The sequence below is a fragment of the Bradyrhizobium sp. 33ap4 genome (assembly GCF_032654765.1).
GTDB lineage: Bacteria > Pseudomonadota > Alphaproteobacteria > Rhizobiales > Xanthobacteraceae > Bradyrhizobium > Bradyrhizobium australafricanum.
Map to the genome: position 1 here is coordinate 55287 of NZ_JAUMTJ010000024.1, position 55467 is coordinate 110753.

General features: G+C 65.4%; 53 protein-coding genes (2 of these 53 running past the window's edge). 38 read left to right on the top strand and 15 right to left on the bottom strand.

Going from position 1 to position 55467, the window contains the following annotated elements; genetic code table 11:
* The 3 genes from rplQ to Q2M23_RS19900 all read left to right on the top strand — a co-directional run.
* On the top strand, nucleotides 1–316 hold the 3' portion of the coding sequence (gene rplQ / locus Q2M23_RS19890; protein ID WP_028339307.1) for a 50S ribosomal protein L17. The gene continues 101 nt to the left of window position 1, outside the view; 316 of the gene's 417 nt are visible here — the last part of the coding sequence; its start codon lies beyond the left edge, outside the window; it ends in the stop codon at nucleotides 314–316.
* Nucleotides 317–613: 297 nt separating this feature from the next.
* Nucleotides 614–1408, top strand: coding sequence for an SDR family NAD(P)-dependent oxidoreductase (locus tag Q2M23_RS19895; protein WP_225160333.1), 795 nt, complete (start codon nucleotides 614–616; stop codon nucleotides 1406–1408).
* Between the two features lie 6 nt (nucleotides 1409–1414).
* Entirely contained in the window at nucleotides 1415–1711 is a 297-nt protein-coding gene (locus Q2M23_RS19900) for a DUF1330 domain-containing protein (RefSeq protein WP_316396707.1), read from the top strand.
* Nucleotides 1712–1813: 102 nt separating this feature from the next.
* On the opposite strand, the gene Q2M23_RS19905 is transcribed toward Q2M23_RS19900, so the two are convergent.
* The 3 genes from Q2M23_RS19905 to Q2M23_RS19915 all read right to left on the bottom strand — a co-directional run bounded on the left by Q2M23_RS19905 (nucleotide 1814) and on the right by Q2M23_RS19915 (nucleotide 5276).
* On the bottom strand, nucleotides 1814–2941 hold the full coding sequence (locus Q2M23_RS19905; RefSeq protein WP_316396709.1) for a hypothetical protein: 1128 nt from the start codon (nucleotides 2939–2941) through the stop codon (nucleotides 1814–1816).
* Between the two features lie 53 nt (nucleotides 2942–2994).
* Complete coding sequence (locus Q2M23_RS19910; protein WP_316396710.1) at nucleotides 2995–4074, bottom strand: phosphotransferase; 1080 nt, start codon at nucleotides 4072–4074, stop codon at nucleotides 2995–2997.
* 188 nt (nucleotides 4075–4262) lie between these two features.
* Nucleotides 4263–5276, bottom strand: a complete 1014-nt coding sequence (locus Q2M23_RS19915) for a zinc-binding alcohol dehydrogenase family protein (protein WP_028335470.1) — start codon at nucleotides 5274–5276, stop codon at nucleotides 4263–4265.
* 118 nt (nucleotides 5277–5394) lie between these two features.
* On the opposite strand from Q2M23_RS19915, the gene Q2M23_RS19920 reads away from it, so the two are divergent.
* Nucleotides 5395–5775: a winged helix-turn-helix transcriptional regulator gene (locus tag Q2M23_RS19920; RefSeq protein ID WP_057019538.1), complete on the top strand. Its 381-nt coding sequence runs from the start codon at nucleotides 5395–5397 to the stop codon at nucleotides 5773–5775.
* 352 nt (nucleotides 5776–6127) lie between these two features.
* Here the strand turns inward: Q2M23_RS19920 and Q2M23_RS19925 are convergent, their stop codons facing one another.
* Nucleotides 6128–7726 carry an OprO/OprP family phosphate-selective porin gene (locus tag Q2M23_RS19925; protein ID WP_057015490.1) on the bottom strand — a complete coding sequence of 533 codons (1599 nt, stop codon included), beginning with the start codon at nucleotides 7724–7726 and terminating at the stop codon, nucleotides 6128–6130.
* A 346-nt stretch (nucleotides 7727–8072) separates the two neighbouring features.
* Between Q2M23_RS19925 and Q2M23_RS19930 the strand changes: the two genes are divergently transcribed.
* Both Q2M23_RS19930 and Q2M23_RS19935 read left to right on the top strand, forming a co-directional pair.
* A complete protein-coding gene (locus tag Q2M23_RS19930; RefSeq protein ID WP_092090135.1) occupies nucleotides 8073–9431 on the top strand; it encodes a DegQ family serine endoprotease in 1359 nt (452 codons plus the stop codon).
* Nucleotides 9428–10762, top strand: a complete 1335-nt coding sequence (locus Q2M23_RS19935) for a replication-associated recombination protein A (RefSeq protein WP_057015492.1) — start codon at nucleotides 9428–9430, stop codon at nucleotides 10760–10762. The genes Q2M23_RS19930 and Q2M23_RS19935 overlap by 4 nt, the downstream gene beginning before the upstream one ends.
* A gap of 229 nt (nucleotides 10763–10991) precedes the next feature.
* Here the strand turns inward: Q2M23_RS19935 and Q2M23_RS19940 are convergent, their stop codons facing one another.
* Nucleotides 10992–11909: an alpha/beta hydrolase gene (locus tag Q2M23_RS19940; RefSeq protein WP_245311280.1), complete on the bottom strand. Its 918-nt coding sequence runs from the start codon at nucleotides 11907–11909 to the stop codon at nucleotides 10992–10994.
* 167 nt (nucleotides 11910–12076) lie between these two features.
* Here Q2M23_RS19940 and Q2M23_RS19945 point away from each other — a divergent pair, with 167 nt between their 5' ends.
* From Q2M23_RS19945 to Q2M23_RS19975, 7 genes are all read left to right on the top strand, one after another.
* Entirely contained in the window at nucleotides 12077–13369 is a 1293-nt protein-coding gene (locus Q2M23_RS19945) for an RluA family pseudouridine synthase (protein ID WP_076831710.1), read from the top strand.
* Nucleotides 13370–13477: 108 nt separating this feature from the next.
* Nucleotides 13478–14692, top strand: coding sequence for an amidohydrolase family protein (locus Q2M23_RS19950; protein ID WP_076831358.1), 1215 nt, complete (start codon nucleotides 13478–13480; stop codon nucleotides 14690–14692).
* 86 nt (nucleotides 14693–14778) lie between these two features.
* Nucleotides 14779–15081: a hypothetical protein gene (locus Q2M23_RS19955; RefSeq protein WP_076831355.1), complete on the top strand. Its 303-nt coding sequence runs from the start codon at nucleotides 14779–14781 to the stop codon at nucleotides 15079–15081.
* A gap of 783 nt (nucleotides 15082–15864) precedes the next feature.
* The gene (gene glsA, locus Q2M23_RS19960) at nucleotides 15865–16863 is read left to right on the top strand and encodes a glutaminase A (protein WP_253623756.1); all 999 of its coding nucleotides are present in this window, start codon (nucleotides 15865–15867) and stop codon (nucleotides 16861–16863) included.
* A gap of 70 nt (nucleotides 16864–16933) precedes the next feature.
* Nucleotides 16934–18586, top strand: a complete 1653-nt coding sequence (locus Q2M23_RS19965) for an MFS transporter (protein WP_194295394.1) — start codon at nucleotides 16934–16936, stop codon at nucleotides 18584–18586.
* Between the two features lie 418 nt (nucleotides 18587–19004).
* Nucleotides 19005–19568 (top strand): HdeD family acid-resistance protein, encoded by a 564-nt coding sequence (locus Q2M23_RS19970; RefSeq protein WP_076831697.1) that lies wholly within the window; start codon nucleotides 19005–19007, stop codon nucleotides 19566–19568.
* A 166-nt stretch (nucleotides 19569–19734) separates the two neighbouring features.
* A complete protein-coding gene (locus tag Q2M23_RS19975; RefSeq protein WP_316396785.1) occupies nucleotides 19735–21042 on the top strand; it encodes an amidohydrolase family protein in 1308 nt (435 codons plus the stop codon).
* A gap of 114 nt (nucleotides 21043–21156) precedes the next feature.
* Here Q2M23_RS19975 and Q2M23_RS19980 read toward each other — a convergent pair whose 3' ends face one another.
* Nucleotides 21157–21612, bottom strand: a complete 456-nt coding sequence (locus Q2M23_RS19980; protein ID WP_057015498.1) for a hypothetical protein — start codon at nucleotides 21610–21612, stop codon at nucleotides 21157–21159.
* Nucleotides 21613–21682: 70 nt separating this feature from the next.
* Here Q2M23_RS19980 and Q2M23_RS19985 point away from each other — a divergent pair, with 70 nt between their 5' ends.
* The 5 genes from Q2M23_RS19985 to Q2M23_RS20005 all read left to right on the top strand — a co-directional run bounded on the left by Q2M23_RS19985 (nucleotide 21683) and on the right by Q2M23_RS20005 (nucleotide 26059).
* Complete coding sequence (locus Q2M23_RS19985; protein WP_057015499.1) at nucleotides 21683–22468, top strand: ATP12 family chaperone protein; 786 nt, start codon at nucleotides 21683–21685, stop codon at nucleotides 22466–22468.
* A 64-nt stretch (nucleotides 22469–22532) separates the two neighbouring features.
* A complete protein-coding gene (locus tag Q2M23_RS19990; RefSeq protein ID WP_316396720.1) occupies nucleotides 22533–24116 on the top strand; it encodes a flagellar hook-length control protein FliK in 1584 nt (527 codons plus the stop codon).
* Nucleotides 24113–24376: an EscU/YscU/HrcU family type III secretion system export apparatus switch protein gene (locus Q2M23_RS19995; protein ID WP_028335488.1), complete on the top strand. Its 264-nt coding sequence runs from the start codon at nucleotides 24113–24115 to the stop codon at nucleotides 24374–24376. Before Q2M23_RS19990 ends, Q2M23_RS19995 begins: the two co-directional genes overlap by 4 nt.
* A gap of 133 nt (nucleotides 24377–24509) precedes the next feature.
* Nucleotides 24510–25322 carry a class D beta-lactamase gene (gene blaOXA / locus Q2M23_RS20000; RefSeq protein WP_057015501.1) on the top strand — a complete coding sequence of 271 codons (813 nt, stop codon included), beginning with the start codon at nucleotides 24510–24512 and terminating at the stop codon, nucleotides 25320–25322.
* An 80-nt stretch (nucleotides 25323–25402) separates the two neighbouring features.
* Nucleotides 25403–26059 (top strand): carboxymuconolactone decarboxylase family protein, encoded by a 657-nt coding sequence (locus Q2M23_RS20005; protein WP_028335490.1) that lies wholly within the window; start codon nucleotides 25403–25405, stop codon nucleotides 26057–26059.
* A gap of 176 nt (nucleotides 26060–26235) precedes the next feature.
* On the opposite strand, the gene Q2M23_RS20010 is transcribed toward Q2M23_RS20005, so the two are convergent.
* The gene (locus Q2M23_RS20010) at nucleotides 26236–27594 is read right to left on the bottom strand and encodes a PLP-dependent aminotransferase family protein (RefSeq protein ID WP_076831695.1); all 1359 of its coding nucleotides are present in this window, start codon (nucleotides 27592–27594) and stop codon (nucleotides 26236–26238) included.
* A 352-nt stretch (nucleotides 27595–27946) separates the two neighbouring features.
* Between Q2M23_RS20010 and Q2M23_RS20015 the strand changes: the two genes are divergently transcribed.
* Nucleotides 27947–28810, top strand: coding sequence for a DMT family transporter (locus tag Q2M23_RS20015; RefSeq protein WP_076831338.1), 864 nt, complete (start codon nucleotides 27947–27949; stop codon nucleotides 28808–28810).
* A 143-nt stretch (nucleotides 28811–28953) separates the two neighbouring features.
* Here the strand turns inward: Q2M23_RS20015 and Q2M23_RS20020 are convergent, their stop codons facing one another.
* Nucleotides 28954–29370, bottom strand: coding sequence for a DUF4260 domain-containing protein (locus tag Q2M23_RS20020; RefSeq protein ID WP_028335494.1), 417 nt, complete (start codon nucleotides 29368–29370; stop codon nucleotides 28954–28956).
* Between the two features lie 160 nt (nucleotides 29371–29530).
* Between Q2M23_RS20020 and Q2M23_RS20025 the strand changes: the two genes are divergently transcribed.
* On the top strand, nucleotides 29531–31063 hold the full coding sequence (locus tag Q2M23_RS20025; RefSeq protein ID WP_076831336.1) for an acyl-CoA carboxylase subunit beta: 1533 nt from the start codon (nucleotides 29531–29533) through the stop codon (nucleotides 31061–31063).
* A 245-nt stretch (nucleotides 31064–31308) separates the two neighbouring features.
* On the opposite strand, the gene Q2M23_RS20030 is transcribed toward Q2M23_RS20025, so the two are convergent.
* Nucleotides 31309–32379 carry a serine hydrolase gene (locus Q2M23_RS20030; protein ID WP_316396726.1) on the bottom strand — a complete coding sequence of 357 codons (1071 nt, stop codon included), beginning with the start codon at nucleotides 32377–32379 and terminating at the stop codon, nucleotides 31309–31311.
* Between the two features lie 122 nt (nucleotides 32380–32501).
* On the opposite strand from Q2M23_RS20030, the gene Q2M23_RS20035 reads away from it, so the two are divergent.
* Nucleotides 32502–32849: a hypothetical protein gene (locus tag Q2M23_RS20035; protein WP_076831330.1), complete on the top strand. Its 348-nt coding sequence runs from the start codon at nucleotides 32502–32504 to the stop codon at nucleotides 32847–32849.
* Nucleotides 32850–33017: 168 nt separating this feature from the next.
* Here Q2M23_RS20035 and Q2M23_RS20040 read toward each other — a convergent pair whose 3' ends face one another.
* Both Q2M23_RS20040 and Q2M23_RS20045 read right to left on the bottom strand, forming a co-directional pair.
* A complete protein-coding gene (locus Q2M23_RS20040; RefSeq protein ID WP_316396728.1) occupies nucleotides 33018–33368 on the bottom strand; it encodes a cupin domain-containing protein in 351 nt (116 codons plus the stop codon).
* A gap of 149 nt (nucleotides 33369–33517) precedes the next feature.
* The gene (locus Q2M23_RS20045; protein ID WP_057015960.1) at nucleotides 33518–34765 is read right to left on the bottom strand and encodes a glycerophosphodiester phosphodiesterase family protein; all 1248 of its coding nucleotides are present in this window, start codon (nucleotides 34763–34765) and stop codon (nucleotides 33518–33520) included.
* 94 nt (nucleotides 34766–34859) lie between these two features.
* Here Q2M23_RS20045 and Q2M23_RS20050 point away from each other — a divergent pair, with 94 nt between their 5' ends.
* Entirely contained in the window at nucleotides 34860–35177 is a 318-nt protein-coding gene (locus tag Q2M23_RS20050; RefSeq protein ID WP_057015961.1) for a hypothetical protein, read from the top strand.
* Between the two features lie 135 nt (nucleotides 35178–35312).
* Nucleotides 35313–35609, top strand: a complete 297-nt coding sequence (locus Q2M23_RS20055) for a twin-arginine translocation signal domain-containing protein (protein ID WP_076831329.1) — start codon at nucleotides 35313–35315, stop codon at nucleotides 35607–35609.
* A 69-nt stretch (nucleotides 35610–35678) separates the two neighbouring features.
* On the opposite strand, the gene Q2M23_RS20060 is transcribed toward Q2M23_RS20055, so the two are convergent.
* The gene (locus tag Q2M23_RS20060; RefSeq protein WP_076831326.1) at nucleotides 35679–35942 is read right to left on the bottom strand and encodes a GCG_CRPN prefix-to-repeats domain-containing protein; all 264 of its coding nucleotides are present in this window, start codon (nucleotides 35940–35942) and stop codon (nucleotides 35679–35681) included.
* Here Q2M23_RS20060 and Q2M23_RS20065 point away from each other — a divergent pair.
* Nucleotides 35941–36066, top strand: coding sequence for a hypothetical protein (locus Q2M23_RS20065; RefSeq protein ID WP_256520351.1), 126 nt, complete (start codon nucleotides 35941–35943; stop codon nucleotides 36064–36066). The two genes, Q2M23_RS20060 and Q2M23_RS20065, sit on opposite strands and share 2 nt — an antisense overlap.
* A gap of 180 nt (nucleotides 36067–36246) precedes the next feature.
* On the opposite strand, the gene Q2M23_RS20070 is transcribed toward Q2M23_RS20065, so the two are convergent.
* Nucleotides 36247–36942: an ArsR/SmtB family transcription factor gene (locus Q2M23_RS20070; protein ID WP_026192884.1), complete on the bottom strand. Its 696-nt coding sequence runs from the start codon at nucleotides 36940–36942 to the stop codon at nucleotides 36247–36249.
* Nucleotides 36943–37059: 117 nt separating this feature from the next.
* Between Q2M23_RS20070 and Q2M23_RS20075 the strand changes: the two genes are divergently transcribed.
* From Q2M23_RS20075 to Q2M23_RS20085, 3 genes are read left to right on the top strand one after another with little or no spacing between them, the layout of a single operon-like run.
* Nucleotides 37060–37368 carry an NIPSNAP family protein gene (locus Q2M23_RS20075; RefSeq protein ID WP_316396734.1) on the top strand — a complete coding sequence of 103 codons (309 nt, stop codon included), beginning with the start codon at nucleotides 37060–37062 and terminating at the stop codon, nucleotides 37366–37368.
* 33 nt (nucleotides 37369–37401) lie between these two features.
* A complete protein-coding gene (locus Q2M23_RS20080; RefSeq protein ID WP_028338223.1) occupies nucleotides 37402–37752 on the top strand; it encodes an antibiotic biosynthesis monooxygenase family protein in 351 nt (116 codons plus the stop codon).
* A gap of 56 nt (nucleotides 37753–37808) precedes the next feature.
* Nucleotides 37809–38627: an isocitrate lyase/phosphoenolpyruvate mutase family protein gene (locus Q2M23_RS20085; RefSeq protein WP_316396737.1), complete on the top strand. Its 819-nt coding sequence runs from the start codon at nucleotides 37809–37811 to the stop codon at nucleotides 38625–38627.
* Nucleotides 38628–38693: 66 nt separating this feature from the next.
* Here Q2M23_RS20085 and Q2M23_RS20090 read toward each other — a convergent pair whose 3' ends face one another.
* A complete protein-coding gene (locus Q2M23_RS20090) occupies nucleotides 38694–39134 on the bottom strand; it encodes a hypothetical protein (RefSeq protein ID WP_057015965.1) in 441 nt (146 codons plus the stop codon).
* Between the two features lie 144 nt (nucleotides 39135–39278).
* On the opposite strand from Q2M23_RS20090, the gene Q2M23_RS20095 reads away from it, so the two are divergent.
* Nucleotides 39279–39920, top strand: a complete 642-nt coding sequence (locus Q2M23_RS20095) for a trimeric intracellular cation channel family protein (RefSeq protein ID WP_076831320.1) — start codon at nucleotides 39279–39281, stop codon at nucleotides 39918–39920.
* Between the two features lie 4 nt (nucleotides 39921–39924).
* On the opposite strand, the gene Q2M23_RS20100 is transcribed toward Q2M23_RS20095, so the two are convergent.
* Complete coding sequence (locus Q2M23_RS20100; RefSeq protein ID WP_316396740.1) at nucleotides 39925–41151, bottom strand: cytochrome c; 1227 nt, start codon at nucleotides 41149–41151, stop codon at nucleotides 39925–39927.
* 233 nt (nucleotides 41152–41384) lie between these two features.
* Here Q2M23_RS20100 and Q2M23_RS20105 point away from each other — a divergent pair, with 233 nt between their 5' ends.
* The 10 genes from Q2M23_RS20105 to Q2M23_RS20150 all read left to right on the top strand — a co-directional run.
* Nucleotides 41385–44876: an indolepyruvate ferredoxin oxidoreductase family protein gene (locus tag Q2M23_RS20105; protein WP_316396742.1), complete on the top strand. Its 3492-nt coding sequence runs from the start codon at nucleotides 41385–41387 to the stop codon at nucleotides 44874–44876.
* Nucleotides 44877–45145: 269 nt separating this feature from the next.
* Nucleotides 45146–46303, top strand: coding sequence for a thiolase domain-containing protein (locus Q2M23_RS20110; RefSeq protein WP_316396744.1), 1158 nt, complete (start codon nucleotides 45146–45148; stop codon nucleotides 46301–46303).
* Nucleotides 46303–46692, top strand: a complete 390-nt coding sequence (locus tag Q2M23_RS20115; protein WP_316396746.1) for a Zn-ribbon domain-containing OB-fold protein — start codon at nucleotides 46303–46305, stop codon at nucleotides 46690–46692. Before Q2M23_RS20110 ends, Q2M23_RS20115 begins: the two co-directional genes overlap by 1 nt.
* Nucleotides 46693–46894: 202 nt before the next feature.
* Complete coding sequence (locus Q2M23_RS20120; protein ID WP_316396748.1) at nucleotides 46895–47755, top strand: MaoC family dehydratase; 861 nt, start codon at nucleotides 46895–46897, stop codon at nucleotides 47753–47755.
* A 137-nt stretch (nucleotides 47756–47892) separates the two neighbouring features.
* Complete coding sequence (locus tag Q2M23_RS20125; protein WP_076831307.1) at nucleotides 47893–48774, top strand: SDR family oxidoreductase; 882 nt, start codon at nucleotides 47893–47895, stop codon at nucleotides 48772–48774.
* 93 nt (nucleotides 48775–48867) lie between these two features.
* Nucleotides 48868–49824, top strand: coding sequence for a dihydrodipicolinate synthase family protein (locus Q2M23_RS20130; RefSeq protein ID WP_141340969.1), 957 nt, complete (start codon nucleotides 48868–48870; stop codon nucleotides 49822–49824).
* Between the two features lie 2 nt (nucleotides 49825–49826).
* Nucleotides 49827–50627, top strand: a complete 801-nt coding sequence (locus Q2M23_RS20135) for an NUDIX hydrolase (protein WP_253589986.1) — start codon at nucleotides 49827–49829, stop codon at nucleotides 50625–50627.
* Nucleotides 50628–50895: 268 nt separating this feature from the next.
* A complete protein-coding gene (locus tag Q2M23_RS20140) occupies nucleotides 50896–51801 on the top strand; it encodes a DMT family transporter (protein WP_316396752.1) in 906 nt (301 codons plus the stop codon).
* Between the two features lie 235 nt (nucleotides 51802–52036).
* The gene (locus Q2M23_RS20145; protein WP_316396754.1) at nucleotides 52037–53008 is read left to right on the top strand and encodes a Bug family tripartite tricarboxylate transporter substrate binding protein; all 972 of its coding nucleotides are present in this window, start codon (nucleotides 52037–52039) and stop codon (nucleotides 53006–53008) included.
* Between the two features lie 148 nt (nucleotides 53009–53156).
* A protein-coding gene (locus Q2M23_RS20150) for a PAS domain S-box protein (protein ID WP_316396756.1) crosses the window boundary here: on the top strand, nucleotides 53157–55467 show its 5' portion. The gene runs 371 nt beyond the window's last position; 2311 of the gene's 2682 nt are visible here — the first part of the coding sequence; its start codon is at nucleotides 53157–53159; its stop codon lies off the right edge, out of view.

Below are 55467 nucleotides of genomic sequence, written 5' to 3' on the forward strand. Positions count from 1 at the left end.
CGTCACCACGCTGCCGAAGGCCAAGGAGCTGCGGCCGATCGTCGAGAAGCTCGTCACCCTCGGCAAGAAGGGCGGCCTCGCCCTGCGCCGCCAGGCGATTTCGGAGCTGCGCGACGTCGACCAGGTCAAGAAGCTGTTCGACACGCTGGCGACCCGCTACAAGGACCGCCAGGGCGGCTACACCCGCATCATCAAGGCCGGCTTCCGCTACGGCGACAACGCGGCGATGGCCGTGATCGAGTTCGTCGACCGCGACGTCGACGCCAAGGGCCAGGATTCCGGTCCGACCCAGGACAAGGAAGCCGAGGCGGCGTAAGCCCCGCTTCGAGCCAGGTTTTGAAAGCGGCGCCTTCGGGCGCCGTTTTTATTTGTCGGCGTCGCTCCATCCCGGACGTCGTCCTGGCGAAAGCCAGCACCCACAATCGCAAGCGGACGTTGTCGCGACGGCTGGAGGTCGCGCCGTCGCGCAATAACGCGGGCTGGTGGTAATGGGTCCTGGCTTGCGCCAGGACGACGTCGTCTTGTGTACTGTCTTCCTCACGCATCGGTGAGATGCAATTGCGGCGCTGCATGCCGCGCCCGATATGTCCATCGACATCAATGGAGATGACAGATGAAAATCGACCTTTCCGGAAAGACTGCGCTGGTGACCGGCTCGACCGCGGGCATTGGCAATGCCATCGCAAGGGGGCTGGCCGAGACCGGCGCCGAGGTCGTCGTCAACGGCCGCGGTCAGGCCAAGGTCGATGCCGCGATTGCCGCGATCACGAAGGCGGTACCCGGCGCGAAGCTCCGCGGCATTGCCGCCGACGTATCGAGCGCTGCCGGTTGCAAGGCGCTGCTCGCGGCGCTGCCGGACGTCGACATCCTCGTCAACAATGCCGGCATCTTCGAGCCGAAGCCGTTCTTCGACATTCCCGACGAGGACTGGAGCCGCTTCTACGAGGTCAACGTGATGTCGGGCGTGCGGCTGTCGCGCGGCTACATGCAGGGCATGCTGAAGCGCAACTGGGGTCGCATCGTCTTCATTTCCTCGGAGTCCGGCCTCAACATTCCGACCGAGATGATCCATTACGGCATGACCAAGACCGCGCAGCTTGCGATCGCGCGCGGGCTCGCCGAGCTGACCAAAGGCACCGCCGTGACCGTCAACTCGGTGCTGCCCGGACCGACCATGTCCGAAGGCGTCGAGACCTTCGTCAAGGATCTCGCCAAGCAGAACGGCCAATCGGTCGAGGAGGCTGCCTCCAACTTCGTCAAGCAGCACCGGCCGACCTCGCTGCTGCAGCGCTTTGCCAGCACCGAGGAGATCGCCAATCTCGTGGTCTATGTCTGCTCCAGGCAGGCATCGGCGACCAACGGCGCCGCGCTGCGCGCCGAAGGCGGCATCGTCAACACCATCGCATGAGGCCGCATGCCGGCCTATGTGATCTCCGAGGTCGAGATGCGCGACGCCGCGGCGTTCGAGGCCTATCGGACGCAGGCGGCGAACACCATCGCACAATTTGGCGGGCGCTACGTCGTGCGCGGCGGCACGGTCGAGGTGGTGGAGGGCGGTCCACCACCGAACGCGATCGTCATCATCGAATTTCCGACCATGGCGCGCCTGCGCGAATGGTATGCGTCACCGGAATATGCCGAAGCGTTGAAGCTTCGCGCAACCGCGCTGGACCGACGCCTGCTGTTCGTCGAGGGCGTGCCGGCGATCTAGAGCTTTTCCCGTTCCGATGGAATCGGAACGGGGCTCTAGATTCTTGTTTTGGCGCGTTTTCTTCACGCGAACCGGTATCCACTTCGCTCGAAAACGCTCTAGCTATCCCTTCGCGCCGTCGAGGAACTCGCTGAAGCCTGCGGGACGGTAGGGACCGAAGCAAATCTGCTCCAGCACGCCAATTCCGGTCTGGCCGCCCTGGCAGGCGCGGACCACCTGCTGGACGTGCACATTCTCGCGGGCCAGCGGGTCGAGCGTCGATGGATCGAACGACTCGCCGCCGATCTCGAGCTCGCCCTTCCACATGCCCTGGCCCCACTGCGGATGGCCGTAGCCGAGCCCCTTCATCTGGAATTTGAGGATCGGGTCGAGCGCGATGGTCGTGGTGTGGCCGTCGATATCGACGAGGTCGATTTCAGCCGACTGCGCGAGCCGGGTGTGCGGCACGTATTTGACGCGATGCCGCGCGGTCGCCATGCGGCGGTCGAGGCCGTCGACCACGCCGGGAATCTCGGCCTCGCATCGGTAGAGCGGCGCGGTGATGCCCTCGCGGACCAGCGCCTCGCCCTGCGTCCCGTCGAAGAAGATCGTGTGCGAGATGTGGTCGTCCCAGACCAGCGGCGCCCAGAGGAAGAACACGCTCGGCGGCGGCATCGGCGCGCCTCCGACGTCGCGTTCGCCGACATTGCGCACGCCCCAGGAGCGATCCTTGGTGCCGTAGCAGGTGCGATCGTCGACCTTGATCCCGCCGTCGGGGTGGCTGATGACACCGCTCCAGCGGCCGAACTGGTCGAACCGGGTCGAATCCATCGCGCGGCGGCCGCCCGACCAAAGCGTCTGGCGCGCTTCCTGGATCGCGGCGGTGCGCGCGGAGAAGGTCAGGTCGCAGGCGAGGCCCGTCGCATTGTCGTCGAGCACGACCCGGGTCCGCAGCATCGGCTCGAGCACTTCGAGCCTGAACGGACCGACCTGCATCTCGGTGCGCTCGATCGGGGCGCGCCGCGAACCGTAGAAGCAGTGCTGCCGTCCGCCGCGTTCCACGACGCTGAAGGCGCAATCGAGGATCTTGCGGTGCGGGTAGATCGCAATGCCGATCCCGAAATAATACGCGCCGTCGGCGGTGTAGCCGTTGAACCAGGTCCGGTCATAGACATTGCGGTCGCTGGTCGAGGGAACCGCGATCGGCTCCGGCGTCTGGTGGATGGGGAAATCGTCCAGTTTGTTGAGCACGCCGATCCCTTTCGATGTCCTGACGCGTTGTATCCACTTCGCTCGATAGCGCGTCAGTCCTGCCAGTATGAAAAACTGTCGTGGTCCAGGGCTTGCGCGCAGGCGCCGCGGGTCATTTTCAGGAACAGCGCGTCGCCTCGCTCGGAGCGCTGGACGCTGAGCGCGGAGACGACGCCCATCATGATGCCGTGCAGCGTGTAGCGCCGATAATCCCGCCAGCAACGATCCCACTCATAGTCCCGCACGCCGCGCCGGATCAGTTCCGAATGATAGAACCGAACCAGGTCGGCCTCATGAAGACGCCGTTCGATCGGGTCGATGCCGGCCGAGAGGAAATAGGCGACGTCGACGATTCCTGGGCCCACTGTCAGCGTCTGCCAGTCCAGCGTCGCCATCGGATGGGTATTGCCGCGGACGTCGAACAGCATGTTGTCGAGCCGGAAATCCGCATGCTGGAGCGTTCGCGGCGCCGATCGATCGGACTGGTAGCGCAATAGCGCGTCCGGAAGCCGGTCGATCAGATCAAGGAATTCCGGCTCGATCACGCCGCGATATCGCTCCTTGTAGTGACCGATGATGCCGGGCAGCGCCGCGCGAAGGTCTCTGCGCCGGCTTGCGGCCATCACGAAGCATTGCACCGCATCGAGGCTCGGGTCATTCCATCGCGGCGCATGCAACGCCGCGGCCTCGGTCATGGCGATCCGGCTGTCGGCGATCGAGCATCCGGCGAGCTGATCGCCCGGACGTGCGGGCGCGAGGTCCTCCAGGATCAGGGTGAAGTCGTCGGTCGCCGGATCGATTTCGGCAAGAATCGGCCGGGGGGTGTGAATGGCGACGGTGGCGGCCAGCTCGCGATAGAACGCGACCTCGCGGACGTAAAGCGTGTGCGCAGAACCGGAGCGGCGGCTGTCGGGATCTGCGGCAGGGAATTTGCCGACGACGCTCACGGGAGCGTTCGGCTCGTCACCGTCATAGGTCAGTCGAAATCGATAGCTGTCGCCGACGAGGCCATTGCCGACCGGCTTGCAGGCGAGGTCGACGACCCTGACCTCGTCGATCACACCGGCTTCGCGCAGCGCCCGCGTCATCCACTCCGGATCGATCCGCGACGGATCGGCCGTGAGCAAATTCATCGGTTTCCTCCCATCCCCGTGGGCGTCACCACCGCTCCGGCCGCGTCTTGCGCAGTTGGATTGAGGACGGGGTGATCGTTGCGCAAATCATACAGGCGCCGGCGGCTTTGGCAAAAGCCACCCGCCGGCCTGTGGGGATATCATGCCCGGGATGTTGCCCGGGCATGAGGAAGCGGACGTGAGGAGCCTTACCAGCCCTCAAGCACGATCTTGCCGCGTGACTTGCCGCTTTCCAGCAGAGCGTGGGCGCGCTTGAGGTTGGCGGCGTTGATGGTACCGAAGGTCTGGTCGAGCGTGGTGCGCAGCACGCCCTTGTCGATCAGGTCGGCGACATCGTTGAGCAGATGATGCTGCGCGATCATGTCGGGTGTCTGGAACGAGGAGCGCGTGAACATCGATTCCCAGTGCACCGAGACCGCCTTGCCCTTGAACGCGGCGACGTTGAATTCCGGCGGATCGTCGATCAGGCCGAACTTGCCCTGCGGCGCGATGAAGTCGGCGATCGACTTGTAGTGCTGGTCGGTGAAGGTGAGGCTGGCGACGAGGCCGACCGGCGGCAGCCTCAAGCTCTCGATCTGCTCCTTCATCGGCTGCGAGTGGTCGATCACCGCATGGGCGCCGAGATCGCGGCACCACTTTTGCGACTCCGGCCGCGTTGCTGTCGCAACCACGGTCAGTCCGGTGAGGCGGCGCGCAAGCTGGATCAGGATCGAGCCGACACCGCCGGCGCCGCCGGTGATCAGAAGCGTGCGCGGATCGAGGCTCTTGCCCGGCACCGCGCCGAGCCGGTCGAACAGCAGCTCCCACGCGGTGATCGAGGTCAGGGGCAGGGCGGCGGCCTGCGCGAATGACAGCGACGCCGGCTTGTTGCCGACGATGCGTTCATCGACCAGATGAAATTCCGAATTGGTGCCCTGGCGCAGGATCGAGCCCGCGTAAAACACCTCGTCGCCGGGCTTGAAGAGCGAGACGTCGGGCCCGACCGCGTCGACCACGCCGGCCGCGTCGAAGCCGAGGATCTTGTATCCGCCGTCGGTCGGCGCCGCGCGCTTGCGCACCTTGTAGTCGACCGGATTGGCCGAGATGGCCTTCACCGCGACGCGGATGTCGCGCCCCTTCGGCTCAGGCTTGGCGATCTCGAAATCGACGAGCGAATCCGCCGCCTCGATCGGCAGCGATTTTTGGTATCCGACGGCCTTCATGCCTGGTCTCCGTGGTGGGCGATTGCCTGCCGATTAACTGTCGCGCTGGCGTCCATTTGGCAAGTACTGTAAAAACAGGGAACTAGTCCCTGTTTGTATACTATTGGAAAAATACTGCATGAAACGGAAGAATTTCGCGCGCCGGCCGGGCTGCGCGGTCGAGGCGGCGCTCGACCTGATCGATGGCAAATGGAAGGGCGTGATCCTGTATCATTTGCAGGCCGGCACCCAGCGCTTCGGCGAGTTGCGGCGGCGGATGCCCGGCATCACCCAGCGCATGCTGACCAAGCAGCTGCGCGCGCTCGAGGACGACGGCCTCGTGATCCGCAAGGTCTATGCCGAGGTGCCGCCACGGGTCGAGTACACGCTTTCCGAACTCGGCGAGAGCCTGCGCCCGGTGATCGATATTCTGAAAGCCTGGGGCGAGGGCCATCAGGAGCGGCTGTCCTGCGCGCCGGCGCCGGAGGTCATTGTGAAGAAGTCGAAGCGCGCGGCCTGAAAGCATGTTCGCGCGACGCGCTCCGCTTCACCTCGCCCTGCGTGCGGGGAGAGGCATAGGCCGCCTACGGCGGCCGTTCTCAAGAACGCCTAAGCGGTGCTTCGGCTATGACGCATCGTCAGATGCGTTCCGGGTGAGGGGGAGCCTCAGCAAGCGCAGCTGCTGCCGAATACGCGGAGAGGGCCCCTCACCCCAACCCTCTCCCCGTAAGAACGGGGAGAGGGAGCGCGGCGCCGTCCTGGTCAATATTCGACCGATCTCATTCAGCTAGAAACGCGTGAACCAAACGCTCGATGAAAACGGCCGGAGCGATGCCCCGGCCGTCTATGAGTTGGTCTCAGCTCCGATCAGATCAGAACGCAACCTGCGTGCGCAGCGCGACCGCGTCGAACTTCGAACCGACGTCCGCAGCCGAGGTCGCCGAGGCCTGCTTGGCGATATCGCCGTGCAGATAGTTCAGCATGAAGCGGACGTTGTTGTTGACGTACCAGTTCAGCGCGGCGGTGTAGACGGTCTGCCGTCCACCCGCGATGCCGACCGCCTGCGCGATCTGATCGTTGAGGTCCATCGTGCTGACGCGGCCGGCGATTTCCCAGGCGCCCCAGCCGCCGCCCGCGAGCGAGAACGGATCATGCGGCTTGATCCCGCTATAGGAGGCCGTCGCCGGGTTGTAGGCGTGGTTCTCGCCGGTCAGCACATAGCCGACCTGCGCGTAACCGCCGTCGAACTTCAGGCTCGGCGCGCCGAACGGCGGCAGTCCGGTGTTCGCGGAGCGGTCGACATTGAACCAGTAATATTCGCCCTGCGCGATGAACGGGCCATAGGTCGCCGCCGCCTCGACGCCGTAGACCTGCGCGCCGGAGACATTGGCGATCGCACCGGTCGAGATCAGCGTGGTCGGATCGATGCGCAGCTCGGGCCGGTCGCTGAGCGTGAGCGTCTGCGCCTGCGTGAGCTGGTTGCGCGGCGGCTGCACCAGCCATTCCGCATCGGCGCCAATGTGCACCGAATAATTCTTGCCGCTGATCGGATTGCCGGCGACGCGGATGACCCCGCCATACTGCTCGGACGTGCCGGCCGGCGAGGCGGAGGACGCGGAGTGGATGGCGCCCGACGTCGGTCCGGTGACATAGCCGCCGATCCAGAACTGGTCGTTCCACCAGCGGGTGCCGGCGGCCGAACGGAAGTCACCGGCGGCGATGTTCTGTGCGATGATGCCGACCGAGGCGCGCTCCATGAACAGGATGTCGTTGGAGCTGGTCGCTTCGTCGAGTGTCCACGGCACGTCCATGATGCCGCCTTCGATCGCCATCTTGCCGCCGAACGGCTTGAAGCCGGTGTAGCTCAGATACGCGTTCTCGATGCCCGAGGTGCCGCCGCCGGGCAGCGATCCCGGCGCCGCGCCGCCGAAGCCGTCGGACGAGCCGCCGAAATCGTAGATCAGCGAGTAATTCCAGTCACCGAAGAACTTGCCGACGATGCCGATGCGCGCGCGGCGGACGTTCTCGCCGCTGTCGAGCTTCTGCGGTGAGGTGCCTGCGGTGTTCGGGCGATAGTCGTAGCCGCCGACATCCCAGTGCACGCGGCTCGTGATCGCAACGCAGTTCTGTTCGTCCGCGGTGCAGATCGTCGGCCGGTTGTTCGGCATCGTCACCACGACGCCGGACGGCGCGACCGGGCCCTTCACCGGGATCGCGGCGTTGGCGGTCGCCACCCGCGCGGCCTTGGCATCCGCCGCCTTCGCATTGGCGTTTGCGCTGGCTGCGCTTGCGGTATTGGCGTTGGTCTGCTTCTGCAGTTTGTCGAGCTTCTGCTCGAGCATCTTCAGCTGCTGCTTCAGCAGCGCGATCTCCGCATCGCTGCCGCCTCCGGCCGATTGCGAATAGGCCGGCGAGGCGGCAAGCGCCCCTGCCAGGCCTATGGCGATTGCACTGACTTTTGTTGCACCCATTGTGCACCCCCGTTGTGTTTGAATTCCCCACTCACTCACTGAACGGTCCTAGGAGCGTATCGTGACTGACGCACGACAGTGCTTCCGGGCATCGCAGTTCCGCTTGTGGTCCGCAGGCAACAAGCGGAGCGGCGCAGCGAGATGACAGCCATCATAGAAGCTTGGCGGCGCGCTTCAACGCGGCCGCTGCGGGTTGTGCACCGGTACGGCGGGGGGGCCAGTTATCCGGCCGGGCGCCCTTCAATTGCCCGGCAAACACGCCTATATTCCGGCGTTTCCACGAGAGGTGAGAATGCTCCGACCTGTCCGCTTTGCTGCCGTATCCGCTCTGTGCACGTTGGCCTTCATGGGGAATCTTTCCGCAGCCGCGGCCCAGGACCGCCGCGTGCCGTCCTCGCAGGCCGAGCTGCAATTGTCCTATGCGCCGATCGTGCAGCGGGTGCAGCCGGCGGTGGTCAATGTCTACGCCGCCAAGACCGTGCAGAACCGCAATCCATTTCTGGATGACCCGATTTTTCGCCGGTTCTTCGGCGTGCCGGGACAGCAGCCCGAGCAGATGCAGCGCTCGCTCGGCTCCGGCGTGATGGTCGATGGCTCCGGCCTCGTAGTCACAAACAATCACGTGATCGAGGGCGCCGATCAGGTGAAGGTCTCGCTCGCCGACAAGCGCGAATACGAGGCCGAGATCGTGCTGAAGGACAGCCGTACCGACCTCGCGGTGCTGCGCCTGAAGGACACCAACAAGGAGAAGTTCGCGACCCTCGACTTCGCCAATTCCGACCAGCTGCAGGTCGGTGACGTCGTGCTCGCGATCGGCAATCCGTTCGGCGTCGGCCAGACCGTGACGCACGGCATCATCTCGGCCCTGGCGCGCACTCAAGTCGGGATCACGGATTATCAATTCTTCATTCAGACCGACGCCGCGATCAATCCCGGCAATTCCGGCGGCGCGCTGGTCGACATGACCGGCCGGCTCGCCGGCATCAACACTGCGATCTTCTCGCGCTCCGGCGGCTCGCAGGGCATCGGCTTTGCGATCCCCGCCAACATGGTGCGCGTCGTGGTGGCCTCCGCCAAGAGCGGCGGCAAGAATGTGAAGCGGCCATGGCTCGGCGCGCGGCTGCAGGCGGTGACGCCGGAGATTGCCGAGACGCTCGGGCTGAAGCTGCCGTCTGGCGCGCTGGTCGCCAACGTCGCGCCGAACAGCCCGGCGGCGAAGGCCGGACTGAAGCTCTCCGACCTGATCGTCGGGATCGACGGCACGCCGATCGACGATCCCAACGCGTTCGACTACCGCTTCGCGACCCGTCCGCTCGGCGGCAACGCGGAGATCGAGGTGCAGCGCGCCGGCAAGCCGGTGAAGCTCACCATACCGCTGGAGACCGCGCCCGACACCAACCGCGACGAGATCGTGCTGACCGCGCGCTCGCCGTTCCAGGGCGCGAGGGTCGCCAACATCTCGCCGGCGCTGGCCGACGAACTACATCTCGACGCCGGTGCCGAGGGCGTGGTGGTGACTGATCTCGCCGGTGACGGCACCGCGGCCAATGTCGGCTTCCAGAAGGGCGACATCATCCTCGCGGTCAACAACGAGAAGATCGTGCGGACCAGCGACCTCGAGAAGGCATCGAAGACGGGGACGCGGGTCTGGCGCATCACGCTGGTGCGCGGCGGCCAGCAGATCAACGTGACGCTCGGCGGATGAGCCCCAAGCAACCGCGAGAGGCCGGCAACCTCTTTGCTGCGGCGGGGATGGAGCAGGACGCGCCGCACCCGCTGCCGGACCGGCTGCGTCCGCGCACGCTGGCCGATGTCGTCGGCCAGGATCACATCCTCGGCCCTGACGGCGCGCTGACGCGGATGCTGGAGACGCGCACGCTGGGCTCGCTGGTGTTCTGGGGACCGCCCGGCACCGGCAAGACCACGGTGGCGCGGCTTCTGGCCGACGCCACCGAGCTGCATTTCGAGCAGATCTCCGCGGTGTTCTCCGGCGTCGCCGATCTCAAGAAGGCGTTCGATGCCGCGCGTGCCCGCCGCGAGACCGGCAAGGGCACGCTCCTGTTCGTCGACGAGGTGCATCGCTTCAACCGCGCGCAGCAGGATTCCTTCCTGCCCGTGATGGAGGACGGCACGGTGGTGCTGGTCGGCGCCACCACGGAGAACCCGTCCTTCGAGCTCAACGCGGCGCTTCTGTCGCGCGCCCGCGTGCTGGTGTTTCACTCGCTCGATACGGCGGCGATCGAGAAACTGTTCGCCAATGCCGAGAAGATCGAGGGCAAGCCGCTGCCGCTCGATGCCGAAGCCCGCGCCGTGCTGGTGCGGATGGCCGATGGCGATGGCCGCGCCTCGCTGACATTGGCCGAAGAGGTCTGGCGCGCCGCCCGCAAGGGCGAGGTGTTCAACGCCGAGCAGTTGCAGGCCATCCTGCAACGCCGGGCGCCGATCTACGACAAATCGGCCGACGGCCATTACAATCTGATCTCGGCGCTGCACAAGTCAGTGCGCGGCTCCGATCCGGATGCGGCGCTGTATTATCTCGCGCGCATGTTCGATGCCGGCGAGGATCCGCTGTTCCTGGCGCGGCGCGTGGTGCGCATGGCGGTCGAAGATATCGGCCTTGCCGATCCGCAGGCGCTGGCGGTGTGCAACGCCGCCAAGGATGCTTACGATTTCCTCGGCTCGCCGGAGGGTGAGCTCGCGATCGCGCAGGCCGTGGTCTATCTCGCCACCGCGCCGAAATCGAACGCGGTCTACACCGCGTTTGGTGCTGCGATGCAGACCGCAAAGCAGGGCGGCTCGCTGCTACCGCCGAAGCACATTTTGAATTCGCCGACCAAGCTGATGAAGTCGGAGGGCTACGGCTCCGGCTATCAATATGATCACGACATGCCGGACGCATTCTCCGGCCAGGACTATTTCCCGGAAGCGCTGGGCCGCCAGACCTTCTACGATCCGCCCGACCGCGGCTTCGAACGCGAGATCCGCAAGCGGCTGGATTACTGGCAGCGGCTGCGCAAGGACCGGGGCGGGAGCTAGGGCAAGACGAGATTGGGCCGTGGTCGCGAATAGCGCACGTTCCCACCTGCGGCGCGGGCAGGGAACGCTTGCGTAACTTCGGAATATTAGAAATATATTCCTGATTTGCCCGACGTGTCAAGTTGCTTGGTGCCACGCCGATCGCCGCCGGCTCCTTTGCATGGGGTTGTTTTCGATATTTTGCCAGCGCCCGCTGCGACGGCCCATAACCTCATATTGCGCTCGCGCGTCACTTGACGCTCTTCACGAACTCCAAAATCTCGTCCGTCAGCCGCGTGTCCGGCGTGTTGATCGCATAGACCTCCGACATGTGGCTGTGCTGCGGCAGCATGAAGCTGCGGGCGCAGCCGCTCGGCCGCTTGCAACTGGCCTGCTTCATGAGCTCGAACTGCTCGACGAAGCGCGGCGGATCGAGCTCGGCCGCGGTGATCAGGAACGGGATCGGGCTCGCGACCAGCCCTTGCAGCGAGGAGCGTTCGGCATAGCGCGAGGGGTCGGAGCCGTAATAGGCGAGCTCGGCGTCGCCGGCCGGCGAGGCGGTCAGATCATAGATGCCCGACACCATGATCGCGCCGGCAAGTCCGCCGCCCTTCACCTTGTGGAATTCGCCATGGGAGACATAGCTCGCGACATGGATCGCGCCGGCCGATTGGCCCATCAGGAAGATGCGCCTCGGCTCGCCGCCGCGGGAGGCGATGTTTTCCGCAACCCACTGCACGATCGCACCCATGTCCTCCGGGCCCGCCGGCCACGGAAAGGCCGGCGCGAGGCGATAGGTGGCATTGACGCCGACGAAGCCGTTCTTGACCGCCCACAGCATGATGTTGTCGTAGAACGGGCTGCCGGGCGCGCGCTTGTTGCCCGCGACGAAGCCCCCGCCATGGATGTAGATCAGCACGGGTCGTGCGGGCGCCGCCGTCTCCGGCGTGAACACGTCGAGCAGATGTCGGTCGGCGGGGCCGTATTTGAGGTCGCGCTCGACCTTGACGCCCTGATAGGGCTCCTTCTGTTGCAGCGGCGCGTAGAGTGCAGCGGTCTTGGGCGGGTCGATGACGCGGCCGAGTTCCAGGAGCTTCCAGGCCAGATCTTCCGGCATCGCGGCTTCGGGCATCGGACTTTGCTGGGCGAGCGCAGGGTCCGTGAGCATCAGGGCCGCCGCCAAAGCCGATATCGCCAGTCTGATTCCAGGGCCCCCGTCGATTGTCGTATGCGGCCGAACATGGCCGATGTTGCACCGGATTCACACCGATTTCGCCGTGACGATTCGCGGCATTTGCGCTAGGCACAATGCAGGTCTGGAGCCGAAAAATCACCATGAGCCGCCGCATCAAGAGAACTACATCGCCGGGCGACCGCGCCAAAGGGCGCGACAAGGGCCGCGACCGGGACCGCGCCGGCGATCGCGGCAAGGATCGTGGTAAGGATCGTGGGAAGAGCGGATCGGCGGAGCGCACCCGCAAGCCGGACGATCGCAAGTTCGGTGAGCGCAAGTCTGGAGAGCGTCCGTTCGCGCACCGGGCGTCCGCAAAGCCGCCGCGCTTTGCCGAGTCGCGTCGCGACCGGCAGGAGCGGGCTGAGCCCGCCGCTACGAAGCCCGCGGCCGAGCAGCCGCTGCCGACCAAGGTGCAGACCGTCGTCGTCACCGCCGACGAGAACGGCATGCGCGTCGACCGTTTCCTCGAGGCACGCTTTCCCGGCCTGTCGTTCTCCCACATCCAGCGCATCGTCCGGAAGGGCGAACTCAGGGTCAACGGCAAGCGCGCCGATTCCAAGGACCGGCTGGAGGAGGGCCAGAGCGTGCGCATCCCGCCGCTGCGGCTCGACACGCCGAAGACATCAGGCACGCTCTCCGAGGCCGAGGCGAAGACGCTGCAGGCGCTGAAGGACATGACGCTGTACGAGGACGACGACGTGCTGGTGCTGAACAAGCCGGCCGGTCTCGCCGTGCAGGGCGGCTCCGGCATGACGCGCCATGTCGACCAGATGCTCGAGGTGATGCGCGACGCCAAGGGGCAGAAGCCGCGGCTGGTGCATCGGCTCGACCGGGAGACCTCCGGCTGCCTTCTGGTCGCCAAGACGCGTTTCGCTGCCACGCACCTCACCGGCGCATTCCGCCATCGCTCCGCGCGCAAGATCTACTGGGCGTTGGTCGCCGGCGTGCCGAAGCCGAAGCAGGGCCGCATCTCGACCTATCTCGCCAAGGAGGAGAGCGAGGAGGACAGCATCATGCGGATCGCGGAGCATGGTGACGAGGGCGCGAGCCACGCCGTGACCTATTATGCCGTGGTCGAGACCTCGGCGACCAAGCTCGCCTGGGTCTCGCTCAAGCCGGTGACCGGCCGCACCCATCAATTGCGCGCCCACATGGCGCATATCGATCACGCGATCGTCGGTGATCCCAAATATTTCAACAAGGAGAACTGGCAGCTGCCCGGCGGCCTGCAGAACCGGCTGCATCTACTCGCCCGCCGCATCGTGATTCCGCACCCGAGGGGCGGCGTGATCGATGCCACCGCGCCGCTGCCGCCGCACATGCTGCAATCCTGGAATCTGCTCGGGCTCGAGGCCGACCGCTTCGACCCGATCGAGAACGCGCCCGAGGAGTGACGGTCGGGCGCCGATATCCGGCGCGGACAGCAACAACGATCAAACGGCTCCGCGCTTTGCGGCTATCCTCGCGCGCCGGCCTTTGCCGGCCTGCAACGGAGACTCTCCATGATCGGCACCTGGCTGCGGGTCATGCTTTTCCTGATCAGCTCAGCTGTCGCCGCGGTGACGGCACAGGCCGAGACCATCGTGCTCCGCGGCGGCACGCTCTACGCATCGGCCGATGCGCAAGCGCTGCCGGATGCGGTGATCGTGATGACCGACGGCCTCATCAGCGCGGTCGGCAAGTCCGGCGACATCCAGGCGCCGCCGGATGCCCGCGTGATCGATTGCAGCGGCAAGACCATCGTCGCCGGCTTCTGGAACAGCCATGTCCATTTCACGCAAAAAGTCTGGCGCAACGCTGGCGCAGCGCCGGCCGCAGCGCTGACGCAGCACATGCAGGAGATGCTGACGCGCTGGGGTTTCACGACGGTATGGGATCTCGGCTCCGATCCGAGCGACACCTTGCCGCTGTGCAAGCGCATCGCCGCGGGCGAAGTCGCCGGCCCCAACATCCTGCTCGCCGGCAATATCTTCCCGAAGGGTGGGCACCCCGTCTACATCCCTCGCGAAGTGCAGCTTCCTGAGGTCGCAACGCCGGAGGAGGCCACGAAATGGGCGCGCGACTGGCTCGCCATGGGTGAGGACGGCATCAAGCTGTTCACCGGCGCCTTCATGGGGGACAAGCCCGTCGTCAACATGGACCCTGCAATCGCCAAGGCGGCTGTCGACGTCGCGCATGCGCAGGGCAGGCCGGTGTTCGCACATCCGCAGGACAAGGTCGGCGTCGAAACGGTGATCGAGTCCGGCGTCGACGTGCTCGCGCACACCACGCCCGGCGAACCCAGCTACACCGCGGATCAGCTGGCGCGGTTCAAGGCACAGGGGACTGCGCTCGTTCCCACACTGTCGCTGTTCACCACCGTGGTGCTCGATCCGAACGTCACCAACCGTCTGGTGGCCTCGACCGTCAACCAGCTCAAGCAGTTTTCGGAGAATGGCGGCACGGTGCTGTTCGGCACCGATGTCGGTTTCACCACGGTGTACGACACCACGCAGGAATTTCAGCTGATGCACTGCGTGTTGTCGGAGCGGCAGGTGCTGGCCTCGCTGACGACCAATCCGGCGCGGTTCTTCAAGGCCGCGAAGAAGGGACGGGTCGAGCAGGGCTTCGACGCCGATCTCGTGGTGCTCGACGGCGATCCGCTCGGTGACGTCGGCAATCTTGCGAAAGTGAGCAGCACGATCCGTGCCGGTCACGTGATCTACCAGAAACCGTGACGAGGGCGGGGAACTCGCATCTCGGGGGGCGTTGACGCATGGTGCGTTCACTTGAACCGTTGCTGCCGCGTCACGACATATAGGCTATGAAGCGATCCCTGATTGTTGCCGGCGTTCTGCTCTGGGCCATGGGCGCGGCAAGCGCGCAAATCCTTGCGCCCGGCCGCTCGACGTGGGATCCGCCGGTCCCTCAACCCCCACCGCCGCCGCGGATCGAGGTGCCGGCGATCCCCAGGATGGACGCGCCGACGCAGCCGAGCCTGCGTTCGCGGCCGCGCAGCTCGTTCGGCGACCGCGTCAGCCGGTGCCTCGACGAGGCCGCCGCCGCCGGCCTGAACCAGGCCGAGCGTGCCGCCTATTCGCGATCCTGCGCCAACCACCGGGATTAGGGCAGGGCGTGGTCTGCTAGACAAGCCTTGCTGACGCATGGAAGGAATTGTCGTCGCGCCGGCGCGAGTACGAACAGGCAAGCGGCATCGGCCGGCGGAGCCGCGGCGATCCGGTTCAAGGCTGTCGACCGTGCGAATCTGTCTGGCTATCCAAACGGACCGCTTTGATTTCGTCTCATGATCTTGAGCGTGAGCAGGGCCGCCCCGAGCACGAGAAGCAAGACACCGACGACAGTTGTGCTTGTCGATTCGAATGTCACACCGACTGCTGTCAGCAAGCAGCCTACAACGATAGCAATAAGCCCACCAAGCTTCTTTACCAACAGAAGCTGTCCGTCGCTTGCGCGCGCCACCATGATCAACCTCACTCTGTAAGTGATGCGGTCATTCCACCGTCGCCGCGGGCCGGTGTTGCTTGGACAAGCGGCGGGCTCACATCCGCACACGATGATCGTACTCTCGCGTGCCAATGATGGAAATCGCTCGTTGCTGCCATGATGACTTCTCTTTTGATTCAATTGCGCCGCGGGCGATTGGACAATCTTGCTTACCTAGCCGCGCCGAAACGTCGCATGACTATATCGAATGTGCATCGCGCAACGGCGCTGCGATTCCGCGATACGCAATGCGTTCAGCGCATTTGTCGTAAAGTGTTCTGGACCAACGCAAGCATTGCAAAGGCTGTGGGAGTGGATCGTTGACTCCGTGGTTTTTTGGGCGCCTACTTCTGGTTGCCGACTAGAAGACCTGAAGCAATAAGGTCGAAATCCGGAAGGACAGCCAATGCGGCCGCCTTCGATCGCGGAACAAGCGGAGCGGCCCTACATCTCGACCGGGCACTTGCCCGAACCCGAGATGGTGCAGGAGCTCGTGTCTCAAGCGCATCAGCGCTTCAAGTCGAACAGCGAAGGGACCAATTCGCAGGTTTATCCGGCCCTGGCCAGGGTGCGGAGTGAACTGTTCGGCGTCTGCGTGGCCGGCACCAGCGGACGTGTCTACGGCGCGGGCGATACCGAATACGAATTCTCGATCATGAGTGTATCGAAGCCATTCGTATTCGCATTGGTGTGCGAGGCCATCGGCCCTGAAGAGGCTCGTGCAAAACTGGGCGCGAACGCGACCGGGCTGCCGTTCAATTCACTGGCGGCGATCGAGCATGGAGCCGGGCGCACCAACCCCATGGTGAACGCAGGCGCGATCGCGACCACAAGCCTTGTGCCGGGCTCGAGCGCTGACGAGCAATGGCGGTTCATCCATGACGGTCTCTCGCGCTTCGCGGGCCGCAAGCTTTCGCTCAACGAGGAAGTCTACGCATCGGCATCCAAGACCAATTTTCGCAATCGAAGCATCGCGCGGTTGCTGGAGAGCTACGACCGGATCTATTGCGACGCCAGGCAGGCGACCGATCTCTACACCCGGCAGTGTTCGCTGAATGTGAGCGCCAGGGATCTCGCCGTGATGGGTGCGACGCTGGCCGACGGCGGGGTGAACCCCGTGACCCGGCAGCGGGTGGTCGATGCGGCCGTGTGCCACTATGCGTTGGCGGTCATGGTCACTGCTGGACTGTACGAGACGTCGGGCGACTGGCTGTACGACATCGGTCTGCCCGGCAAAAGCGGCATTGGTGGAGGCATCGTCGCGGTGTCTCCAGGAAAGGGTGGTTTCGGCACTTTCGGGCCGCCACTGGATGCGGCCGGCAACAGCGTGCGAGGGCAGCTCGCCGCGAAGTTCCTGTCGCAAAGACTGGGCATGGATCTGTTCGTGTCCCAACCGGACGAGTGAACAAGAGGCACTGAAGATCGGTCGAGCCGTGGCCCGATCGATCGCAACGTCGGGCAGGTTGGAGGACGCGATGGCAACGCAAGCAATCTCGATCGGCGACATTCATCAGGAAGAGCGCGCATCATGGGTGCCCATGGTCGCGATTGCGTTCGGCCAGATGATCATGTCGTTCAACGTCGCGTCGTTGCCGGTTGCGATGGGGGGAATGGTGGCCAGCTTCGGCGTGCCGCCGACCACGGTCGCGACTGGAATCGTGGCGTACTCGATGCTTGTCGCCGGGTTCGTGATGCTTGGCGCCAAGCTCGCCCAAAGGTTCGGGGCGGTGCAGGTATTTCGCGGTGCCGTCGTGCTTTTCCTGATAGCGCAGATTGCGATGACGTTCAGCCCTACGGCCTCCGTCATGATTTCCGCTCAGGCGCTTTGCGGCGCTGCGGGCGCGGTGATCGTGCCCTCGCTCGTCGCGCTGATTGCCGAGAATTATGCCGGACGCCAGCAGGCGACGGCCCTTGGCGCGTTGGGCTCGGCGCGGGCTGCCGCCGGCGTGCTGGCATTTGTCGTCGGCGGGTTGCTCGGCACCTATATCGGCTGGCGCCCCGCGTTTGGAATTCTCATCGTTGCCTCGGCGATCGCTTTCGCTCTGAGTTTCCGCCTGCGGCCGGACCACGGTCGCCCGGATGTCCAGATCGACATGATCGGGGTCGCTCTTGCCGCGAGCGCGATCATCTTCATCAGCTTCGGCTTCAATAATCTGAACAGTTGGGGCGTGATCCTGGCGACCCCTAACGCGCCATTCGACTTGCTGGGCGTCTCGCCGGCACCGGTCCTGATCGTGCTTGGCATAGTGCTCGGGCAGGCATTCCTGATGTGGACGCATCGCCAGCAGGCCGCGGGGAGGACGCCTTTGCTGGCGTTGGAGGTGATCGATTCGCCGGAGGAGAGGTGTGCGGTCTACGCGCTGTTCGCGGTCGTGGCGCTCGAGGCCGCGCTGAACTTCACGGTGCCGCTCTACATCCAGATCGTGCAGGGACGTTCGCCAATCGCGACGGCGATCGCGATGATGCCGTTCAATCTGACCGTCTTTCTCTCGGCGATGCTGATCGTCAATCTCTACGACAAGCTGACGCCCCGCCAGATCGGACGCTTCGGCTTTGGGCTCTGCACCGTTGCGTTGCTGTGGCTCGCGTTCGTCGTGCGCAACGACTGGAGCGAGATTCCCGTTCTCCTTGGCCTCGTGCTGTTCGGTATCGGCCAGGGCTCGCTGGTGACACTGCTGTTCAACGTTCTGGTCACTGCTTCGCCCAAGGCGTTGGCGGGGGATGTCGGGTCTTTGCGCGGAACCACGCAGAATCTGGCGGCTGCCGTTGGCACCGCGGTGGCCGGAGCTCTTCTGGTCGGTCTTTTGAGCACGATCGCGCTCGGCAGGATCGCGGCCAGTCCGGTGCTGACCAAGGAGCTTCAGAGCCAGGTTGATCTCGGCAACATCACTTTCGTCAGCAATGATCGGCTGCGCAGCGTACTCGAAGGCACGAGCGGTACGCCACAGCAGGTCGAGGAAGCCGTCCGGGTCAACACCGAAGCGCGCCTGCGCGCTTTGAAGATCGGGTTGCTGATCATGGCCGGCCTCGCACTGCTTACGGTCATTCCCGCGGGACGGCTGCCGAATTATCGGCCAGGCGAAATACCGGACGACGGAGCGACCGGCGAGGGCGAGCGATCGGCCTGATCGGACGTCGGGCGCCGCGGGGCAAGAAGGTCTCTGCAATAACCAGGTGCCAGATATGGATGAACTCGACCGTCGCATCGTGCTCCGGAGAATGCTTGGCGGCGTCGCAGTCGCTGGTCTCGGAACCGGCTTGCTGATGCAGGCGGCCAAGGCGCTGCCAGTCGCCCCCGAAGATGCCCTCGTCGCGAAGACGGATGATCCGGAGCGGCCGCTTCATATGGTCGTCGCCCGGCCACCACCGCGCCCGCGTCCTCCGCCACCGCGCCGCCGCCGCTGGACCTGTTGGTGGCACAGAGGTCGCCGCCGCTGTGGATGGCGCTGGTGAGGGCAGGCACAAGCTCCGGCGGCGCGAGTGGCGCGGTTGCGCGGCCTGGAATGCGCGACCGTGCCATGGCTGCCAGGGATCAAGGAGGACGACATGGCTACCTATGAGAACAGTCCCACGATGCTCCGCGGCCTGCCTGGCCCGCCTTTATGGGTCTGCGTTCTGCTGGGCCTCGTCATGATCGCCGCGGGCCTTCTGGTGCTGGGAGATGTCGTGCTTTTCACCGTGATCAGCGCCATCTTTATCGGCTGGACGGCCATTGTTGCCGGCGGGTTCGAAATCCTGCACGCCTTCTGGACCAAGGGCTGGGGTGGATTCGTGTGGCAGCTTCTGCTGGGGGTGCTCTACCTTGCCTGCGGAATCGTTCTGCTCAGCCAACCGGTGGCGAGCGCGCTGCTCCTGACCTATGCCCTCGGTCTCATGCTTTTGGTCTCAGGGATTGTGCGCATGCTGGTCGGCATCGGCCATTGGCAGCAGTCCGGCTGGATCATGCTGGCATCCGGGCTGTTTGGCGTTCTGGCCGGCCTCATCATTCTGACGGGATTTCCGGCGACCGGGCTGTGGGTGCTCGGGCTGCTGCTGGGGATCGATCTGCTGTCTCATGGCATCGGATGGCTGACTTACGCTTTACAGCCTGCCGCCAGAGCGGCTCAATAGGCCGTCGATCCTCTAGGGAGCAGCAGAACTCTCATTAATCGTCTGAAATCAAATCGGCTCCTCGCGACATCAATGACGGTCTCGCGCGATGCGCCATCGGCGGAGAGTGGACATGTCAGGTTTGAGGAAGGGCGTGAGAGTTTCGGCGCTGGTTGCGTCGATCGTGATGAGCCTCGTCGCCTTGCTGCCCGCGCAAGCTCAGCAGAATGGCGACGTGCTGTTTCAGAACGTGCGAATTTTCGATGGCAGGAATGGCGCGCTGTCCGGGCCGTCCAATGTGCTGATCCGGAACAACAAGATCGAGAAAATTTCGACTGGGCCGATCGCGGCCGACGCTCAGGTGATTGCCGGCGACGGACGGGTGCTGATGCCCGGGCTGATCGACGCGCACTGGCATGCACTGCTGGTACGCCCGACGCCGGCGGCCGTGATGGCCAGCGACATCGGTTACATCAATCTTCTTGCGGCCGCCGAGGCAACGGCCACCCTCATGCGCGGCTTCACCACCATTCGCGACATGGGCGGGCCGGCCTTTTCCCTCAAGCGCGCGATCGACGAAGGTCTCGTCGCCGGTCCCCGCATCTACCCATCCGGTGCCATGATCACCATCACCGGCGGCCATGGCGACTTCCGGCCGCTGTCCGATCTGCCCAGAACAATCGGCGGCATGCTCAGCCGCATGGAGAGGATAGGCGGCGCCATGGTCGCGGACAGCCCGGATGAAGTTCGCGTGCGCGCGCGCGAGCAACTCATGCAAGGGGCTACGCAGGTCAAGCTCACGGCGGGCGGTGGGGTGGCGTCGCCGTTCAGCCCGCTCGATGTGTCCACGTTCACTGAACCGGAGTTGCGCGCCGCGGTCGAGGCTGCGGAGAACTGGGGTACTTATGCCGTCGTACACGCCTACACGCCGGTCGCGATCCAGCGATCGATCGCAGCGGGGGTCAAGTGTATCGAGCATGGTCATTTGATGGACGACGCGTCGGCCCGCCTGATGGCCGAGAAGGGAATTTGGCTGAGCACCCAGCCCTTCCTCGATATGTCGGGAGCCAGCGCCCTTGGACCTGCGGAGCAGGACAAGATGCGGCAGGTCGTTGCCGGCACCGACAGGGTCTACGGCTTTGCGAAGAAGTACAAGTTGAAGACGGCATTCGGTACCGACGTGTTGTTCTCGAAAGCGCTCGCCGACCGGCAAGGCGCCATGCTGACGACCCTCACGCGATGGTACACGCCGGCTGAAGCGCTCATCATGGCGACATCGACGAATGCCGAATTGCTCAGTCTGTCCGGGCTTCGAAATCCATATCCAGGCATGCTGGGCGTGGTGGAGGAAGGCGCGTTGGCCGACCTTCTGCTGGTCGATGGCAATCCAATCGACAACATCAAGCTGATAGAGGATCCGGCGAAGAATTTCCTGGTCATCATGAAAGATGGGAAGGTCTACAAGAATCTTCTTGGTGGTGACCGGAACAGGTAGGCGGACATAGTCACAAGGCGGGCCAAGCGGCAGCGTCAAAGCATCGGCTTGTAGCCGATATGGCTGCCGACGTGGCCGGTGGAGCAGCGATCGCCGGAAGGGCAAGGGCAGCTACTACCGCCGAAACTGCGTCAGAAACGTCCGCAAGGAATCGTGCGGGCTCTCGACATCCGAAATCACCCAGCCGTCGGGACCATTGACGACGATGAAGTTGAGCGTGACGGCGCGGCCTTCATTGTCGAATGTCACCGTCACGTCGGCCTTGTCGAACTGCCGGCGCGGGATTGCGATCGAGATCGGGCCGAGCCGCCAGGTCGGGCTCTGCACCAGAAAATCGTAGGGCGCATCGTGCAGCGCGGTCCAGGCACCGCGCAGGGTGGGATCGAAGAATCGGCGAGCCGTTTCCTCGTCGCGCGGCAGGCCGTTGGAATATTCGGCGCTGCCTCGCCCATAATGGGCGTAGACATTGCGGATCAGGGATTCCGGCGAACGGAACCCGGCACAGGCTGTGGCGGAGGCGAAAACCACCGCAACCAGCGAAAAACCCGCAAGGAATTTGCCGCGTCCCATCAGCTTTATTTGCCGTTGCCCCTGACATATCTTGCAGGGAAATCCCTATGAACGAAAGCTACCCGGCGCGATGCGCGAACTTTTCGACGATGTCCCAGAACAATCTCCGTTCGATCCGCAGGAGGCGGTGCGGCGCCACATCCGCACGCCCCAGCGCAAGCGGTTCTACACCAGCGCCGGCGTCGCCGAGGCCGATGGCGGATTTTCGATCACGCTCGACGGCAAGCCGATCCGCACGCCGTCCGGCAAGCCGATCGCGGTGCCGACGCGGGCCATTGCGGACACGGTGGCGGCGGAATGGAATGCGCAGCGCGAGACCATCGATCCCATGACCATGCCGCTGACGCGGCTTGCCAACAGCGTGATCGAGGGGGTGATCGATCGCATCGACGAGGTCGCCGACGATGCGGCCAAGTTCCTCGGCAGCGACCTCTTGTTCTACCGGGCCGGCCATCCAGAGACGCTGGTGGCGCGCGAGGCCCAGCACTGGGATCCGATCCTGTTCTGGGCCGCCGACGCGCTCGGCGCCCATTTCGTGATGGCCGAGGGGGTGATGCATGTCGGCCAGCCCGAGCCTGCGATCAAGGCGGCGCGGGCGGCGTTCCCGACCGACCCATGGTCGGTCGCGGCGCTCCATGTGGTGACGACGCTGACCGGCTCGGCGCTGCTGGCGCTGGCGCTCGCCCATGGCGTCCGCGACGAGGACCAGGTCTGGGCCGCCGCCCATGTCGACGAGGACTGGAACATCGAGAAATGGGGCGTCGACGAGGAGGTCGCCGTCCGCCGCGCCGCCCGCCAGCTCGATTTCAAGGCCGCCGCCGGCGTGCTCAGGGAGCTCAAGCCGGCCGCCGGTTAACGAGGGGTTTACGGCGCCGGGCTAGCCTGCGGCACGTTCCTCGCGCAGGGCCGAGACCTCCGACATGGCACTCGCCATCAATCCCGTGCTGCCGGTGCTCGCCTCGACGGAGGCGGACGGCGTTGCGCCGGACCTCACGCTTGAGGCCGGCAGCGTCGTCAATGCGCAGGTGCTGAAAGTGCTGTCCGCCGATCTGGTGCGGATCGCGATCGCGAGCCTGTCGATCGACGTCCAGACCGAGGTGCCGCTGCAGCAGGGCCAGAACCTGCAGCTCGCAGTGTCGCAGACCAATGGCGGCATCCGCCTGCAGCTGGTCGGGCCGGGGCCGGACACCGGCGATGCCGTACGGCTGTCGCCGGCAGCGGCCAACGCCACCGATGCCGCCCAGCCGGTCGCCACGGCACCGAAGGCTGTATTGACGCCGCTGGAGCGCGTCACCATCACCGCGACGGCGCAGACCGCGGCGGCGGTGCAGGGAAGCCAGGCGCCGCTGTTCGCCAATCTCGCCGCGGTCGCCTCGGCCAATCTGCCGCCGAAGCTGCAGGCCGCGATCGCGCAGGTGCTGGCGCAGCAGACCGGTCTCGACGAGAATTTGAGCGGCGATGCGGTCAAGACCGGCTTGCAGAAATCCGGCCTGCTGTTCGAGGCGACGGTGGCGGCGGGCATTGCGCCCGCGAGCGGCAGCGCGCCCGATCTAAAGGCCGCGCTGATCGTGCTGCGCCAGGCGCTGACCTCGCTTGGTACCGCTGATGCCGGCAGGCCCGCGTCCGCCACACCGCTCCAGCAACCGGCGCAGGCCAGCGCCGCGACGGCGTCGAGCCTCATGCCATCCGGCACGCCAGACCTCGACGTTCAGGAGATCCTGCTGCCGCAGGCCCGCCTGCCGGTCGCCGAGGATGTCAGCCGCGGCACCGCAGGGCTCGCAGGAGCACTCGCGGATGCGCTCGATGCCGGCCCGTCCTCCGGCGGCGCGCTCAATCTCATTCAGCAAGCGCTGCACGAACTCGGCAACCCCGCACGGCAAGGCGCCGCGCCGAGGGAGATGCTGCCGGGCGAGGTGCCGGTACGCGGCAACACACCGCCACCGCCGTTTCACGGTGCGCTGCCGTCGGCGCAGGCCGTCGCCGAGCCGTCGATCGCCCCAAACGCGCCACTCGCGACCGCCGCGCATCGCCTGCTGGAAAACACCGACGCCGCGCTGGCGCGGCAGACGCTGCTGCAGGTCGCCTCGCTGCCAGACCGCGGCGACGCTACGCGGCCGCAGCTCGACGCCATGCTGCCGCGCTGGAATTTCGAGATCCCGTTCCTGACCCCGCAGGGCACGGCGATGGCGCAGTTCGAGATTTCCCGCGACGGCGGCGGCAATGAGGTCGAAGCCGCCAAGCGGGTGTGGCGCGCGCGCTTCACGCTCGATGTCGAGCCGGCCGGCCCGGTGCACGCGCTGGTGTCGCTGAACGGCGAGCGCACCTCGGTGCGGATGTGGGCCGAGCGTCCCTCGACCGCCGCGCAACTGCGCGCCGGCGCTTCCGAGCTGAGCCGGGCGCTGACCAGGGCCGAGCTCACGCCCGGCGACATCGAGATCCGCGACGGCAGCCCGCCGCAACCCGCACCCGCCCGCGCCGGCCATTTCCTGGACCGCGCATCATGAGCGAGGCCAACAACCAGCTCGCGGTCGCGCTGCATTACGACCACGCCGGTGCGCCGCGCGTGGTGGCAAAAGGCAAGGGCGCAATCGGCGCCAAGATCATCGAGGTCGCCAAGGCCAACGACATCCCGATCGAGGAGAACGAGGTGTTGGCCGGCGCGCTCTCCAATGTCGAGCTCGGCGACGAGATTCCGGCCGAGCTCTACAAGGCCGTCGCCGAGGTGCTGGTGTTCGTGCTGCGGATGTCGGGCCGGGCGCGCTAGCGGGCGCGTTTTCGAGCGAAGCGGGCACCGGTTCGCGTGAAGAAAACGCGACAGACAAGTGAGTCTTCTTGCCATCCTTTCACCACGATGGCATCCACCATCGTCGTCAATGCGAACCTGCCCAGGACTTGTCGTGATCCATCGCCGCCATGCGCTCGGTCTGCTTGCTGCCGCTACGATCCTGCCATCGCGCAGCTTCGCCAACGTGTCCTACCAGCGCAGCGAGTTTCGCGAGGAGCTGCAAAAGCGGTTCTTCGAGCTCGGCACCGAGGGCACCTTCGTCGGCTACAAGGTCGAGGACTATCTGATCATCGCCAGCGACAAGGTCCGCTCGGGCGAGGGCAGGCTGCCGGCCTCGACCTTCAAGATCCCGAACGCGCTGATCGCGCTCGAGACGGGGGTGGTGCAGGACCCCGACAAGGACGTCTTCAAGTGGGACGGCACAACCCGCAGCATCGAGGCCTGGAACAAGGATCACACGCTGCGCTCCGCGCTCGCGGTGTCGGCCTTTCCGGTGTTCCAGGAGATCGCCCGCCGCATCGGCGAGGAGCGGATGAAGAAATATCTCGAGATCATCGACTACGGCAACCGCGACATCGGCGGCGGCATCGACCAGTTCTGGGTGACCGGCAATTTGCGGATCGATCCGGTGCAGCAGATCGATTTCCTCGACCGGCTGCGCCGCGGCGTGCTGCCGGTCGACAAGCGCAGCCAGCAGCTGGTGTGCGACATTCTCCCGGTGACGAAAGTCGGCGACGCCGTCATTCGCGCCAAGACCGGCCTCACCGACAAGGAGCACGGCTCGCTCGGCTGGCTGGTCGGCTGGGCCGAGAAGGGCACCGACATCACGGTGTTCGCGATGAACATGGACTGCAAGACGCAGGCGCAGACCGATGCGCGGATGAGCGTCACGCAGCAATGCCTCACCGATATCGTCGCGCTGTGATGACCTGATCTGCGTGTTCATCGCTGGCTGGCGCTACGTAGCTCGACTAGCATCCTCCGATAAAATCAAGCGGAGGAATCATGCATTCAGCAACAGTCTGGCTCTCGTCGCTCACGCTGGCCGCGGCCGGCGGCTGGCTCGCGGCGACGGTGTTCTCGGTGCCGGCCACCAGCAAGGAGCCGCGCTTCCCGCAGCTCACGATGGAGCAGCTCAGCGACCTGCAAAAACCGCTCGGCGAGCAGATCATGAAGGTGTCGAGCGTCGGCATCGGCGGTCCCTACAATCCGATGATCCGGAGCCCGGTGCTCGGCCAGCGGCTCTACGATCTGTTCTATTATCTGCGCTGGCAGACCTCGGTGCCGACACGGCTGAACGAGTTCGCGATCCTGATCATCGGCCGGCAGTGGCGCTCGCAGGTCGAGTGGTTCGCGCACGCGCCGCTCGCCGCCAAGGCCGGCCTGCCACCCGACGTCATCGCGGAGCTCAAGGCCGGCAACCGGCCGTCGAAGATGGCCGACGACGAGGCGGTCGTGTACGACTTCGTCACCGAGCTGACCACGACCAAGAAGGTCTCCGACGAGACCTATGCGCGGGCCAAGAAGATTTTCAACGATCAGCAGATCGTCGACCTCACCGCGGTCGCCGGCAATTACGTGATGGTGGCGATGATCCTGGCGATGGCGGAGGAGACCGTGCCGCCTGGCAAGGAGGAGCCGTTCAAGGTTGGTGAGAAGTAGGGGCGGCGCGGACTCCGTTCACCTCGCCCCGCGTGCGGGGAGAGGTCGGAACGCATCGCAGATGCGTTCCGGGTGAGGGGACTCTCCTCAGGCACAGCTATCACCGTGCAAGAGGAAGCAGCCCCTCACCCCAACCCTCTCCCCGTAAGAACGGGAGAGGGAGTAGGGCGCCGTCGCTATTGGCGCCCGATCGCTCGCTGCAAGGTCGGCATCAGCTTCGGGTCGCGGCATTGCGCGACGTTGAAGCGCATGAAGGCGGCGGCCGTCTGCGAGGCGCTGAACACGTTGCCGGGCGCCAGCACGACATTGTCCGTTAGCGCCAGCCGCGCCACGTCGGCGGAGTCGCACCCGTCGGGCAGATGGCACCACAGATAGAAGCCGCCGCGCGGCATCAGCCAGGGTGTGACGCCGATGCGCTGCAGTTTGTCGCCGACGTCGCGGCGGGCGCGGGCAAGGCGCCGGCGCAGCTCCTCAACATGCTTGCGATAGAAACCGCTCGACAGCACGCCGGCGATGATCTCGGTGGCGACCGCGCTCGGGCCGCCGAAACCGGTCGCGACCTGGAGATCGACGAGATCCTCGATCCAGTCCGCCCGCGCGGCGATGAAGCCGCAGCGCACCGATGCCGACAGCGTCTTGGAGAAGCTGCCGATCCGGATCACGCGGCTCAGGCCATCGAGCGCGGCGAGCCGCGCCGAAGGCTCCGGCTCGAAGTCCGCAAAGATGTCGTCCTCGACGATGGTGAGATCATGGGCGGTGGCGGCATTCAGCACGCGGTGCGCGGTCTGCGGCGACAGCGTCGCACCGGTCGGATTATGCAGCGCCGAGTTGGTGACATAGAGCCGCGGCCGCTCGGCGGCCAGTGTCGCCTCGAAGCTTGCGACATCGGGGCCCGATGCCGTGTAGGGCACGCTGACGATGCGAACCTGATGCGCGCGCAGCAGCGCCCGGAAATTGAAATAGCAGGGATCGTCGACCAGCACAGTGTCGCCCGGCCGCAGCAGGAAGCGGCAGACGAGGTCGATCGCCTGCGTGCCGGACGCGGTCAGCAAGAGCTGCTCGGGTGGCACCTCGAGGCCCTCGTCGGCAAACCGCGCCATCAGGATCCGACGCAGCGTGAGCGAGCCGCGTGTCGCGCCATAGTCGGAGAGCACGGCGTCGTCGGCCCGCGCGAGGCCGCGCAGCGCGCGCCGCAGCGCCTCGGTCGGCATCCACTCGGCGGGCAGCCAGCCGCAGCCGGGTTTGAGCGCGCCGGTCTCGGCATCAAGCGATTGCCGCGACACCCAGAACGGATCGACTGCGCGGTCGCGTTGCGGCTGGTCCTTGGCGAGCGCGAGCGGCGGCAGGGCCGTGGACGAGACATAGAAGCCGGAGCCGGGCCGGGCGCGGATCAGGCCCTCGGCCACCAGCCGGTCATAGGCTTCGACGACGGTGGAGGGCGAGACGCCCATGGTCGCGGCCAGGCCGCGGATCGAGGGCAGGCGGTCGTCGGCGACCAGCGCGCGGCTCGCCACCTTGGCGCGGATCGCGTTCATCACGTCGGTGGTCCGCGTCGCCTTTGGCGCATCGGATTGCTGTTGCAAGTGTATGCCTACCTTTGCCCATACAGTTTTGCGATATTGTACTGATCTGTAGCTGCCTTGGCGAGCCTCCGCCGGCTATGGTCGGTGCGAGGTCGGACTCGGCTTCACCTCGCCCCGCCTGCGGGGAGAGGTCGGAACGCATCGCCAGATGCGTTCCGGGTGAGGGGGAGTCTCCACGGGTTCGGCCGTTACCGAGTATGCGGGGCGGCCCCTCACCCCAACCCTCTAAGAGCGAGCTTCGCTCGTCTCGGCCCCGCAAGAGCGGGGCGAGGGGGCGCAGTTACGTTTTGGGAAGCAAAGTACGATGGACAAGGCTTCGATCGACGGCTGGGGCAGCGGCCTGCTCGGCGTGATTATCTTCAGCGGCTCGCTGCCGGCGACCCGCGTGGCCGTGGCAGAGTTCTCGCCGCTGTTCTTGACTTCGGCGCGGGCGGCGATCGCGGCGCTGCTCGGCGCCGCGCTGCTTGCGGCGCTGCGGCAGCCCTGGCCGCAGCGCAAGGATCTGGTGTCGCTGACCATCGTCGCACTCGGCGTCGTGATCGGCTTTCCGCTGCTCACCGCGCTCGCGCTCCAGCACATCACCTCGGCGCATTCGATCGTGTTCATCGGGCTGCTGCCGCTGTCGACCGCCGTGTTCGGCGTGCTGCGCGGCGGCGAGCGGCCGCAGCCGCTGTTCTGGCTGTTCTCCTGCATCGGCAGCGCGACGGTCGGCGCGTTCGCCTTGTCGAGCGACGGATCGGCGTCGCTGACCGGCGACCTCCTGATGGTCGCCGCCATCATCGTCTGCGGCCTCGGCTATGCCGAGGGCGCGGCGCTGTCGCGGCGGCTCGGCGGCTGGCAGGTGATCTCCTGGGCGCTGGTGCTCTCAGTGCCCGTGGTGCTCGTGATGACGATCATGACGCTGCCGCCGAGCTGGCAGGGCATCGGCGCGCCGGCCTGGCTCGGGCTCGCTTATGTCTCGATCTTCAGCATGCTGGTCGGTTTCGTGTTCTGGTATCGCGGCCTTGCGATCGGCGGCATCGCCAGCGTCGGCCAATTGCAGCTGCTGCAACCGTTCTTCGGCCTCGCGCTGGCCGGCCTGTTGCTGCACGAGCAGGTGCCGTGGTCGATGATCGTGGCGACCATGCTCGTCGTCGTCTGTGTGGTGTTCGCGCGCCGCTTTGCTTGACGTCTGTCTCTCCTCACGGTGAGGAGCGCGGAACGCGCGTCTCGAACCATGAGGCCACAGGCGGGCCTGCATCCTTCGAGACGCAGCAATCGACGCGCACGCTGTCAATTTGACCGGCCGTGCGTGACGTCAGGAAGCGGGCGCTAGGCGGGCTCCTGCGCTTTCCCGATCCGCCCGAGATGGGTGAAGCCAAAGCCCTTGGAATATTTCAGCCCGTAGCCGAGCGCGCGGTCGATCCCGATATGGGCGAGCCAGATCATCGCGATCGATAGCACCAGCGGCGCCGCGGCGGCAAAGCCCAGCGTCATCAGCGCGACCGGCGCCAGATAGCTGTGGGCGGCGTTGTAGACGATGGCGCCGACCCGCGGGCCGGCGAGATAGGCCGCGAAACTCAAATCCGGCACCAGGAACAGCAGGACATAGACCAGCCACGAGCCCTCCCATTGGGCATAGAGCACGGTCATGCCGAGGAACAGCACGAGGCCCTCCAGCCGGAGCAGGGTGCGCACCCCGCCGGTCGGTGCGCCGGTCTCGACCGTGGCCGTGCTCGTGTCGGTCATCGCCATCTCCCCAGATATCGGAAAATCCTACCGTTTTTGCGCCCGAACCCGTCCACAACCGCCTTTCCGGTTCCGAAATGGCCGTGCTAAGCCATTTCCGAACGAAGCGGACCTCGGCTCGCGCCGGGACGCGGACTGTAGCTAACACGGGCGGAAACAAATGAAAGATATCCTCGATACCCTCGAAGAGCGGCGCGCCGGCGCCAAGCTGGGCGGCGGCGAAAAGCGCATCGAGGCGCAGCACGCCCGCGGCAAGCTGACCGCCCGCGAGCGGATCGAGCTCCTGCTGGACAAGGGCTCGTTCGAGGAATTCGACATGTTCGTCGAGCACCGCTCGATCGAATTCGGCATGGAGAAGACCAGGATCCCCGGCGACGGTGTCGTCACCGGTTGGGGCACGGTCAACGGCCGCAAGACGTTCGTCTTTGCCAAGGATTTTACGGTGTTCGGCGGCTCGCTTTCCGAAACCCACGCGCTGAAAATCACGAAACTGCAGGACATGGCGATGAAGGCGAGGGCGCCGATCATCGGTCTCTATGACGCCGGCGGCGCGCGTATCCAGGAGGGCGTCGCGGCGCTGGCGGGCTATTCCTACGTGTTCCGCCGCAACGTGCAGGCCTCGGGCGTGATCCCGCAGATCTCCGTCATCATGGGCCCCTGCGCCGGCGGCGACGTCTATTCGCCCGCGATGACCGACTTCATCTTCATGGTGAAGAACACCAGCTACATGTTCGTCACCGGCCCCGACGTGGTGAAGACCGTCACCAACGAGGTGGTGACCGCCGAGGAACTCGGCGGCGCCTCGGTGCATGCCACGCGCTCCTCGATCGCCGACGGCGCGTTCGAGAACGACGTCGACGCGCTGCTGCAGATGCGCCGCCTGATCGACTTCCTGCCCTCGAACAACAGCGACGGCGTGCCGGAATGGCCGAGCTTCGACGATATCGGGCGGGTCGACATGTCGCTCGACACGCTGATCCCCGACAATCCGAACAAGCCCTACGACATGAAGGAATTGATCCTGAAGGTCGTCGACGAGGGTGACTTCTTCGAGATCTCGGAGACCTTTGCGAAAAACATCGTCACCGGCTTCGGCCGCATCGCCGGCCGCACCGTCGGCTTCGTCGCCAACCAGCCGATGGTGCTGGCGGGCGTGCTTGACAGCGACGCCTCACGCAAGGCTGCGCGCTTCGTTCGGTTCTGCGATGCTTTCAACATCCCGATCGTCACCTTCGTCGACGTGCCGGGCTTCCTGCCGGGCACCGCGCAGGAATATGGCGGCCTGATCAAGCACGGCGCAAAGCTGCTGTTCGCCTATTCGCAGTGCACGGTGCCGCTCGTCACCATCATCACCCGCAAGGCCTATGGCGGCGCCTTCGACGTCATGGCGTCGAAGGAAATCGGCGCCGACATGAACTACGCCTGGCCGACCGCCCAGATCGCTGTGATGGGTGCCAAGGGCGCGGTCGAGATCATCTTCCGCTCTGACATCGGCGACCCCGACAAGATCGCCGCCCGCACCAAGGAGTACGAGGACCGCTTCCTGTCGCCCTTCATCGCCGCCGAACGCGGCTACATCGACGACGTCATCATGCCGCATTCGACCCGCCGCCGCATCGCGCGGGCGCTGGCGATGCTGAAGGACAAGAAGGTGGAGATCCCCGCGAAGAAGCACGACAATCTGCCGTTGTGAGGAGAGCGTAGGGTGGGTTAGCGCAAGCGTAACCCACGACCTTCGCATGCGCGTCTCCCTTTGTTGCTCTTGTTGTCGTCATTCCGGGGCGCGCGTGAGCGCGAACCCGGAATCTCGAGGTTCCAGGGGCGTACGATCCGTGGCGGGTTGCGGCTTCCACCTTCGCTCACTGCGCTACGCGCGCGGACCCGGTCGCGTAACCGGCCCTGCGAACAGAGAGCTGAGCTCAGCCCCATTCCAACCCTTTACGCTGAAAGGGGCGGACAGTCCGTCACGGCAGGCAGGAGAAACTGGTTGAGGATGGCGTTTGAGATGGCATCGTGGTCGAAGGCGTTCACGACGACCACCAGATCGAGCCCGGGCACGATGAAAAGGCGTTGGCCACCGCTGCCGTACGCGGCGATCCAGATCAGGTCGTGACCGTTCAGCAAGGAACGGCCAAGCCACCAGTGATAACCATAGTAGACGACCACGTGCCCTCCGGCGTTAACCCGCGGCTTGGTCGACTCGGCGATCCACGCGGCGGGCAGGACCTGTCTGCCGTTCCAGCGTCCATCATTCGCGACGAGTTCGCCAAGCTTGGCGACGTCGCGCGGCCGTAGCCGCAATCCGGCAAAGGCCGCGAGTTCGGCACTGCCGGTAAAGCTGAGCCACTCGACATCAGTGATGCCGAGCGGTTCGAACAGCTTGTCTCTGGCAAAAGCATCGATCCGTTGGCCGACGCTCTTGGCAAGGGCCGCAGCCAGGAGGCTGGTGGCGCCGCCGCTATAGTTGAACGATACGCCGGGCGGGAGCGCCATCCGCTGTTGCAGAACATAGCGGTAGGGATCTTTCGCTTCGAGCAGATGCCGTTCGTTGTTCGCCTGACTGTTCCAGCCGCGCGCTTCATCCCACCGTAGACCGTGCGACATGGTGAGCAGGTGCCGGAACGTGATGCGAGCGTTCCTCGTCGTACGAAGATCGGCATATTCGGGGAAATAGTCGATAACAGCGGAATCGAGCGGCGGAAATTGTCCCTTGCCGATGGCCAAGCCGATCAGAAGTGAGGTTTCGCTCTTCGAGATGGAGCGGATGTCGTGCTTCGTTTCCGGCGAAAATTGAACCGGTGCCGACCACTCCATCCACCGCCGCTCCCGGCCGGCGAAATAGCGCTCGAACACAAGCTTGCCGCGCCGTACGATGACAACGGCGTGAACGTTGCGCTTGGGCCATTGTTTGAGAAACGCGTCGAGTCTGGAGAGGCTTTCGGCATCGAAGCCGACCTCGGCGGGAGCCGCAGCGACCCATCCGTCGTCGAGCGTTGAACAGGCTAACATTTGATTTGAGTCCGAATCGGATGACCAAGAGCTAGCGCGCGCCTGAAGCGTAGCGATTTCTTGCGAAAATGAACACGGCGGGTTACGGCTTCCGCCTGACCCGCCCTACAGGTCCGAACCCGATGACCGAAGACGAGCCGACCGACGAGATCTCCGAGATCGAGGCGCAGATCGAGGAGCTTGCCGAGAGCGCCGAGCGCTCCCGGCGGATCATTCTCGGCTCGAAGGTCGCGATCGCAGGCGGGTTCGCGTTGCTGGCCGTCGCGCTGCTCGAGCTGTTGGGCGCCGGTCAGACCGCGGCACTCGGATCGATCGCACTGGTGCTCGGTGGTATCGTGTCGCTCGGCTCGAATGTCAGCACACTGCGGCAGACCGAGGCTGCGATCAGCACCGCCGAGGCGCGCCGCGCGCGTTTGATCGGCAATATCGACCTGCGCCTGGTTCACGACGCGCCGCTGAAACTGATGTGAGGCGCGGCGGGCGCGCAAAGCGGCGCCGCAAACTCAGTGTCGTCCTGACGAAAGCCAGGACTCATTATCCCAAGTCTCAATTGTTGCGCGACGCTGGGGCGATCCCGTTCATCACCGAAATGCGGTGGTAATGGGTCCCGGCTTTCGCCGGGACGACAGCGGAGGGAGTTACTTCGACGCCAGCGGTACGTAGTCGTATTCGCCGACGCCTTGCAGGATCAGGAACGTCAGCGACGTCGTGCCGGCGTTGGTGACGAGGTGAGGGCGGGTCGGGCGGACGGCGTAGACTTCGCCGACCTTCAGGTTCACTTCCTCCTTGGGCTCCTGCAGGAACAGCCGCATCTGGCCCTCCAGCACATAGAAGATGTCGGAGATGTTGCTGTGGGTGTGCCACGGCACCTTCTGGGTCGGCGAGAGCTGCAGCTCCATGATGCGGAAGCCGGGGCGGGCGGCGTGCTGGGCGCGGCGCTCGACTTCGTAGAGATGGCTGGCGTCCTTGACCGGTTGTCCTGGCTTCATGGCGGCCTTCCTGTGGTGTTGTCCCGTCGGGCGGGAAGGCGATGATGCTAGTCCCGTTCTGCCGCGCGCGGAACGGCCGGAATGGTCATGGCGGGCGCGCACGGTGCGTAGGGCGGGGCAGGCGCGGCTGTAACCTGCCCCGCAAGATCTCACTTCATCCCCATGCAGTTCGCATAGAATGTGGTCGTCGCCGGCCAGTCGGAAAACATCGCGCGGACGCCGACCTGTCTTGCCAGCACGTCGAGCACGGTCAACGTGTCGCCGTCGCGGTCGATCGCCGCCTTCACCGACTTGTGGTAGAACGCACCGCCTCGGTTGAGCGGCCCGTCGCGCTCCAGCGACCAGCCGATCAGATCGAGGCCGGCGGCCTTCGCTGCCCTGGCGTAAGCCGACGGGACGATCTCGCCCTTGTCGTTCAGCGCCAGCATCGCGAAGATCGGCGGTCCCAGGATCGCGACGCCGGAGGCCTTCAATTCCTGCATCGACGGCTTCCAGGTCTCCGGCCGGTTCGGATCGAGGCCCGCTTTCTCGTAGCGGTCCTCGAGATAGAGCGCCTGGCTGGCAAAGTCGGGTTCGGTCTTCACCCAATAGAGGATGTCCTTAAGGCTGAAGCTCTGTGGGAACACGTCGCTCGGCGGAATGCCGGCGGCCTTGTAGGCGGCGAGCATCTGGGTCGCATATGTCTCCTGGGTGTAGTCGCCGTCGAACGGCATCGCCACCTCCGGCGCCTTCAGCTCGGGCGTGAATTTTGCGCCGAGACTTTTGATCAAGGCGATGCTCTCGTCATGGCTCATCAGCGTGCCGGAATTGGCGTAGAGGTCGGTGCGCCAGCGCGGCGTGCCGTTCTGGTACTCCTCGGGCGTCCTCGCATCCGGATTGAAGCCGTCCATTTTCGCGGTGAGCCGCTTGAATTCGGCGAGCGTGATGTCGCTGGTGCAGCACTTCGCCGAGGCCTTCCTGCCGGCGGCGGGATCGGCCGGGCTGAAGGGTTGCGTGCATTTTGAAGCGAGATCCGGCACCGTCAGGATGTTGGTCGTGGTGTGCAGGTCGCATTGCGAGTGCCGGCACACCAGCTGGCGGTCCCTGGTGAAGGTGACGTCGCATTCGATCACGCCGGCGCCCATCCGTGCGGCGGCGAGATAGGATTCGCGGCTATGCTCGGGAAATTGCAGCGCGGCGCCGCGATGGCCAATCGAAAAATCGGTCTTGTGGAACGGCCCGGTGCATTGGCTGAGCTGCTGCTTCAGGGGCCCGTCCTTCATCTTGTCGACCAGATAGAACGGGCGCGGCCCGAGCTGCGCCTCGCGCGGCAGCGCGATCTCCCCGGCGGCGACGGGCAGCGCGGCGCCGAGGGCGAGCAGGAACGAGAGCAGGGCGGTGCGGTGACGGGCAAGCATGGGTGATCCCCCTGATCAGGCATTGTCAGCAGGCCGACATATCACGGAGCATATGCCGGCCGCCTGTGCGAAATGAAACCATGGAGGAAAACCAATGCCCGCAGCCTATTTCGTCGTCCGCGCCACCGTCACGGACATCGCCCGGCGTGCCGCCTTCGACGCCTGGTATTCGCGCGAGCATCTGCCGGACGCGATGAAATCGTTCGGCGCCGAGCGCGCCTGGCGATGCTGGAGCCTGAGCGATCCCTCGCTGCACCAGGCGACTTATCAGTTCGCCGACGAGAAGGCGCTCGAGCGCGCGGTGAGCAGCGATCACATGAAGCGGTTGGTCGCCGACTTCAACCGTGACTGGCCGGAGGTGACACGCACGCGCGATCTCCTGGTGCTGGCGGAGGAGGCGACGGCGGCATGATGGTTGCGTGACGTCACGACGTCGACAACGCTCGAGTTCCATGAAACGTGAACGCGCGGTTCAGCGAGCGTTCAGCTCGCGAGGCAAAAACTTACTGCTGCAGTTGGTCCAACTCAGCAACAAAGGGAAACGCTCATGGAACGTCGGGATTTTCTGAAGATGGCCTTCGGTGTCGCCGCCGGAGCCGTCACCTTCGCAGCGACGGCGCAGGCGGCGCCGCTCGCGCCGCTTCCCCTCAACCAGGATGCACGCGCACCAGCGGCTGGCGAAGCGCATCCCGCCGTCACAACGGCCGAGGAGGTCGGCCGCATGAAGCCCGAGCAAGTACGCTGGCATTATCGCCATTGGGGTTGGCGTCACCGGCACTGGCACCGCAGGCATTGGGGCTGGCGTCGCCACCATTGGCGCCGTCATCACTGGCGCCGCTGGTGATATCGACTCCATGACGAAAAGAAAAACCCCGCGCCAGGCGGGGTTTTGTTAGTTCGGAATCTGCCGCGATCAGATCGGGCGGCAACGGCCGTAGCGCCAGACGAAGCCGTACGGGCAGGCGCGGACACGCGGCGCCACCACGACGGGGCGCTCGACCACGACCGGCGGGCGCACGACAACGGCGCCCGGCGCGACGACGACGCCGCGATTCCTGACGCAGCCGCCATAGGGGCCACGGTGCCAGCCGGGGCCGCAGCCACCGGCCGCATCAGCGGCGCTGATGCCGGCGAATGCGGTCGTCAGCAGAACTGCTGCAGCAAAAAGATACTTCATGTCTTCTCCTTTTTTATTTTGGGCCGCGCTGCGGCACCGCAACAAGCTTTCGTCTACCGATTCGCCCGGCCGGATCATTGCAGAAGGCGTGCCCGATGTCGCCGACCATAATGTTGCGGCCTGAATGCGACATGAATGTTGCAGCTCACAGCTGCGTCAGCACGCCGCAAGCCGGCTCAGCATCACTTCGAAATATTTCGCGGACGCCGGGCAGCCGCGCGCTGTTGGCGAGCGTACGAGAATACATCGGAAGGCGAGGCAAACGAGACCGGCGGTTCATCGACGCTTGCCCGAAGGCGCACCGCTACTGGTCTGGGCCGAACAGCGCGGCAAATCGCTTCTCGCCGTTGCGCGAAAAATTGACCACGCGGCTGCCCGGTGCAGCGTCGCGCGCGGCCCATTTCAGTTCTGTGAAGCGGTCCATCATGGCAGCGCCCAGCGTGCCGGCGAGATGATGCCGCCGCTCGCTCCAGTCGAGGCAGGCCTTGCACACCGGCCGGCGCGGATGCGTCAGCGCATCGGCGTCGATCTGCAGCTCCTCGGCCATGAAGCGCTTGCCTTCGCCGGTGAGCTCGATCGCCTGCTTGCTCTGGCGGACCAGCTTCTGCCGCTTCATGCTGTCGAGCATCTGAACGCCGAGATCGCCGGCGAGATGGTCGTAGCAGATGCGGGCGCGGCGCAGCGCCGGATCCTTTGGCCCGGTGCGCACCCGCATATGGCCGGCGCGGGCGGCAATGCCCTGCAGGCCTTCCAGCACGTCGGCGACGTCGGGGTCGGAGAGGCGGTAGTAGCGGTGGCGGCCCTGCTTCTCGGGCTCGATCAGCCCGCCGGCCTCGAGCTTGGAGAGATGCGAGCTCGCCGTCTGCGGCGTGATGCCGGCCTCCTGCGCCAGCTCACTCGCGGTCAGCGCCCGGCCGGTCATCAGCGCGGTCAGCATGTTGCAGCGCGCGGGATCGCCGACCAGAGCGGCGATCCGGGAGATGTCGGGTCCTGCTTTCATAGTTCGATGATAGCCGAAGCATCGAGGTCGGACAAGCCGCTATTGTTCAACGGGCCGTCATTGCGAGGATTGCTTCGCTGACGCTCGCAATAACGGAAACATGACTGGAGGCCATCAATGACCGTCACCGTCTTCATCCGCTACCAGCTCGATCCGTTCAAGCGCGCGATGTTCGAGGAGTATTCGCGGAACTGGCTCTCGATCATCCCGCGCTGCGGCGGCGACCTCATCGGCTACTGGATGCCGCATGAGGGAACCAACAACATCGCCTTTGCGCTGATCTCGTCCGACAGCCTTGCCGCCTATGAGGCCTATCGCGCGCGGCTGCGCCAGGACAAGGAGGGAGTGGCGAACTTCAACTTCGCGGAAGAAAACCGCTTCATCCTCGCCGAGGAACGGACATTTCTCCGCAAGGTCGAGGTATAGTAGGGCCACAACAGCAATGTGCGGGAGGCGCCCATGATCGCAGTGATCTTCGAAGTCTGGCCCAAGCCTGAGCAACGGGATCTCTATTTCGACCTCGCCGCCGAGCTGAAGCCGATCCTGCAGGAGATCGACGGCTTCATCTCGGTCGAGCGGTTCGAGAGCATCACCGAGAAGGGCAAGTTCGTGTCGCTGTCATTCTTTCGCGACGAGGCTGCGGTGGAAGCCTGGCGCAACACGATCGAACATCGCCGTACCCAGGCCAAGGGCCGCGCGCGGATCTTCGAGAACTACCGGCTGCGGGTGGCAAGCGTGATCCGTGATTACGGCCTGAACGAACGCGATCAGGCGCCGAAGGACAGCCGCGCGGCGCATGAGCCGCACTAGCGGGCGGATGCGTGGGTGCCTATCTGTGCGCGGCCAATGACTCCAGGGAGCGACCAATGCCACTGCCAACTGCTGACAAACGCGCCGCCTTCAGGAAGCTGCATGAGAGCGGGTGCTTCATCATTCCGAATCCGTTCGATGTCGGCAGCGCCCGCGCCTTGCAGCATCTCGGCTTCAAGGCGCTGGCGTCGACCAGCGCGGGCTTTGCATGGACCATCGCCAAGGCCGACAACCGCGTCACCGTCGATGACGTCTGCGACCACCTGACCGCACTGTGCGCGGCGGTCGATATTCCCGTCAATGCGGATTTCGAGGGCGGCTTCGCGGTCGAGCCCGACAAGGTCGCCGCCAATGTCGCGCGCGGCGTCAAGACCGGCGTCGCCGGGCTTTCCATTGAGGATTCCACCGGAGACGCCGCCAAGCCGCTGTTCGAGCACAAGCTTGCGGTGGAGCGCATCAAGGCGGCGCGCAAGGCCATCGATGCCGACAACAGCGGTGTGTTGCTCACCGGCCGCTGTGAGGCATTCCTGTGGGGCAAGAAGGACCTCAATCTGGTGATCGAACGGCTGCAGGCCTATTCGGAAGCAGGAGCGGACGTCCTTTATTCGCCGGGCATCGCGACCAAGGAGGAGATTTCCGCGGTTGTGAAGGCGGTGGCGCCAAAGCCGGTCAATCTGTTGATCGGCGGCGCGTCGGAGCTGACGCTGCAATCGGTCGCCGATCTCGGCGTGCGCCGGATCAGCGTCGGCGGAGCGCTTGCGCGGATGGCCTGGACCGGCGTGATGAAGGCGGCCAAGGAGATGGCCGAGAAGGGCACCTTCACGGAATTCGCCAACGGCTATCCCGGCGGCGAGCTCAACAAGATGTTCAAGTAGACTCACACGCAAAAAAGCAGCGGGCCGCCGGGGCCCGCTGCTTCATCGCTCACGATAGCGAGCGGATTACTTGTTCTTGTCGCCGGTCGAGTCGGCCGGCGCCGCCGAGCGGTCGATTTCCTGTCCAGTCGGCTTGTTGGCCGATGGAGAGGCCGGCTGCGCAGGTGCCGCGCCCGTGGTCGTGCCGGGCTGGCTGTTCGGCTTCGGCGTCACGTCGCGCATGCCCGGAGGCGGCGCGGCCGGATTGGCCGGCTGCTGCTGCGCGGTCTGCGCTGACGGCGTGGTACCCGCCTCATGCACCGAGGTATTGTTCAAGCCGTAGAACAACGCACCGAGCACCACGGCCACCGCGACGGCGAACATCGCGATCTTGGTGGTGCTGGCCGGTCCCTCCTGGAGTTCCGGGTCCGGCTGCAGCTCGTTGTCCAGGCTGTTGAAGCGCGCCTGACGGCGCATTTCGTCCTCGGTCAGGTTGGCGCGATACGGATCGTCAGGTTGATGGGCCATTGCAAAGTTCCTCCGTTAGCACCTGAAAGCTAAACGCAGAGGACAATGGCTGGCGCGCGAGGATGTTCCGCGCCAATGTTGCAACCTGTTCATGCAGGAACCGCCGATTCCTCGGGTTCCAACCTGTTTCATGAGGCCTTTTCAATGTGGACCATGCCGCCCACCGATTCGGTGCTGCACTTGCTCTCGTTCATTGCGGTTGCGGCGCAGTCGATGACGGCGGCGCTGGCGGCAGGCAGGCGCAGCATGGATTGGGCCGGCGTCTGCATGCTCGGCGCGATCACCGCGCTCGGCGGCGGCACCATCCGCGACGTTCTGCTCGGACATTATCCGCTGCTCTGGGTCGCGCACCCGATCTACCTTGCGGTCGCGGCGGCGGGCGCCTTCGCCACCATCCTCCTGGCGCGGCTCGTGCACCGGCTCAACCTCGCATTCCTGGTGCTCGATGCGATCGGACTTGTGGTGTTCACCATGGCCGGTTGCGACGTGGCCTCACAAGTCGACGTCCCGCTGCCGATCGTGATCGTCGCCGGCATGATCACCGGCTGCGCCGGCGGCGTGCTGCGCGACATCCTCTGCAACGAGGTGCCGTTGTTGTTTCGCAGCGAGCTCTACGCCAGCGTCTCCGTGGTGACGGGACTGTTCTATGTGACCGGCTCCGGGCTGCAGGTGAACACCCAGCTCTGGACCGCGCTGACCTTCGCACTCGGGCTGACGTTCCGCATGCTTGCGATCCGCTACCGATGGGAGATGCCGAAATTCGTGTTCAGCGACGAGGAGCGCTGAACGGCTATTTCGCCGTCCGCGCCTTGGCGACCTCGTCCGCGGTGACGGCCGGCGCCGCGTTGCCCCAGGCATTGCGGATGTAGGTCGCAACGTCCGCGACCTCCTGGTCGGTGAGCTTGGGATAGGCCGGCATCGAGCCGCCGTTCGGGGCGCGCAGCGTGGTCACGGTCTGTGCGCCGTCGAGGATGATGCGCAGCGTGCTTGCTGGATTGGCCGATTGCAGATTGGCGTTGCCGGGCAGCGGCGGATAGATCCGCGGCGCGCCGGAGCCGTCGAGCTCATGGCAGGCGATGCAGGCCCCGCGGTAGATGCGTTCGCCATTGCTCATCTGCGCCGGCGAGGGCGGGGTGACCTCCGGCTCCGGCGCGCCGGCGGGCAGGCCCTTCAGATAGACCGCAATGGCGCGCACGTCGGCGTCGCGCATCTTCGAGGTCGAATTGAGCACCACCTCGGACATCAGGGGGCCGGCATGGCTGTGCACGTTGCGGCCGCTCTGCAGATATTCGGCGATGTCAGCGACGCTCCATGATTTCAGCCCGCTGCGCGCGGCGCCATCGAGCCTTGGCGCGAACATGCCTTGCACCGTGCTGCCACTGAGCGCCTGGTCACGCCTGTCGGCGCCGAAGGCGTTCTTGGGCGTGTGGCAGGCGCCGCAATGGGCGAGGGCCTCGACGAGATAGCGTCCGCGATTCCATTCCGTACCCTTGCCCTGGTCCGGCTGGATGATGCCCGGCGTGAAGAACAGTGCGTTCCACGCCCGCATCAGCACGCGGTAGTTCAATGGCCAGCGCAGCTCCGGCGGTGGCGCCTTGTCGTTGACCGGCGCCAGCGTCGCGAGATAGGCACGGATCGCCAGGATGTCGCCGCGGATCAGCTTCGTGAAGTACGGGTAGGGGAAGGCGGGATAATAATGCGCGCCGCTCGGCGCGACGCCCCTCCGCAGCGCGCGCAGGAAATCGTCGTCGCTCCAGCCGCCGATGCCGGTATCGCGGTCGGGGGTGAGGTTCGGCGAGAACACCGCACCGAACGGCGTGTCGATCCGCTTCCCCCCGGCAAAAGGCTTTGCCGGATCGGCCGTGTGGCAGCTGGCGCAGTCGCCGGCGATCGTGAGCGCCTTGCCGCGGGCGATGACGTCGTCGGTCGGCGCGGCGGCACATTCGCGGGTCGCGAGCGCGCCGCACAACAGCGCTGCAACCAGAATCGCACCCGTCGTTCGAAATCGTCGCCGCATCCGATCACCTTCCGGTCCACAAGACGCGTCACGCCATTTCGCCACGGGCCTGTCCTGCGACAGAAACCGAAACGGCCCTGCAATATTCCCGGCACGAAATTGCGATTTTTGAGCGACGGGCCTGGTCGCCCAGAATTGTGCTGCGCGGGCCGGAAAATCCGACATAGACTGGTTCTAACAAGCTCGGATGACTAGCTAAAAGCAGTCGTCGCGACCAGCGAAAAGAGGGCTAAATGGGAATCAACCAAGGGCCTATCAGCCTCGACCAGAAATACACCCAGGACACCGGCCACGTTTTCATGACCGGCATCCAGGCGCTGGTCCGCCTGCCGATGGCGCAGATCAGGCGCGACCGCGCCGCGGGCCTCAACACGGCAGGCTTCATCTCCGGCTATCGCGGTTCCCCCCTCGGCGGCTACGACCAGCAGCTGTTCGCCGCCCGCAAGCATCTCGAGCAGTACAACATTAAATTCCAGCCCGGCGTGAACGAGGACCTCGCGGCCACCGCGATCTGGGGCTCGCAGCAGCTCGCCCTGTCGCCGGGCGCCAAATATGATGGCGCGGTCGGCATCTGGTACGGCAAGGGCCCCGGCGTCGACCGCTGCGGCGACGTGTTCCGCCACGGCAATGCGGCCGGCTCCGCCAAGCATGGCGGCGTACTCTGCCTTGCCGGCGACGACCATGGCGCGAAATCCTCCACCGTCCCGCATCAGTCCGACCACGCCTTCATCTCCGCGCTGATGCCCTACCTCTACCCCTCCAGCATCCACGAAATGATCGAGATGGGCCTCCTGGGTATCGCGATGTCGCGCTACTCTGGCTGCTGGGTCGGCATGAAGGTGATCACCGAGACGGTCGAGACGACCGCCGAGATCGACCTCACCGACGAGATGACGCCGTTCGTGATCCCGACCGATTTCGAATTGCCGCCGGGCGGCCTCAACATCCGCTGGCCCGACGACCGCTTCGAGCAGGACCGCCGGTTGCAGGACTACAAGGGCTTTGCCGCGATCGCCTTCGCCCGCGCCAACAAGGTCAACCGCATCACGATGGATTCGCCGAACGCGCGCTACGGCATCATGGCCTCGGGCAAGAGCTACGAGGACATCCGCCAGGCGTTGCGCGAGCTCGGCATCACGCCCGAGATCGCCGCCAAGATCGGCATCCGCCTCTACAAGATCGGCATGCCCTGGCCGCTGGAGCCGGAAGGCGTGCGCAACTTCGCCGTCGGCCTCGAGGAGATCTTCATTGTCGAGGAGCGCCGCGAGATCGTCGAGAACCAGGTCAAGCAGGAGCTGTTCAACTGGCGCGACGACGTGCGTCCGCGCATCGTCGGCAAGATGGACGATCACGACAAGCGCTTCCTGACCTTCGCCGCCGAGCTCAGCGTGGCCTCGCTTGCGAGCTCGCTCACCGAACGGCTGCTTCGACTTAATCTCAATCCTGAAATCGCCGAGATGCTGCGCGCCAAGGCCGACTGGTTCAACGGCCGTCAGTCGACGCAGATGCAGGCGACCGCGCCTGTCAGCCGCACGCCGTATTTCTGCTCGGGCTGCCCGCACAACACCTCGACCAAGGTGCCGGAAGGCAGCCGCGCGCTGGCAGGCATCGGCTGCCACTTCATGGCACTGTGGATGAACCGGTCAACCGAGACCTTCACCCATATGGGCGGAGAGGGCGTGCCGTGGGTCGGCATCGCGCCGTTCACCAACGAGAACCACATCTTCGCCAATCTCGGCGACGGCACCTATTTCCACTCCGGCATTCTCGCGATCCGCCAGTCGATCGCTTCCAAGGCCAACATCACCTACAAGATCCTCTACAACGACGCGGTCGCCATGACCGGCGGCCAGCGCCACGACGGCGATCTCTCGCCGCAGCAGATCACCTTCCAGCTCCATGCCGAAGGCATCCGCGAGATCTATCTGGTCTCGGAGAATCCGGACGCCTATCCGGCCGACACCATCGCGCCCGGCGTCAAGCTGTATCACCGCGACGAGCTCGAGAACGTCCAGAAGATGTGCCGCGACACCAAGGGCACGTCGGCGATCGTGTTCGTGCAGACCTGTGCCGCCGAAAAGCGCCGTCGCCGCAAGCGCGGCCTGATGGAGGATCCGCAGCGCCGCGTGCTGATCAATCCCGCGGTCTGCGAAGGCTGCGGCGACTGCTCGGTGCAGTCGAACTGCATCTCGGTCGAGCCGCTAGAGACGGAGCTCGGGCGCAAGCGCACCATCAACCAGTCGACCTGCAACAAGGATTATTCCTGCGTGAAGGGCTTTTGCCCGTCCTTCGTCACGGTCGACGGCGGCAAGCTCAGGCGGCGCGCGCCGCCCGAGCTCGGCAGCATCGATAATCTGCCGGAGCCGGCCTCCAAGCCCTCGCTCGACCGGCCCTACAACATCGCGGTCGGCGGCGTCGGCGGCACCGGCGTGCTGACGATCGGCGCGCTGCTCGGCATGGCCGCCCATATCGAGGGCAAGGCCTCGATGATCCTCGACATGTCAGGTCTCGCGCAAAAGGGCGGCGCGGTGCTGAGCCACGTCCGGCTCTCCGAGCACACCGCCGACGTGACCTGCTCGCGCATCGTGACCGGAACGGCCGATCTGGTGCTTGCGGCCGACGAGGTCGTGGCGGCGTCGAAGGACACCATCACGCTGTGCGATGCGAGCCGCACCGTCGGCATCATCAACAGCCACGTGATCCCGACCGCGGACTTTATCCTGAACCGCGACTTCAACTTCCAGAGCCGCAAGGTCAACAGCGTGCTGGAGACCGAGCTGCGCAAGGACTCCGCCTTCTTCGACTTCACCAAGCCGGCCGAAGCGCTGCTCGGTGACTCCATCGCCACCAACATCATGATGATGGGCTTTGCCTATCAGCGCGGGTTGCTGCCGCTGTCGGCGGAGGCGATTCTGCAGGCGATCGAAGTCAACGGCGTCTCGATCAAGATGAACACCCAGGCGTTCCAGCTCGGGCGCCTGGCCGCCGCCGATCCGGCACGGCTGAGCGGCATGATGAAGGGCGACGACGAAATCGCGCCACCGAAATCGCTGGATGCGATGTCGCTGGACGAGATCATCACCCATCGCATGGCGTTCCTGACCGGCTACCAGAATGCACGTCTGGCAAAACGCTACCGCAAGCTGCTCGACCAGGTTCGCGAGACCGCCACCAAGGGCGGCTACGGCGAGGCGCTGCCGCGCGCGGTCGCGATCAACTACGCAAAGCTGCTCGCCTACAAGGACGAGTATGAGGTGGCGCGGCTGTTCACCGACGGCCGTTTCGAGAAGCAGCTGCGCGATCAGTTTGAGGGCGAGTTCAAGTTCAACTTCAATCTGGCGCCGCCGATCCTCGGCGGCGGCCTCGACGCGCAGGGCCGGCCGAAAAAGCGCGCCTTCGGTTCGTGGATGATGTCAGCCTTCAGGGTGCTGGCGAGATTCCGCTTTCTGCGCGGCACGCCGCTCGACATCTTCGGCTACAACCCCGACCGCAAGCTGGAGCGCGATCTGATCGCGGGCTACGAGAAGGATGTCGCGACCGTGCTCGGCCTGCTGTCGCCGCTCAATCACGACATCGCGGTCGAATTGCTGGCGCTGCCCGATCGCATCCGCGGCTACGGTCCGGTGAAGGACAAGGCGATCAAGGAGGCGAAGGTTCGCTACGCGCAACTCGCCGCCGACCTCGCCAACCCGCCGTCCGCGCCGCGGCAGATGGCGGCGGAGTAGTGTAGCCACACACGCGGTGTCGTCCCGGCGAAAGCCGGGACCCATAACCACCGCACTTTGTCGTAGCGCGACGCTGGGGCCACGGCTCACTCTCACCACACAATCCTGTGGTTATGGGTCCCGGCTTTCGCCGGGACGACACCTGGTGTTTTGGCAGCGCGTACCGTGCCTACGCGCAGTCTCGCCTGACGGAATATTTCCGCGCTTGCCAAGGTCGCGTCGTCGGTTCAGAAAAACGCTCGAGCGAAGAAACGCCAGCGGAGAGCGATTTGACCATCAAGGGCAAGGCCTACATTGCCGGGATCTACGAACATCCCACCCGGCACGCACCCGATAAATCAACAGCACAGCTGCACGCCGAGGTCGCCAAGGGCGCGATCGAGGATGCCGGGCTCACCAAGGACGACATCGACGGCTATTTCTGCGCCGGCGACGCGCCGGGCGGGCTGTGGCCGATGGTCGATTATCTCGGCCTCAACACCAAGAAGCTGCGTCATGTCGACTCCACCGAGACCGGTGGCTGTTCCTATCTGATCCATCTCGGCCACGCCACCGAGGCGATCGCCGCGGGCAAATGCTCGGTCGCGCTGGTCACGCTGGCGGGAAAACCGCGCACCGGCCCGATGCCGCCGCGCGCGTCGGGCGCCGAGGCCGATTTCGAATCCGCCTACGGGGCTACCACGCACAATGCCTATGGCATGTGTGCCATGCGCCATATGCACGACTACGGCACCACCTCCGAACAGCTCGCCTGGATCAAGGTCGCCGCCTCGCATCACGCGCAATACAATCCGAATGCGATGCTGAAGGAGGTCGTCACCGTCGAGGACGTGCTGAACTCGCCGATGATCTCCGATCCGCTGCATCGCATGGATTGCTGCGTCGTCACCGACGGCGGCGGCGCGATGATCGTCACGACGCGCGAGATCGCCAAGAGCCTGAAGAAGCCGCTGGTGCGTCTGATCGGCCATGGCGAGGCGATGAAGGGCCCGCGCGGCGGCAAGGATCTCGATCTGACCTACTCCGCCGGCGTGTGGTCCGGTCCGCGTGCCTTCGAGGAGGCGGGCGTGACGCCGAAGGACATCAAATACGCCTCGATCTATGACAGCTTCACCATCACGGTGCTGATGCAGCTCGAGGATCTCGGCTTCTGCAAGAAGGGCGAGGGCGGCAAGTTCGTCGCCGACGGCAATCTGATCTCGGGCGTCGGCAAGCTGCCGTTCAACACCGATGGCGGCGGCTTGTGCAGCAACCATCCCGTCAATCGCGGCGGTATGACGAAAATCCTCGAGGCTGTGCGCCAGTTGCGCGGCGAGGCGCATCCGAAGGTGCAGGTGAAGAACTGCGACCTCGCGATCGCCCACGGCACCGGCGGTCTGCTCGGCGTTCGCCACGCCGCCTCAACCTGCATTCTGGAGCGTGCGTGATGTCTGAAGCGAAGAAGTACAATGCCCCGGTGACCAACCCGGAGACCGCGCCGTTCTGGGAGGCGGCGAAGGCGGGCAAGTTCATGATCAAGCGCTGCAACACCTGCGGCGAGGCGCATTACTTCCCGCGCGCGATCTGCCCGTTCTGCTTCTCGGACAAGACGGTGTGGGAAGCGTCGAGCGGCGAGGCCACGGTCTACACCTACAGCCTGATGCGGAAGTCGCCGACCGGTCCCTATGCGATCGCCTATGTGACGCTGAAGGAAGGTCCGTCGCTGCAGACCAACATCGTCGATTGCGATCTGGAGCAGGTGAAGATCGGCCAGAAGGTGAAGGTGGTGTGGAAGCCGACCGACGGCGCCCCGCTGCCGTTCTTCACGCCGGCCTGATTTTACCCTCTCCCCTTGTGGGAGAGGGTGCCTTCGCTGAAAGCGAAGGCGGGTGAGGGGTCTCTCTCCGCGTAGAGAATCTCTTTGTGGCGCGAACCCCTCACCGAAGCGAGTTTGAGACGACTGCCGGTGTTGCCCTCTCCCAAGGGGAGAGGGCGCATCAATTGGCAGCGCAAGGGAACAGTTCGGGGAGAAAACAACAATGCCGATCGTGTACGAACAGCTGATGGCCCTGAAGAATCTCGGCCAGAAATACAGCTACAGCGACCGCGACGTGATGCTCTATGCCTATGGCATCGGCTTGGGGGCCGATCCGATGGACGAGAACGAGCTCGCCTTCGTCAATGAGGGCGTGCTGACGCCGCGCCCGCTCAAGGTGGTGCCGACGTTCGCCTCGGTCGCGGCCTGGGGCGCCGGTCCCGGCGAGATGAATCTCAACCGCGTCATGGTGGTCGACGGCGAGCGCGACATCACCTTCCACAAGCCGTTCGCGACCGCCGCGCACATCACGGCCGACTCGACGGTGCTCGACGTGTTCGACAAGGGCAAGGACAAGGGCGCGGTGATCCGCCACCAGACCGTGCTGAAGGACGAGAAGGGCGACAAGCTCGCCACGCTGGTCGCCTCGCGCTTCGCCCGCGGCGATGGCGGCTTCGGCGGCCCGTCCGACGGCCAGCCCGAGCCGCACAAGGTGCCGGAGCGCGCGCCGGACAAGGTCGTCGACATCACGACGCGGCCGGACCAGGCGCTGGTCTATCGGTTGTGCGGTGACCGCAACCCGCTGCATTCCGATCCGGAGTTCGCCAGGAAGGCCGGCTTCCCGCGGCCGATCCTGCACGGCATGTGCACCTACGGCATCACCTGCCGCGGCGTGCTGCAGACCTATGCCGACTACGATCCGTCCGCCTTCAAGCAGCACGTGGCGCGGTTCTCCTCGCCGGTGTTCCCCGGTGAGACCGTGACCATGGAGCTGTGGAAGGACGGCAATGTGGTGTCGTTCGAGGCCAAGGTGAAGTCGCGCGGCGTCACCGTGATCAAGAGCGGCAAGACGGTGCTGGCGTAGCTTTCCGTCATTCCGGGATGGTCCGAAGGACCAGACCGCAGGTGCGCAATTGCGCACCGGGGAATCTCGAGATTCCGGGTTCGCGCTGCGCGCGCCCCGGAATGACGGCAATCAAGAACAAAACGGAGAAAACAACCATGGGATTACTCGACGGCAAGGTGGCGCTGATCACGGGCGCCGGCGGCGGGCTTGGTGAAGCCTATGCGAAGCTGTTTGCGCGCGAGGGCGCGGCCGTGGTGGTCAACGATCTCGGCGGCCCGCGCGACGGCTCGGGCTCCGACAAGTCGATGGCCGACAAGGTGGTCGACGCGATCAAGGCCGAGGGCGGCCGCGCCGTCGCCAACGGTGCCGACATCTCGACCTTGGCCGGCGGCCAGTCGGTGTTCGACGACGCCATCAAGCATTTCGGCCGCGCCGACATCCTGGTCAACAATGCCGGCATCTTGCTCGACGAGACCTTCCACAAGGCCAAGGAAGCGAACTGGGACAAGGTGATGAAGGTGCATCTGAAGGGCACCTTCTGCTGCACCCAGCCGGTGTTCAAATGGATGCGTGACAATGGCGGCGGCGTCATCGTCAACACGTCCTCGACCTCGGGCCTGATCGGCAATTTCGGCCAGACCAACTACGGCGCCGCCAAGGGCGGCATCTGGGGCCTGTCCAACGTGCTGGCGATTGAGGGCCGCAAGTACAACATCCGGATCTGGACCCTGGCGCCGGGCGCGCTGACCCGCATGACCGCGGACCTGCCGCGTTACAAAGAGAACCCGGGTGCGGCGCTCGGCCCGGACGGCATCGCGCCGGCCGTGCTCTATATGGTCAGCGACCTGTCCGGCGACCAGACGGGCAAGGTGCTTGGCGTCTCCGGCCCGCGCGGCGTCCGCGAGATGCGGATGATGGAAATGGAGGGCTGGACGCCGCCGTTCACGGGATGGAAGGCGGAGGACATCGTCACCCACGCCAAGGAGATCTTCTTCTCCGAGGAGGAGATCAAGAAGTCGGCGCGGCGGTTCAAGTAAGGATTGGCACCCGCGACCGCGGGACGGCTTCCCGATGCGCAATGGCGCATCGGGAAATGACGCTGTATAGAGGGCGAAACAAACGAGGCACCCATGACCAAACTCACCGCCCAGGCCGCAGGAACCTTTGCGATCGCGCCGACCCCGTTCCACGACGACGGCCGCATCGACGAGGCATCGATCGACCGGCTGACCGATTTCTACACCGAGGTCGGCTGCGACGGCGTCACCGTGCTCGGCATCCTGGGCGAGGCGCCGAAGCTCGACGCCGCGGAGGCCGAGCAGGTCGCGCTGCGCTTCGTCAAGCGCGCCAAGAAGCTCCAGGTCATCGTCGGTGTCTCGGCGCCGGGCTTTGCCACGATGCGCTCGCTGGCGAAGAAGTCGATGGATGCGGGCGCCGCCGGCGTCATGATCGCGCCGCCGCCGCATCTGCGTACCGACGACCAGATCATCGGCTATTTCAAGCAGGCGCAGGAAGCGATCGGCGACGATATTCCCTGGGTGCTGCAGGACTATCCGCTGACGCTGACCGTCGTGTTCACGCCGGCCGTGATCCGCAAGATCGTGATGGATTCGCCGTCCTGCGTGATGCTCAAGCACGAGGACTGGCCGGGCCTGGAGAAGATCTCGACCCTGCGCAACTTCCAGAAGGACGGCTCGCTGCGGCCGCTGTCGATCCTGGTCGGCAATGGCGGCCTTTTCCTCGATTTCGAGATGGAGCGCGGCGCCGACGGTGCGATGACCGGCTATGCCTTCCCCGAGCTGCTGATCGATGTCGTCAACCTGTCCAAGGCCGGCAAGCGTGATGCCGCGCATGATCTGTTCGACGCGCATCTGCCGCTGATCCGCTATGAGCAGCAGCCCGGCGTCGGCCTGACCGTGCGCAAATACGTGCTGCAGAAGCGCGGCATCATTTCCTCCAGTGCCCAGCGCAAGCCCGGTGCCGTCATCACGCCGCAGGCGAGGGCGGAGGTCGACTATCTCTTGTCCCGCGTGGCGCGCGTCGACCGCCGCGCCAATCTGCAACCGCAATCCAGTGCAGCAGGTTAATCATGACCGAGATCGTTGCCCCGCGCCTTGCGTCGACCGTGCTGCTGCTGCGTGACGGCAGCTCATCGGGCGAAATCGAAGTCTTCATGATGGTCCGCCATCACCAGATCGAGTTCAACTCGGGTGCGCTGGTGTTTCCGGGCGGCAGCGTCGACAAGAACGACAAGGAGATCGCCGCCGATCCCGCGCTCTATTCCGGCGGCGAAGGGCTCGACGGCGACGCGCTCGGCTTCCGGATCGCAGCGATCCGCGAGACCTTCGAGGAGAGCGGCATCCTGCTGGCGCGGCCGCAGGGGTCGAAGGACCTGGTCGATGCAATGCGTGCGAACGAGATTGCGACCGCGCATCGCGCGCCGTTGAACGAAGGCAAGATCAGCTTCCTCAAGGTGCTGACCGACAACGGCATGGTGCTCGCGCTCGATGAGCTCGTGCCGTATGCGCACTGGATCACGCCGGAGGGCATGCCGAAGCGCTTCGACACCTGGTTCTTCCTGGCCGCCGCACCGCCCGAGCAGCTCGGCGCCCATGACGGCAAGGAATCGACCGACTCGATCTGGGTGTCGACGCGCGAGGCGCTGGAGGGCGGCGAGACCGGCCGCTTCAAGCTGCCGTTCCCGACCACGCGCAATTTGATCAGGCTCGGCAAGCAGCCGAACGTCGGCGCCGCGCTCGCCGACAGCAAGGGCAAGCCGATCGTCGCCGTGATGCCCGTGATGACCAAGACCGCCACCGGCCGCCAGCTCCGCATCCCCAAGGAAGCGGGCTACGACGGCGAGGTGTTCGACGTCGGGGCGCTGGGGTAGGTCCGTCGTCCTGAGAGACGTCGAGTGCGTGACTCACAGGCAGCGCTATGTCGTCCCGGCGAAGGCCGGGACCCATAACCACCGAACTGCATTGCTGCGCGACGCCGAGGCTGCAGCTTTTTCCAACAACACAACCCTGAATGGGTCCCGGCCTTCGCCGGGACGACGGGGAAGGAGAGTCGCTTCTCCACATTTCGACTTATATCGAAATATCATCACCTCGCAGCGATGTAGCTTCCGTCTCAACCATCGAGACGGAATCCCGCCAATGACCACCGCCCCACGACAGCCGAGCATGGCCTTCGAGCTCGCCTTGCTGCTCGCGCTCGCCACCCTGTGGGGCGGCTCCTATACCTTCATCAAGTTTGGTGTCGCGACCATCCCGCCGATCACGCTGATCGCGGCGCGCACCACGATCGCGGGGCTGCTGCTCGTCATCATGCGGATGCGCGGCGTATCGATGCCGGCCGATCGCGCGACCTGGCGCCGCTTCATCTTTCAGGCCTGCCTCAACAGCGTGATCCCGTGGACGCTGATCGCCTGGGGCGAGCGCTTCGTCGATGCCGGGCTCGCCACCATCCTCAATTCGGCCTCGCCGATCTTCACCTTCCTGTTCACCGCCGCGATCACCCGCCATGAGGGGGCGAGCCCGCGCAAGCTATTCGGGGTGATATCAGGCATGGCCGGCATCTGCCTGATCGTCGGCGTCGATGCGTTCCGCGATCTCGGGCAGGGGATCGTGGCCGAGGTCGCGATCGTCGCCGCCACCATCTGCTACGCCTGTGCCGCGATCTTCAGCCGCGGCTTCAAGGAGCTCGATCCGATGGCGCCGGCGGCGGGTTCGCTGCTCGCGGGCGCCGCGATCCTCGTTCCGCTCAGCCTTGTCGTCGAGCGGCCCTGGACGCTTTCGCCGTCGACGACATCGCTCACCGCATTGCTGGCGCTTGCCGTGTTCTCGACCGCGATCGCGTTCGTGATCTACTTCCGCCTGATCCAGACCCTCGGCTCGGTCGGCACCACCGCGCAAGCTTACTTGCGGGTGCCGATCGGGGTGGCGCTCAGCGTCACGGTGCTGGGCGAACGGCTGAGCCCGACGGCGTGGATCGGCCTCGCCTGCGTTGTGATCGGCGTCGCCGCGATGACGATTCCTGCACGAAGGATCGCCACAGCCTGACGTCATCGCCGCGATGACGATTCCTGCACGAAGGATCGCCACAGCCTGACGTCATCGCCGCGATGACGATTCCCGCGCGAAGGATCGCCACGGCCTGACGTCATCGCCGCGATGACGATTCCTGCGCGTAAGATCGCTACAGCCTGAAGTTTCGCCCGCTGAAACCGGCGCCTTGCTGACGTCAGGCAATCCCTGCATGCTGCCCGCAACGAGACCACAGGGCGGGAAACGGACGATGTTGCGGCGGGTCAGCCTCATTGCCGGTGCATGCATGGCGTTGCTGGCGATGGCCGGCACGGTGCGCGCACAGGACTTCCCGAGCCGGCCGATCCGCATCGTCATTCCCTACGCGCCGGGCAGCGTCGCCGACGTGTTCGCGCGCATCATGGCGCAGGACATGCAGGAGCAATGGAAGGGGACGATCGTCGTCGAGGCTAAATCCGGCGCCAATGGCTCGATCGCGGCCGAGGAGGTCGCCCGCGCCGCTCCCGACGGTTACACATGGCTGTTGGTGACGACCTTCTTTACCGCAAGCCCGGCGCTGAACACGCAGCTGCGCTGGGATCCCGTGAAGGATTTCGTGCCGGTCGGGCAGATCTGTCTCGCCCCGAACTTCTTCATCGTGCCGACCTCGCTGCCGGTGAAGACCGTCGCCGACTATGTCGCGCTGGCCAAGGCCAAGCCGGGGACGCTGAACTACAGCCATCCCGGCAAGGGCTCGACCGGCCATCTCGGCTTCGAGCTGTTCAAGCGGCTCGCCGGCATCGACGTCACCGCGATCGGCTATCGCGGCTATCCGCAGATGGTGCCCGATATCGCGAGCGGCCTGATCACCTCGAGCTTCCTGTCGGCCAACCAGGCGCTGGCCCAGGTGCAGTCCGGCAGCATCCGGATCATCGGGGCGATCAGCGACGGCCGCTCGAAGTATTTCCCCGACGTGCCGACCATGGCCGAGCAGGGCTTTGCCGAGGCGCAGGTGACGCCGTGGTTCGGCTTCGTGGTGCCGGCCGGCACGCCGCAGCCGGTGGTCGAACGCATCAGCGCCGCGCTCGAAACCGCGCTGGCTTCCACCGAGGTGCGCAAGAAGCTGGATGTCGCCGGTTGCGACGCCCGTAGCGCGCCGCTGAGGCAGTTCGCCGATATCATCAAGGCGGACGTTGCGCTCTGGGCCAGGGTGGTCAAGGAGGCCGGCATCCCGCCGGACTGAGCCCCGCCGCCCTGTGCCGGAATCGGCCACCGGCACCCGCCCGGGGTGACGCCGGTCACACCGCCCGCGGGTTGGGCCGTGCAGCATGTTTCCCCAAAGCCCGTAATTTCCCGTATATTAGGGCGCATTGGACCCCGGCCTTGATGACATGACCGCTGAATTGCCGCCGAATTCGCAAGCGCCGCGTGCGTTCTCCCTCTCCATTGGCCAGCTCACGTTCGGCAGCTTCCTGCTGGTCCTGGCTGTGATCATCATCACATCCACCGCCAGCGTGATCGCGATCCGCCACATCGATACCACCTTCGCCGAGCTGCAGCGGCTGCAGAGTGTCGGCGACATCGCCGAGGATATCGACCGCCGCATGAACGAGCTGCGGCTCGCGGCGCGCGATTTCGTCACCGAGCCGGGCAGCCAGTCGGTCCAGGTCGCGGAGGCGGCCCAGTCGCTGAGCGAGATCCTGAAAAAGACCCGCATCAAGCTGGCGCCCGAGCAGCAGGACATGATCGACGGCGTCACCCAACGGCTGGCGACCTATCGCAACGGCATCGAGCGCATCTCGGCGCTACTCAGCCGCCGCGCCGAGCTGGTCGCCGGGCTGCCGCCGCTGCGCGACGCCTTCGACAAGGCGGTCGCCGCGAGCAACGATGCGGCGCTGGCCAATGCGCTGTCGCAATCCCAGGGCCGGATTGCCACCGCATTGCTGGCGCACAACACGTCCGCTGCCGAGCAGGCCGCGCAGAGCATGCGGGCGATGACCATCTCCGATCCCGCGCTGCGCGGCGCCGTCGATAATTATGCCGAGGCGATCATCGCGGTCTCGGTGCGCGAGGGCCAGATCGCCGACATCGACAAGGAGGTGCTCGGCGCCGAAGGCCGGTTGATCCAGAAGGTCACCGAGCTGCTCCGCGAGCTCAGCTCTCGCCGCGGCCACGTGCTGTCGCGCGATTTTGCCCGGACGCTGGCCGAAGCAAAATGGCAGAGCATCGTGCTCGGCACGGCGGGTGTGCTGATCGGCCTGTTCGCGTCGGTGTTGGTGGTTCGCCGCACCGTCCGCCCGCTCGCCAGGATCGCGGGCTCGATCCGCAAGGTCGCCGGCGGCGAGAAGAGCGCGTTCATTCCCGGCGCCGACCTCGACAACGAGATCGGCGACATCGCACGCGCCGCCGAAGTGTTCCGCCAGACCCTGGTCGACGCCGACAGCGCGCGCGAGGCGGCGCTGCGCGCGCTCGCCGAGCAGCGGCTCGCCGAGGAGAGCTACCACAAGCTGTTCGAGGCGTCGGTCGAGGGCATCTACGTCACGACGCCGGGCGGCGCGCTGCTCAACGCCAATCCGGCGCTGGCGCGGATGATGGGCTATGCCGCGCCGCAGGACCTGATCAAGGGCATCGACGACATCGCCACCACCGTCTACGTGGATCCGGCGGCGCGCGAGCAGTACCAGCAGCTAATGCAGCGCGACGGCACGGTGCGCGACTACGAGTACCAGGTGCGCGCGAGCGACGGCACCGTGCTGTGGCTGTCCGATTCGGCGACCGTCGTCCGCAACGACGAGGGCGAAGTGATCCGCTACGAGGGCACGGTGCGCGACATCACCGACCAGAAGCGCGCCGAAGACGCGATCGCCGAAGGCCGTCGGCTGTTGCAGATGGTCATCGATACCGTGCCCGCCGTCATCAACGTCAAGGACCGCGACCTGCGCTACGTGCTGATGAACCGCTACATGGCGGGAATCTTCGGCATCGAGCCGCAGGACGCGATCGGCCAGACCACCGGCGAGCTGATGTCGCGCTATGGCGCGGCGAAGACCGATGAGAACGACAAGCGCGTTCTGTCGGCGCGCCGCGAGCTCGGCTTCTATGAAGAGGAGTACAAGGACGTCGCCGGCAACATGCGGCAATGGCTGGTCAACAAGCTGCCGATCCTCGACGCGCAAGGCGAGATCGAGAACATCGTCACGGTCGCGCTCGACATCGGCGAGCGCAAGCGCTCCGAGCAGGAGATGCGCAAGGCGAGGGATTCCGCGGAGGCCGCGTTGCGCAATCTGCGGGAAACCCAGAATTCGCTGATCGAGGCCGAAAAGCTCGCCGCGCTCGGCCGCCTGGTGGCCGGCGTCGCCCATGAGGTCAACAATCCCGTCGGCATCAGCCTGACGGTGGCGTCCGCGCTGGAGCGCAAGACCGCGAATTTCGCCACCCAGGTCGAGCGCGGCGACCTGCGCCGCTCCAGCCTCAACGATTTCCTGAACACGGCGCGCGATGCCTCCTCGCAACTCGTCGCCAATCTCAACCGCGCCGCGGAGCTGATCCAGTCGTTCAAGCAGGTCGCCGCCGACCGCAACTATTCGGACCAGCGCACCTTCGACCTCGGCGATCTCACCGAGCAGGTGGTGATGAGTCTGAGGCCCGGCCTGCGCAAGCACAATCTGACGCTCAATGTCGATTGTGAGCCGAACCTGATCA

Bases quoted from the DNA above. Each gene is read 5' to 3' on its own strand.
- Q2M23_RS19895 (WP_225160333.1), top strand. From the start codon at position 614: ATGAAAATCGACCTTTCCGGAAAGACTGCGCTGGTGACCGGCTCGACC.
- Q2M23_RS19900 (WP_316396707.1), top strand. From the start codon at position 1,415: ATGCCGGCCTATGTGATCTCCGAGGTCGAGATGCGCGACGCCGCGGCG.
- Q2M23_RS19910 (WP_316396710.1), bottom strand. From the start codon at position 4,074: ATGAATTTGCTCACGGCCGATCCGTCGCGGATCGATCCGGAGTGGATG.
- Q2M23_RS19915 (WP_028335470.1), bottom strand. From the start codon at position 5,276: ATGAAGGCCGTCGGATACCAAAAATCGCTGCCGATCGAGGCGGCGGAT.
- Q2M23_RS19920 (WP_057019538.1), top strand. From the start codon at position 5,395: ATGAAACGGAAGAATTTCGCGCGCCGGCCGGGCTGCGCGGTCGAGGCG.
- Q2M23_RS19925 (WP_057015490.1), bottom strand. From the start codon at position 7,726: ATGGGTGCAACAAAAGTCAGTGCAATCGCCATAGGCCTGGCAGGGGCG.
- Q2M23_RS19930 (WP_092090135.1), top strand. From the start codon at position 8,073: ATGGGGAATCTTTCCGCAGCCGCGGCCCAGGACCGCCGCGTGCCGTCC.
- Q2M23_RS19935 (WP_057015492.1), top strand. From the start codon at position 9,428: ATGAGCCCCAAGCAACCGCGAGAGGCCGGCAACCTCTTTGCTGCGGCG.
- Q2M23_RS19940 (WP_245311280.1), bottom strand. From the start codon at position 11,909: ATGCTCACGGACCCTGCGCTCGCCCAGCAAAGTCCGATGCCCGAAGCC.
- Q2M23_RS19945 (WP_076831710.1), top strand. From the start codon at position 12,077: ATGAGCCGCCGCATCAAGAGAACTACATCGCCGGGCGACCGCGCCAAA.
- Q2M23_RS19950 (WP_076831358.1), top strand. From the start codon at position 13,478: ATGATCGGCACCTGGCTGCGGGTCATGCTTTTCCTGATCAGCTCAGCT.
- Q2M23_RS19955 (WP_076831355.1), top strand. From the start codon at position 14,779: ATGAAGCGATCCCTGATTGTTGCCGGCGTTCTGCTCTGGGCCATGGGC.
- glsA (WP_253623756.1), top strand. From the start codon at position 15,865: ATGCGGCCGCCTTCGATCGCGGAACAAGCGGAGCGGCCCTACATCTCG.
- Q2M23_RS19965 (WP_194295394.1), top strand. From the start codon at position 16,934: ATGGCAACGCAAGCAATCTCGATCGGCGACATTCATCAGGAAGAGCGC.
- Q2M23_RS19970 (WP_076831697.1), top strand. From the start codon at position 19,005: ATGGCTACCTATGAGAACAGTCCCACGATGCTCCGCGGCCTGCCTGGC.
- Q2M23_RS19975 (WP_316396785.1), top strand. From the start codon at position 19,735: ATGAGCCTCGTCGCCTTGCTGCCCGCGCAAGCTCAGCAGAATGGCGAC.
- Q2M23_RS19980 (WP_057015498.1), bottom strand. From the start codon at position 21,612: ATGGGACGCGGCAAATTCCTTGCGGGTTTTTCGCTGGTTGCGGTGGTT.
- Q2M23_RS19985 (WP_057015499.1), top strand. From the start codon at position 21,683: ATGCGCGAACTTTTCGACGATGTCCCAGAACAATCTCCGTTCGATCCG.
- Q2M23_RS19990 (WP_316396720.1), top strand. From the start codon at position 22,533: ATGGCACTCGCCATCAATCCCGTGCTGCCGGTGCTCGCCTCGACGGAG.
- Q2M23_RS19995 (WP_028335488.1), top strand. From the start codon at position 24,113: ATGAGCGAGGCCAACAACCAGCTCGCGGTCGCGCTGCATTACGACCAC.
- Q2M23_RS20005 (WP_028335490.1), top strand. From the start codon at position 25,403: ATGCATTCAGCAACAGTCTGGCTCTCGTCGCTCACGCTGGCCGCGGCC.
- Q2M23_RS20010 (WP_076831695.1), bottom strand. From the start codon at position 27,594: ATGAACGCGATCCGCGCCAAGGTGGCGAGCCGCGCGCTGGTCGCCGAC.
- Q2M23_RS20015 (WP_076831338.1), top strand. From the start codon at position 27,947: ATGGACAAGGCTTCGATCGACGGCTGGGGCAGCGGCCTGCTCGGCGTG.
- Q2M23_RS20020 (WP_028335494.1), bottom strand. From the start codon at position 29,370: ATGACCGACACGAGCACGGCCACGGTCGAGACCGGCGCACCGACCGGC.
- Q2M23_RS20025 (WP_076831336.1), top strand. From the start codon at position 29,531: ATGAAAGATATCCTCGATACCCTCGAAGAGCGGCGCGCCGGCGCCAAG.
- Q2M23_RS20030 (WP_316396726.1), bottom strand. From the start codon at position 32,379: ATGTTAGCCTGTTCAACGCTCGACGACGGATGGGTCGCTGCGGCTCCC.
- Q2M23_RS20035 (WP_076831330.1), top strand. From the start codon at position 32,502: ATGACCGAAGACGAGCCGACCGACGAGATCTCCGAGATCGAGGCGCAG.
- Q2M23_RS20040 (WP_316396728.1), bottom strand. From the start codon at position 33,368: ATGAAGCCAGGACAACCGGTCAAGGACGCCAGCCATCTCTACGAAGTC.
- Q2M23_RS20045 (WP_057015960.1), bottom strand. From the start codon at position 34,765: ATGCTTGCCCGTCACCGCACCGCCCTGCTCTCGTTCCTGCTCGCCCTC.
- Q2M23_RS20050 (WP_057015961.1), top strand. From the start codon at position 34,860: ATGCCCGCAGCCTATTTCGTCGTCCGCGCCACCGTCACGGACATCGCC.
- Q2M23_RS20055 (WP_076831329.1), top strand. From the start codon at position 35,313: ATGGAACGTCGGGATTTTCTGAAGATGGCCTTCGGTGTCGCCGCCGGA.
- Q2M23_RS20065 (WP_256520351.1), top strand. From the start codon at position 35,941: ATGTCTTCTCCTTTTTTATTTTGGGCCGCGCTGCGGCACCGCAACAAG.
- Q2M23_RS20060 (WP_076831326.1), bottom strand. From the start codon at position 35,942: ATGAAGTATCTTTTTGCTGCAGCAGTTCTGCTGACGACCGCATTCGCC.
- Q2M23_RS20070 (WP_026192884.1), bottom strand. From the start codon at position 36,942: ATGAAAGCAGGACCCGACATCTCCCGGATCGCCGCTCTGGTCGGCGAT.
- Q2M23_RS20075 (WP_316396734.1), top strand. From the start codon at position 37,060: ATGACCGTCACCGTCTTCATCCGCTACCAGCTCGATCCGTTCAAGCGC.
- Q2M23_RS20080 (WP_028338223.1), top strand. From the start codon at position 37,402: ATGATCGCAGTGATCTTCGAAGTCTGGCCCAAGCCTGAGCAACGGGAT.
- Q2M23_RS20085 (WP_316396737.1), top strand. From the start codon at position 37,809: ATGCCACTGCCAACTGCTGACAAACGCGCCGCCTTCAGGAAGCTGCAT.
- Q2M23_RS20090 (WP_057015965.1), bottom strand. From the start codon at position 39,134: ATGGCCCATCAACCTGACGATCCGTATCGCGCCAACCTGACCGAGGAC.
- Q2M23_RS20095 (WP_076831320.1), top strand. From the start codon at position 39,279: ATGTGGACCATGCCGCCCACCGATTCGGTGCTGCACTTGCTCTCGTTC.
- Q2M23_RS20100 (WP_316396740.1), bottom strand. From the start codon at position 41,151: ATGCGGCGACGATTTCGAACGACGGGTGCGATTCTGGTTGCAGCGCTG.
- Q2M23_RS20105 (WP_316396742.1), top strand. From the start codon at position 41,385: ATGGGAATCAACCAAGGGCCTATCAGCCTCGACCAGAAATACACCCAG.
- Q2M23_RS20115 (WP_316396746.1), top strand. From the start codon at position 46,303: ATGTCTGAAGCGAAGAAGTACAATGCCCCGGTGACCAACCCGGAGACC.
- Q2M23_RS20120 (WP_316396748.1), top strand. From the start codon at position 46,895: ATGCCGATCGTGTACGAACAGCTGATGGCCCTGAAGAATCTCGGCCAG.
- Q2M23_RS20125 (WP_076831307.1), top strand. From the start codon at position 47,893: ATGGGATTACTCGACGGCAAGGTGGCGCTGATCACGGGCGCCGGCGGC.
- Q2M23_RS20130 (WP_141340969.1), top strand. From the start codon at position 48,868: ATGACCAAACTCACCGCCCAGGCCGCAGGAACCTTTGCGATCGCGCCG.
- Q2M23_RS20135 (WP_253589986.1), top strand. From the start codon at position 49,827: ATGACCGAGATCGTTGCCCCGCGCCTTGCGTCGACCGTGCTGCTGCTG.
- Q2M23_RS20140 (WP_316396752.1), top strand. From the start codon at position 50,896: ATGACCACCGCCCCACGACAGCCGAGCATGGCCTTCGAGCTCGCCTTG.
- Q2M23_RS20145 (WP_316396754.1), top strand. From the start codon at position 52,037: ATGTTGCGGCGGGTCAGCCTCATTGCCGGTGCATGCATGGCGTTGCTG.